Raw genomic sequence first — 57,671 nt, 5'->3', positions numbered from 1 at the left:
CCACTTCATGATCTCCCTTTGGTGGAAGGAAACTTAATTGGACAGCACCCACAATCAAAGCGCCTCAATGCACCAGAATTGAACGTTTCTAAGGCGCCGAGCCATACGGTTTTGTGTGACTTTAAAGAGCAAGTCAGGTTGAGAGGGCAAGCCGTTGCTTTGAGTTATGAAATCGATAATCAATTATTTTCAATAAGTTACATTCGGTTGAATGAGCTTTCCGATACCTTGGCAAGTGTACTTAGTTCGGACGGTATGAAAGCGGGTGACATGGTGGTTGTTCATGTTCAGCGAGACCCGCTTACGGTGATCACCCAGTTGGCTCTGTTCAAAATTGGGGCGGTATATCTGCCAGTAGAAGAGTCTACCCCTGCGGAGCGGCAAGCCGTAATTATTGAAGAAAGCCGTGCTCAGTGGCAGATCCAATTTTCAGTCAATAACATAGCTGCGAAAGGCGTTAAGGCAAAATTCATCAGTTTGCCTCAACTTTCTGCCATGAAAGTGTTGGACTTTACGCCGAATACGTTAAGCGCAGAAACTTCTGCCTACGCAATCTATACCTCCGGCTCGACAGGGAAACCGAAAGGTGTATTGGTTGGGCATGGTGGTTTAGCCAATACCATCCGCTCACTGGTTTCGGAGTATCACCTTCATGACGACGCTCGGGTATTGCAAAATGTTCCTTTAGGGTTCGATGTCTCGATTTCTGAGGTTTGGCAGGCGTTATGCTCTGGTGCGTCGCTGCATATCATTGGCAAAGATGCGCTAGTACCGGGCAAGCCACTAAGCCAAACGCTGATAACACATAAAATCACGCACTTATCGATTGTACCAACAGCGTTAGATGTTATAGAGCCTCATAAAGACATGGCTTTGGAGTCTTTAATTGTTGGGGGAGAAGTGACGTCGAAAGCCCTAATTGAACGTTGGCTGCCGTTCTGCCGCTATTTTGTGGCTTATGGACCAACAGAATGCAGTATTTGCTGTTTCACTCAAGAATATGACCCAAACACGTCGATTTATAGCATCGGAAACATCGTGCCAAACATGCAAGCCCGTGTGTTGGACGATTATGATCAACCTGTTATTCCCGGAGCGATAGGTGAGCTTTGTATATCTGGAGTGGGTTTAGCAAAAGGCTACTTAAACCGACCAGAACTGACTAACCAACGGTTTTTCGAATGGGAAGACGGCTTTACCTACTACCGAAGCGGAGATTTAGTGCGTGTTTTGGGTGATGGAACCATCGAATTCCACGGCCGTGATGATCATCAAGTCAAAATTCGTGGGCAGCGCGTTGAACTTACCGAAATAGAATCCGCAATCAGTCGAGTCGAATCAGTACGAGCTTGTGCTGTGACCTACGAAGCGCACCATGGGGCTCAACAGTTGGTGGCTTACATTGTGTTATCTGGCAGACAGGATCTTAATGCTGCTTCGTTCGACGAGATAAAGTCCGTAACAGAAAATGAATTGCCGTCCTATATGCGACCTAACCATGTCATTGCACTGGAATATCTACCTTTTACGGCATCGGGCAAGCTCGATAAAAGCCAGCTCCCCAGTCCAGACATGGGAGTTAAAGCCACTGCTATTCAATTACCGACCAACGAAATAGAAACCAGTCTTTTGTCTCTATGGGCAGAGCTTTTATCTCTGCCCCCTGAACAGATCAGTACGGACGAAAGTTTCTTCAGCGTGGGTGGGCATTCCCTGCTTTTGATCAAGTTAATAAATGAAATTGAAGTGAGGTATGGAATGTCGATGTCGACATCCTTTGCCTATGAAAACAACACGATTGTTCAAATGGCTGTAGCCATTGAAGAGGCTAACTACAGTAGCCAAACAAAAGACGACTCAACGGAAGAGATGGAGTGGTAAACGTGAACATTACCCAGTTAATTAATCAACTCAAAGACAAACATATCCACCTGTATGTGGAAGAAGGCAAATTAAAAAGCCGAGCAGCAAGCGGGTTGATAACCACCGAAATTGGACACCAAATAAAAGAGAATAAGGCGGAAATTCTCAGTTGGTTCCAGCACCAAGATTTGTTAAAAAAACCGATCTTACCGAGAAAAATTGAACCAGAAACGTTCCCGTTGTCGTTTTCCCAAAAACGTTTGTGGACGATCGACAAAATTGAAGGCAGCAACGAACACTACAATATGCCGTGTGCATACCAAGTTTCTGGTCGTTTAGATGAGCAAAAGCTCGAAGCCACATTTGAAGCGCTTATCCATAGCCATCCGATGCTCAAAACCGTCTATTCAGAGCATGAAGAAACGCAATTCTTATCAAAGCCTTCTGCGTTTGGACTGAAGGTTGTTGATCTTTCTGATATGCCAGAGCACCAAGCCGAAAAGGCGGTGTATGAATACCGTTTGTCGGATGCCTGCACTCCGTTTGATCTGAGCCAAGACTGCATGGTTAGAGCGGCATACCTAAAGTTGCCAAATAGCGTCAGTGTATTGGTTATTAATATCCACCACATCGCAGCAGATGGTTGGTCTATGGAGATATTAATCAATGAGATTATCGAGAGATACGAGTCAGGAAATATCCAGGTTACCAACAAAACAAACAAACCTGATTACTTCGATTACGCATCGTGGCAAAAAGCGTTATACCAGTCTGGCGCCTATGGCAGCCAACTGTCTTTCTGGAAAGAGACATTAAAAGACGCGCCAGCAACACATTCGCTTCCCGTTAATCTTTTTCGTACAGAACAGGTTTTTCGCCAACAAGATCTTGATCGTACAGAGCAGAGCAATCCTCCAATTCATGCCAATAACAAAAAGGTTGCGAGTGTCGCTACTGCCCCTTTTAGTGCTGAGTTGAGTCACTCTTTAAGGATGACGGCTGCCCGATTAAATTGCAGCTTGTTCGAGTTGATGTACGGATTGTTTGCTATTGCTACAAGTACAAGCAGTGAATCAAATGATGTGTTGATGGGGACAGCTGTTGCAGGGCGTAATCGCCCTGAATTAATGGATCTGGTTGGATTTTGTGTCAACACCTTAGTTTTGCGATTACAAGTCTCGCCGACAGACTCAGTGGAGAAAACATTACTGAAAGCCATTCAAGTGGTGAGGAATGCGCAAGACCATCAAGACGTGCCATTCGATTACATCGTTGATGAGATTAACCCCGTTAGAAATGCTTCTCAAAATCCACTATTTCAAATCATGTTTTTGCTGGACTCAGTTGGTCCAAGTAATGTTTACATTGCTGATATTCCAATGAAATTAATGGATCCTTGTGAGCAAAAGAGGAAGTTTGATCTCACGGTCAGTGTGAAAGACAGTGGCGCTGATATGACCGTGAATTTCGAGTACGACAGCAACAAGTTTGATCCCCGCTTTATCGCCGAGTTTATGGAGCGTTACTCGTTACTTGCTCAATCATTCGTTCATCAGTTAAGCACCCCAGTAGAGTGTTTTGATTGGTTTAGAGGGACAGATCTTAAGCCGTCAGTATTAAGCCACTGGCAAGATCCAAATGAACACAAACCGGTTCTTGAGGTGTGGAAAGAGGTCGTTTCACGTTTTCCTAGCCGAGTTGCGCTGCAAGAAAACGGGAATACGCTGACCTACAGAGAACTCGACGAAAAAACCGATTTACTAGCCAGTCATTTAAAGCGACTTGGCGCCAAACCAGAATCCATTATTCCTGTTTTCCTTCCCCGTGGTATGGACGTATTTGTATCCGAGTTAGCGATTCTAAAAGCTGGAGCCGCGTTTTTACCGATCGATTCCAAATGCCCGACTTCGCGACTTGAATTCATATTATCGGATTGTGAGGCGTCGATAGTGATATCTAATGAGCCTATACACTTGGCATTTTCTGGTGATGCGGTTTTGCTCAATCCCAATTTTTGGGAGCAGTTGGTCTCTGATGAGTCGGTAATATTGCCAGTAGAGGATAGGTCGCTCGAATCCCTTGCCTATGTGATTTACACCTCTGGCTCCACTGGCATGCCAAAAGGCGTGTTAGTGAAAGACATTGGGTTATTGCAAGTTAGCCAATGGCAAATGTTGGACTTTGATATTTCCGAGCAGTCGGTGACAACTCAAATGGCTTCAGTTGCGTTTGATGCGTCGGTTGGGGAAGTATGGGCTTTCTTATTGTCTGGTGCGTGTGTTGCCATTATTGACGAAGACGCCAAGCGTTGCCCAAATGCTTTATTACAAAAGATGCGTGAGCTTAGTATTTCGCACAGTTTCATTCCTACTGCATTGATGGAAGCCATTGCTTCGGAGTCTGACTATTGTGATATGCCTGACCTTTGTTACATCATCACGGCAGGTGAAGCACTGCACTCTGTATCGTTCCCTTTCTCAGACAATGTACAGGTGGTGAACGCTTATGGACCAAGTGAAAACTCGGTTGTTGCAACGCGTTATTTAGTCCAAGGCACCGAAACGCAAAGCCCTCCGATTGGCACGCCAGTAAAAGGCGTCGAATTGTGCGTGGTTAAAGGGAATCAATTAGCGCCATTTGGCGTTCTCGGTGAGCTATTCCTAGGAGGAAATGGTGTATCGCGCGGGTATTTGAATCAGCCAGAACAGACAAAAAACAAGTTCATTGCCAATCCTTTTGAGCAATTAAGGTCAGATAGGCTGTATCGAACTGGTGACTTAGTACGCATGAACTTTGAAGGCGAATTGGAGTTTGTACGACGCGCTGACGACCAAGTTCAATTGCATGGGTATCGAATTGAATTTGGGGAGTTGACGCACAGAATAACCGCCTCTGGTTTAGTGGCAAGTGTCGCGATTGCAATAGTTGGAGAAGGGGGGCAGCAACGGTTGTTCGCTTTTGTAACAGCAAAAAATGATGAACAAAATCACACGGATTTATCCCGGGATCTGCTATCGCAACTGACTGCTTGGTTCCCTAGCTACATGGTGCCTACGGTTGAAGTCGTAGACACGTTACCTTTAACTCAGAACGGCAAAGTCGATAAATCGTTTTTGCAAGAGAGAGCGAAGTCTAGAAAGCTAAGAACAGACATTGGGTTACCCCGTACTCCACAAGAAAGCGTGGTTATAGAAGCCTTTTCAAAAGTGCTTCAAGTGGAAGACATCAGTATCTTTGATGACTTCTTTATGCTCGGCGGGCATTCCCTTTCAGTACTGAGTTTGGCGTCTTATCTTAAACGCCAAAATTGGGTTGTGACTGCGGAGCAAATTTATCAAAATGCCACTCCTTCAGCGCTGGCTTCGATTATCAAACCGCATAGCTCAATAGTGGTGGAAGACACTCAAGAAGTGGAAGAAACCTTTCCGTTGCTTGCCAACCATCATTGGTTACTCAATCGGTACAACGTTAACCACTGTAACTCGTCGGCCCTTATTGATTTTGAAGTATCGATTGAAGGCGAGTATTTGAATCAATCTATTGCTCAAATTCTAAAACATCATGATGGCATGAGAAGGGTATTGATTTCAGATGAATCGGGAGAGCGTCAGCAAAAAGTTCAGCCATTTTCCAATTTAGCCCCTTGGTGGTTTACGGAAGATCTTTCGGATGTCGACGAGGATGCATTACCACAAGCATTAGCAGAAACCTGCCAAGGCTACCAAGTGTCTCTGCATGTTGAAGAATGCCTTTTTAAAGCCGTACTGTTTGATCTTGGGCGAGAACGAGGACAACGACTGCTGCTCGTTATGCATAGATTATTGATAGACCCTTACTGTTACATGTTCTTTATGGACGACCTCTATCAAGGGTATGAGTCAGCCAGACAAGGAAAGCCCATTACATTGCCTGAAAAAACGCTGTCAGTGGCGGAATGGAGTCGGTGGCAATATGAGTATGCTCAGGGTAAAGCAAAAGACTATTTCCCATATTGGAAAAATTTGTCTTGGGAAAAGTGTCTGCCTCTGTCGGAAGACCCTAATTTATCGTTGCCAGAAGAGGTTCCCGAGGTTCTGGCACCGGAATTACTATTGAGCCAACTAAGCGTGGAAGAAACAACCAATCTCAATACGGCAAGCACGCTTTCTGGGTACGCTCACGATGTCATTCTAATTACAGCCATGGTGAAAACCTATGGTGCGTTCAGTGGCAGCGACGCTGTCTTTTTGGTCTTTATGAATAATGGGCGCTCTATTTCAGGTGCTCGCCATTTGGATTTGACCAGAACATTGGCTTGGTTGCCAAACTATTACAATTTGATGTTCGATCTAACGGAGGCTCAAACCCTTCAAGATGCAGTCAAAAATGTGGCTGAGACACTCGAAAAATTGAACGATGTTGGGCTGTCATTTAGCGCTTTAAAATACATGTGTGAGGATCAGGAAGTTCGTCAAACGATGGCTGAGATCCCTCGTTTTCATTTTGAATTTGGCTACATACCAAGCAACTCCATCAAAGGCGATGAGCCCGAATTCAGAAAGCTAATGAAGCTAGCACAAGAATCCCAAGGTTACCTTGATGATGTGATGTACAAAGACACGCCGCCACTCATCAAAACCTACCCTGTTGGTGATCGTCTACATATGCATTGGGGATACTCCCCAACCCAGTTTACGCGTGAATATGTTGAGAAAATGAACACCACATTCCATCGCTACATCAATGAAGTTGTCTCCACTTTGCTGTCGGGTCATACCGCAGAAGAGACCATCCAATCTGCCAAAATCGACTAACGGAAACTATGAAATGGAACATTCAAAATTAAGTATCGTAATACCGACATATAACGCTCAAGACCTGCTGCGCGAAACACTGGATTGTCTGGTTGATCAAACGGTAAGCACGGATTTATACGAAGTCATTATTGCCGACGATGGCTCATCGGATAACACAAAAGAAGTGGTACAAGATTTTTCTTCGCTTTTAGATATTCATTATTACTACCAAGAAGACGATGGATTTCGATTAGCTGCGGCAAGAAACCTTGGGCTCGAACATGCCAAATACCCTCTGGTTTTGTTTTTTGACTGCGGAATGATCGCCACTGAGGATTTGGTAGAAAAACACTTAATGGCGCATAAAGACCAACCCGATTCAGTATTGATTGGGCTGTCGTATGGCGTGGAAGAGTATTCAACCGAGAACGCCAAAGAACTTACTCAGCTTATCAATACACTTGATCGTACCGAGTTGTTTAGCGAGCTGTCTCAACGCAAGAACTTGTATGATTGCCGATATGAAACTTGCCAAGATATCGATTTCGATTTGTCGAAAACACGCGCCCCTTGGGTGATGTGCTGGGGAGGGCATGTGTCTTGTTCCACCCAGACGTTAAAGCAAATTGGAGGCTGCGATGAAGCCTTTAGAAGCTGGGGTGGCGAAGACGTCGATATGGCTATTCGGTTATTTGAACATGGTTGCCAGTTTACGGTGTTGAAGTCGTTACACGCGATACACAAACCCCATTACCGGTGTGGTGAAAGTAATAAAGCCTCTTCAATGGAGAACATCAAATACATCGTAAATAAGTATAAACAGCCAGACGTGAGTTTACTTTCGGAGCATGGATGGGAAGCCATATTCAAAATGACATTGAGAGAAGCGGAAGCGGTCTAACTGATGGAAGCTGTCTTGAACAAAAAATTAGGTAAAGCTTTCCATATCATTTGGTTTGGGCAACTGGTCAGCCAATTAGGCACTGCAACGACCAGTTTCGCCTTGTTGGTTTGGATGGCACAAAATGGTCAGTCGACCACAGCATTTGCTTTAGGGCTTGTATGGTTTTTCTTGCCGAGTGCCATTCTTTCCCCATGGATAGGCGGTATTGTCGACCGTTTTAACCTGAAAAAACTGGCGATAGTGTCCGATTTACTGGCGGGCGTCTTTACCGTTGTTATGCTGCTTTTAGCGTATTTCGATGTTCTAGAAATGTGGCACATCTACATCATGGCGGTGTTTAGCTCTGTGCCGAGCCTATTGCAAAGAACGACATTCACGGTTCTGATTCCTAAATTGGTGGGGAGCGAATTAATAGGAAAAGCCAATGCGCGCTTTACCATTATTGATGCTGGGTCGAGAGTTGTTTCGGCTTTACTCGCGACAAGTTTGTTGTCTGTCGTTGGTTTAGCTGGCGTCATGTTGATTGACTTGTTAACCCTGCTGGTGGCGGTATTGAGCTTGCTACTGGTGAAGCTGCCTAAAGAAGTGTGTGAACCCGTTAAAAAATCTGACGGTGATTCCGCGTCTTGGCGTTTTAGCGATAACGTGATGCCGGTAGTGAACGAGCTTAAATCATCCCCGTTCCTCCTTATGGTGCTGACGTATTTGTTGGCGGCAAATTTCATCACATCGCTGGTCACTGGGCTTATGGCACCGATGTTACTTGCAAGCTTCACGGTGGAAAGTATTGGTGTATTAATGTCTGTAGGCGCGGTAGGTGCGTTAGTCGGGGCAGTGATTTTGTCGGCGAAAACACCTAAACGGCTCGTTTTGTGGATGTTCTCAATCAATATTGTCAGCGGCATTTTGATCATACTGGCGGGCATTACCACTCATTTACCCCTTATGTACATTACGGTATTTGTCATGATGTTCATTTCACCGTTAATGAGCGTATGCGACCGCACGTTCTGGCAACAGAGAATCAATGAATCCATTCGCGGTCGATTCTTTGCACTGCAAGGTGCAATGTACATGACGGTTTTCCCGGTTGCGACATTAGTTGGTGGAGGCTTAGCCGACGGTGTCTTTGCGCCAATACTGTCGTATTTGAGCCAATCTGGTGATCTTCTACCAACATGGTTCGGTGATCAAAAAGGGCGAGAGCTAGGGCTAATGTATGCCGCTGTTGGTGGAATTGCCGTGGTGTTTTCCATTGCTATTTTAGTTTGGTGGAAGCTTTCTGCGTATAGGAATGATGGAAAGTTTATTTCAACTGAAGCCAGTTCGCTTTCATAAATGGGGATAGACAATGATCTGCAAAAGCATTTCTAGGCTACATCATTTCGAGCACATTAAAGCACTTTTGGGCTCGGAGATATTGCTCAATACTCCGAAGCCTAAAGGCTTATCTATTTCTATTGATGATGGACCTAATCCATACGCTCACGCCATTATCAAGTTGTTCAAACGCGAGAGCATTTCTGCCAGCTTTTTTGTTTTGGCAACGAAGGTACAACAAAACCCTGAAATCGCTAGATGTTTGTTAGAAGAAGAGCATGAATTGTGCGTGCACGGTTATGATCACACCATTATTACGGATATGACGCCAGATGCTTTTCAGCGGTCTTTGCATCGATTTGATGATGTCATGCGTGAGCATAACCTTCCATATAAGAAAATCTATCGTCCACCGAATGGCGAAATCGCACCCGAATATGTAGAAGTATTGAAAGCGGAAGGATTCCAAACAGTGCTCTGGTCGCTCGATTCCTTTGACTGGGAATTGAATTCAAAGCAAATACAAGCGCATTTTGAACAGCAACGTGACCTCCATCAATTGACTCTATTTCACGATGGCGTGATAGGCGGTTCGCCGTTTTCTACTCTCAAGTCACTAGTCGCTTTAATACGGTTATGTAAGAAGAAACAGATCCCAATTGTTCCAATGAATTTGGGTTAAATAGGAAAAAATATGAGCAATGTCGAGTTGGTAAAAGCGTATACAGAAGATTTACCCGACCTTAAACATTTATTCATGCCGCCCAACCTAGGTTACGTTCCATGGGAACGATATGTGCGAACATTTACACTGACAAAACCGGAAATTTTTGAGGATCCTTACATTGGCCTAGGGCTTAAAGTGGGGGATAAATGGGTCGGTTTTCTCGGCATGGTTCGCTCTTTTCGGGAAATTCAAGGTATCGAGACGGAAGTGAATAACATGTCTACGATGACCGTTCTACCCGAATACAGAACGCAGAGCTTGAGGCTATTTAGAGCATTGAAAACGTTTAAAACAGCTCTGTTTACTTGTCTTACGCCTAGCCCAGTCACAGAGAAAGTATCGATAAAGACGCTGGGTGCCAGTGTTCATTCCGATAAATATCAGGTGCTTTCAGAAAGCTCTCAGGATCCCTCCACGGTTACTGTTGTTAGCGACCTTGATCAAATACAACGACGAATAGATAGCCAGTGGACAGGTTTGTTTGACGAGCACTCTCAAGAAGCGTGCTTTTTTGTACTTGTTGAGTGCGAACAGAGTGACTGCCTGCTTTTGCTGACAGAGCGCACTTTGCAAGAAGATCGGTATCTGGAAGTATTGTTTTACTCAGATGTGGATTTCTTTAGTACGTGGGCGGATAAAATATCGTCCAAGCTTGTTTCTTCTTATGATGTGAAAGGCGTTATTTTAGATGTTGCAGATACGCCTAATGTGCTATTGGATCCAACGAAACAACTTGCGATGAAAGAACCTAATCTAGTGGTTAGGTTTGGTGAAGGTCCGTTGTCCGTCCCTTTCATATCACTTTATTCTGAAATAACCAAAATGGGTATGTAAGGCTCAAGGATTAAGGATTAATCCTTGAGGTTTAAGCTAAAAGTGCGGTACTGAATGTATCGCACATATGGTTTTTCAAGGGGCGAAAAGCTATTTGGTCTCTTTGATTTATTTAAGCCGCCTAATACCCACTCCCATTCAATATCTTCTTGGCTATCGCTTTGGAGCCTTTTGGGTGCCATCTGATTGAACAATTCTGCAAGACACAGCGTCAAAACAAGTGTTTCAAGTCCCTATTACGTGCATTTCCTGAATACGAAATGAGATGTTGGTCAAAATTCCACCTAATTAATATTTTAATCAGAATCAGATGAAACAAATTGGTTTCATTTGTTAATTGTTCTAAATGTGCCGCTAAAATTCAATAACGTGAAGCTAAATGACGCTTAAGTGAGGTAAGTTTTAATGTAATTGTCATGTTTAACTTTTATTCTTTGTCCATAGGGAACGCATGGGCATAAATGGATATAGAGCAGTATGAACATCAAGGATGTGGCGCAACTTGCGAATGTGTCGCCAGCAACCGTCTCTCGCTATTTAAATGCGCCAGAGCTGGTTGCGAACAGCGCATCAGAACGAATAGCAAAAGTGATAGAGGTGACGGGGTACTCTCCGCGCACGCCGTTCTCAGGTGTGGCGCTGAATACGAACCCTACTATCGGTTTGATGATTCCGAGCATCAATAACCCTGTCTTTGCTGAAATTGCTTCCGCTATTCAGTCCAAAGCACGTTTCTACGGCTATTCAGTACTGATCATCGATACTCAATACAATGGTGAATTTGAAAAGCAGGGCATAATTACTTTGCTCCGTCAGCGAGTTGCTGGCGTCCTGCTTACGGTGTCCTCTCATCAAAATAATGAAGCGCTCTCCTTGCTGAGAGAGTTCGAATTTCCTTATTGCCTGCTTCACAACCAAAGTCTCTCAGATGAGGCGTGTGTGTATGTAGACAACTATCAAGCAAGCCGTGATGTGGCCTTTGCTCTTTACGAGAAAGGGCATCGAGAATTTGGCGTCGTTACCATGAACTTTTCCGCCTCCGATCGCGGTCGTGCTCGATATGCGGGTTTTACAGACGCGCTAAAGGAGTTGGGGTGCGATCTTTCAACGTTGGCTCATGTCGAGCTGCCTTATGACACCCAAGATCAAGATGCTCAAGTCGAAACCTTATTTGCTGAGATGGCAACAACGGCATGGTTTTGCACTAACGATTTACTGGCATTGAGAACCTTAAAAGCATTGAAGAAGTTGGGTATTAATGTGCCTGAAGAAACCAGTGTTGTTGGGTTTGATGGAATGGCGTTTGGTGATTTGTTTCACCCAGAATTGGCGACCGTTTCTGTTCCGTACCAAAAAATGGGCGAAGTAGCGGTCGATCTACTTCTAAATGAACGTGTTGCCAATAGGCAAACAAGGAGCGTTTGCAGGCAGATTGAAGTGGGGCATCAGCTAAAGTTGCTTGGCACAGTAGCTAATGTAATGCCCAACTGAGTCCACAATGATTATGAAAATCAAAGAGTAAAGTTATTTAAGCATGAATATCCACAAGGAGTGAAAACCATGTTACGTAAGTCATACTCCAAGCTAGGCTTGGCCGTAATCTCCACTGCGGTAGTGACGTTGGCAACAGCGCTACAACCTGCTCTTGCCTCTGATGCGACTTGTTACAACTGCCCACCTGAATGGGCAAACTGGGGCGGGCAACTCAAGTTAATTAAAAAGGAATTGAATATTTCTATTCCTATGGACAACAAAAACTCAGGCCAAACGTTGTCTCAACTTATTACTGAGAAAAATAGCCCAGTGGCTGATGTCGCCTATTACGGTGTGTCTTTTGGTATTAAAGCGGCAGAGCAGGGTGTTGTTACAGGTTATAAACCGAAAAACTGGGAACAAATCCCAGAAGGCTTGAAAGATTCTGAAGGCAAATGGTTTGCTATCCATTCAGGGACGTTAGGCTTTTTCGTCAATGTGGATGCACTAGAGGGGAAACCTGTCCCTAAATCTTGGGCCGATCTTCTAAGTTCGGATTACCGAGGTATGGTGGGGTATCTTGATCCAACCAGTGCTTTTGTCGGCTATGCGGGAGCGGTGGCGGTAAATCGTGCAATGGGCGGCGACCTTTCAAATTTTGATCCAGCGATTGAGTTCTTTTCTAAGTTGAAAAAGAACAAGCCAATTGTGCCTAAGCAAACGTCTTACGCGCGTGTGCTGTCTGGAGAGATCCCAATTCTGTTAGATTTCGACTTTAATGCTTACCGCGCTAAGTATAAAGATCATGGCAACATTGAATTTGTTATCCCTCAAGAAGGATCGCTTGTCGTTCCCTATGTAATGAGCCAAGTGAAAAATTCCCCCAACCCAGAAAATGGAAAGAAAATTCTAGATTTTGTTCTTTCTAGCAAAGGGCAAAAAGTGTGGGCGGAAGCGTTTTTACGACCTGTCATAACGTCTGCAATGGACGCCGAAACGAAGAAGAAATTCCTACCAGATAGTGACTATAAGCGAGCGTCTGCAGTGGATTTTGCAAAAATGGCGAGTGTGCAAACGAATTTTGCACAGCGTTATTTAAAAGAAGTGAAATAAGAAAAGTAGGGCGATCAATCGTCGCCCTAAACACTTTCCTGCAAATAAAATTCGCTAATAGATCAGTACTCAAATGAATAAATACCTAATATTAATCTTGCCTGCCTTGGTGGTGAGCATTGCATTCTTTCTCATCCCTGTCGTGCAGCTTATCTTGCTTTCAGAGGCAGGGAACTATTACGACATTCTTGCAAATGAACAATATTATCAAAGCTTGTGGTCGACAGTTGTTCTCTCCGTAACGGTGACACTGCTTACGTTGGTAATCGCAATCGTATGTGGTTTGTTTTTAACTCGTTATGACTTCTTTGGGAAGCGGTGGTTGATTGCAATGATCAGCTTTCCACTGGCGTTCCCAGGTGTTGTTATCGGCTTTTTTGTCATCATGTTGGCGGGAAGACAAGGTGCTTCGGCCGAGTTGGGGCTATTGCTGGTTGGAGAGCGCTGGACGTTTGCGTATTCCATTGCTGGATTGTTTATCGGTTATCTTTACTTTTCCATTCCAAGAGTCGTTTTAACGGTCATGGTGGCTGCTGAAAAGTTGGACTACAGCTTAATGGAGGCGGCTCGTTCTCTAGGAGCCAGCCCTTTGAGAACATTTAAAGATGTCACGTTACCTGCGTTAGTTCCGGGGTTGATCTCTTCCGGCTCTCTGTGTTTTGCAACATCAATGGGAGCATTTGGTACTGCTTTTGCTCTAGCGACCGATCTTAATGTAATTCCAATGACGATTTATACCGAGTTTACGTTAAGTGCCAATTTACCCATGGCCGCAGCGTTAAGCATTGTACTCGGTGGTGTCACTTGGGTTTGCCTGAGTATCGCCAAGCGATATGGCATGGCATCGATCAATATGGGAGCGTAAAAATGAAGCGTGATTACACCTTTTATATTCCTCTTTTATTCACCATTTTAGTTTGTGCGTTTTTGGTCATTCCGGTTGCTATGTCGGTTCTTGCTGGGCTAACAAATAATTACTTTGCGGGCGTAAAAAGCGGGCTTACGTTTCGTTGGGTCATTGAAGTGTGGGAACTGTATTCGCAAACGTTGTGGTTAACGTTATTTATTGCGTTAGCTGCGGTGGTCGTGAACTTAGTGGTAGGGGTGCCGCTTGCTTATTATTTGGCGGCGCAGCGAAGCCGGCTGACAGAAATGCTGCAAGAGCTGATTACGTTACCAATCGCCGTTCCTGGATTGGCAATATCCATCGGATTGATCACCACTTATGGACACTTTTCTACCTTTAGATCCAGTTGGGCTTTCATCTTAGTTGGTCATGTGGTGTTTACGCTTCCATTTATGGTGAATGCGATTCTTGCAGCCCTGAACAGTATTAACTTCAAAGTGTTAGAAGAAGGTGCAGCAAGTTTGGGGGCGGGGTTTTGGCGGCGATTTGTCGACATTATCGTCCCTAACTGCATTACCGGTATTGTGAGCGGTACATTAATGACACTAACGTTATCAATAGGGGAATTTAACCTTACTTGGATGCTGCACACACCATTAACGAAAACACTGCCTGTTGGGCTTGCTGATGCCTATGCCTCGATGCGACTTGAAATCGGATCAGCCTATACGCTTATATTTTTGCTTTTGTTGCTTCCACTGTTAGTGGCGACTCAGCTGATAAAACGAAATTCAAATAAAGGAGCAATGTAAGTGAGTCAAGAGCATCAAATACAGGGTATTACCCTCAATAATGTTAAAAAGACATTTCCTAATGGCTCAGTGGCGTTGAAGGAGACAAGCCTAGATATCGCCCCAGGGGAAATCCTTGTTTTGCTCGGGCCTTCTGGGTGTGGAAAAACCACCACGTTAAGAATGATCGCAGGCTTGGAGCAGTGTGACAGTGGCGGTTCCATTTCGTTTGGAGAACAAGACGTAACGCCATTACCAATTGAAAAGCGCAACGTTGGAATGGTATTTCAGTCGTATGCCCTTTTTCCCAATATGAACGTCTCTCAAAATATTGAATATGGCTTAAAAATCCGAGGTGTATCAGAGGAAGTACGAAAGAAAAAGCTGCAAGAGATGCTGGTTATGTTTGATCTAGAACCCTATTCTCAGCGAGACATATCGCAACTGTCTGGTGGGCAAAAGCAACGTGTGGCTTTAGCAAGAGCCATTATCGTAGAGCCTGCGGTGTTACTGCTTGATGAGCCACTTTCTGCATTAGATGCTCTTTTACGCAAACGTCTTCGAGATGATATTCAAGTACTGCTAAAAAAATTAGGTATCACCGCCGTTTATGTTACACACGATCAGGAAGAAGCTATGGTGATTGGCGATCGTATCGCTGTTCTTGATCATGGTGAGATTGCACAGATTGGATCGCCAGAAGCAATTTATCGTCAGCCCGATTCTCCATTTGTGGCCGATTTTATCGGAGAGGCCAACCGATTCGATGGTTGGAAAAACGGTGCAGCGCTTAAACTCTCTAATGCACAAACCCTTCCATTATCGCAACCGAATGATAATGAAGAGGGTGAAGTCATGACCGTCATGGTCCGACCGGAAGACATGTACATTTCAGATTCAGGAGACCGCTCTCTTAGCGGGCACATTACCCACCTCGCATTCTTGGGTGATAGGACGAGGCTGACCGTAGAGTGTGATTTAGAGAATCCGGTTGCGGTTGACTGTTTTGATCGCCAAAACTTTGAATTGGGGCAGGTCGTTAATTTGTCCGTAAACAGCCAACACATTATTTTATTAGGGAGCAAAGATGCTGATTGCTCAGTTGACTGATTTACATATTAAAAAGGAAGGTAAACTCGCGTATCAAAAAGTTGATACATTGCAGTGCCTTAAAGATGCGGTCCAACACATCAACCGTTTGAATGTCGACTTGGTTGTTATTACAGGCGACTTAGGCGATTTTGGATTAGATGAAGAATACGCCATTGTTCTGCACGAGCTAAGCCAGTTGAATGCGCCAGTCCGCGTTATTCCTGGCAATCACGATCACAAGGTTCGTTTACGTGAAGGGCTGAAAGAGTTGGTGGATTTTGAAGATTCTGTTGAGTGTAACTTCTCACTGGAAACAGAGCATTGTCTGCTGATTGGGCTGGATTCATCGATTCCCGAAAAGCCGCATGGGTGTATTGCTAGCACTAGCCTAAATTGGTTGCAATCGAAATTGAAGGAGACGTCCAAACCCGTACTTTTGTTTGTGCATCACCCACCGATGGAAGTTGGAATAAACCATATGGATGTACAAAACCTGCACAATGCTGAGGCGTTATGGGACGTTATTGCACCGTTTGATTCAGTGGTTGGGATTGTAACAGGGCATTTGCATCGTACTATTACTGCCATTTGGAAGGGCGTGCCAGTTTGGGTTGGGCCTTCGCACAGTCATAGCGTCGCATTAGACTTTGATAAAGAAGGGATCCCAGCGTTTCAAATGGAACCTAAGGCAATTCAATTATTCAAGGTAGATGACAAGGGAGTGTTGAGCCATGTTAGCTACATTGGAGACTATGAAGGACCATTCCCATTCTTTGATAAAGAAGGGCTGGTGGACTAACCATACATAAATATACACCGCAGTACAGTACTGCGGTGTTGAGTTCTAAGCTATAGAGCTCGAGCTGCCAATTGCTCTGCAATGTAATCCGCTTGCCTTATGGCGAGTGCCACGATGGTTAGCGTAGGATTTTCCGCCGCACCTGTGGTGAACTGGCTACCGTCCGATACAAAGAGGTTTTTGATATCGTGGGTTTGCCCCCAACGGTTAACCACACCATCTTTCGCTTTCTCACTCATTCGGTTTGTCCCTAAGTTATGAGTGGAAGGATAAGGCACAACGCGATGGGTTTTGATTGCCCCGACGGCTTCATACACTTGTTCGCCTTTTTCGTAAGCGTACTCCCGCATCGCCACATCATTGGGGTGATCGTCGTAATGAACGTTAGGTATGGGCAAACCGTTAGCGTCCAATTCATCGGAATTCAGTGAAACACGATTCGAGGAACGTGGCATGTCTTCACCGACTAACCACATGCCTGCCATGTGTTCATATTGCTCCATTGAGTTGGCAAAATCGGTACCCCATGCTCCGGGTTTAAGGAAAGCGGCCATGAAGGGCAAGCCAAGAGACAAGGTTTCCATCTCAAATCCACCCACAAACCCTCGGCTAGGATCGTGAATCGATTCGTCTTGAATGATTCCCGCCATGGTGGTGCCTCGGTACATGTTAACGGGCTTACTGAACTCCGCGTAAACCGATCCTGTCATGTGGCGCATGTAGTTTCGACCCACTTCACCGGAGCTGTTCGCTAAGCCATCTGGGAACATGCTAGATGCGGAGTTGAGCAATATTCTTGGGCTTTCAATGGAGTTACCTGCAATGCAGACGATTCTGGCTTTCTGGTGCTGTTGATTACCGTCTTTGTCTGCATAGAGCACACCATCGACGAGCCCTTTATCGTTATGGGTGACTTTCAGTACTGTGCTGCTTGAGCGCAGTTCAAAATTCCCTGTGGCTTCTGCCTTAGGGATTTCCGTATAAAGCGTCGACCATTTAGCCGACATTCGGCACCCTTGAAAACAAAACCCAAGTTGCATGCAGCCAGGGCGACCATCACGGGGCTGAGAGTTAATCGCCATTCTACCCGTATGGACTTGCTTATAGCCGAGTTTGCGGGCACCCGCTTCCATGACCTTGTAGTTGTTGTTCCCCGGCAAGCCGGGTATATCATGAGTACGCGTGACCCCCATTTTGTCTTCGGCTTTATCATAATAAGGTTCAAGTTCCGCAAGGGTGATAGGCCAATCGAGCAACGCCGCGTCTTTCACTTCGCCGTAGTGAGTGAGAGCCTTAAACTCGTGTTCTTGAATTCTTAAACTAGCGCCTGCCCAGTGGAGAGTTGAGCCGCCAACGGTTTTGCAAATCCATGCGGGTAAGTTAGGGAAATCGCGTGCAACCTCCCATGTACCAGAGGTGGTTCTTTTATCCAGCCACGCTTCTTTGCCAAACATGTGCCACTCATCATTTTTAAAGTCTTTGGCGTAATTTAAGTGCGTGCCAGCTTCCAAACACACTACCTTTACTCCTTTTTGACACAGCTCATTGGCGAGTGTACCCCCGCCAGCGCCAGACCCAATCACGACCACGACGCTGTTGTCGGCAAGTTCAAATTTAGCCATTGGACACCTCCTTGTTTTCCACTGGCAGCCAATCAATGTCATCAAAGCCGCGATGCAAATATCCTCCTTTTGAAAAGGAAGGACCCTCATAGCCAAACTTCGCCCAAATTTGGGGGTTGTTGTACAAAGAAACCACCATGTTGCCTCGCACTGTTTGAAAGAATGGTTCAGAGGAAAGCTTGTTTAGAACGGCGTCTTGAGCCGTTACGGACATCGTAGAAAATCCACTCTTATTGAGCGTCGACAATCCTTGTTTAAAGGAGGCAAGGCTGTCGCCAGACAATTGCCCGTCGAGGCTTTCCACACACGCGCCATAAAAGAAATCGGCAAGGTGCGGGTGAGGGTAGATACGTCGACATAATGCCAGTAGTAAGTTGGCTTCTTCGGTATTGAGTTTCGAGACCTTCATTTGCCATTTTTGCCCAGCAAGCGAATATCCAGAAAGGCTGAGTGTTAGCGCCGTTGCCGCACTAACGGAAGAGAGTTTTAGAAACTTTCTTCTACTTAGGTTTTGATCGTTCATCCTTACGACCTCCAGTGTAATCCGTTATTGAAATCGACCATGTTTTTGCAAGAATTCAATTTTGTAACCGTCGGGATCGGTTAAGAAAAAAAACGTCGCCATGGTTTTGTTGTTATGTTGCATCGACTTAACAGGAGTAGGGGTAAATCCCGCTTCAGTTAACGAGTGATGAGTTTGCTCTATATTGTCGATGCATACCGCTAAGTGGCCATAGGCATCGCCATGCTCGTAGGGATAATCTCGGTCGTGATTCAGGGTCAGCTCGACTTCAAATCCTGAATTCGGATCGCGCAAATAGGTTAAGGTAAACCCGTCAAATTCATATTGATCCGCGAGTTCTAACCCAAGGGCAGTCGAGTAAAATTGAATGGAGCGATCCAAGTTAAGTACTCGAATCATGGTGTGAATGGTTTTTGTCATTTGTGGCTCACTTTGCTGTTATTGATTTTTCAATCAATATAAACGTGAACCACTGATAGGTGGTGGTAGTATGCTACCACATGTTAAAAAAATGTAACTTTATTAACATATGACCACACCTATCTCGATATTAGGGGGAACAGTAATAGGCATCGGCTTAGAGCTTCATTCGATCAATGAGCCTGAGCGTGAAGTTGCTGCTTGGCGGTTTTGAGTACCTTTTCCGGCTGAGAAAGGTACATCACGCAGGAGCATCGGAGCAGTGAGGCAAAATTGGATATGTCGCCATGTAAGTCGGTGGCTTCATCATAAAGCAATGAAAGAAACTGACCCGTTGTCATATGTTGAACTGCGGCTATTTCATCAATAACCGTCCAAAACTTAGACTCAAGCCGAACGCTGGTGGAATGACCACCTAGGCGAACAGAGCGCGAGACAAATTGGTAATTCTCTGGCGATTGACCAGCAAATATATAACACATGGGTTCCTCCCTCTCATACCAGCATTCGAGAAATTGGATCAGCGACCAGAGCCAAATGAAAAAGCTCCAGAAGGTAGGTTAATATTTGTTCAATAATGGTGCAATTACAACCACTACATTAAAAACCGAAACCTAAGTCCGTTGTTTGTTAATCCACTGAAAAATAGAGTGTAAACACTACTTCAATCATATGTGGCGATGACGTTATGGGATGAAGAGTTACCTTAAGTCTCATAATTGATTCAAATTAGCTCGGTCATGACTGATTGGAATTTGGGTTAGTCCTAATATTCTCTTTGTTCTCGAAGACGGTTTGATAACATGTAGCCACTTAATATCAGGGGCTGTCACATGAAACAAAGTATCATCCATATTGCTCTCGTCGTTGATGATTACGATGACGCGCTCGACTTTTATGTCAATAAACTCAACTTCGAATTAGTAGAAGACACCTACCAACCAGAGCAGGATAAACGTTGGGTTGTGGTATCTCCTCCGGGTTCCGATGGTGTTGCATTATTGCTGGCGAAAGCATCAAAGCCTGAGCAAAAACCGTTTATTGGAAACCAAGCGGGCGGTAGGGTATTTTTATTTTTGCGCACCGATGATTTTTGGCGAGATTTCAAAAGTATGAAAGAAAAAGGCATTCATTTCGTGCGTGAACCCAGCGAACAAGATTATGGCACCGTCGCCGTATTTGAAGATTTGTACGGCAATCTTTGGGATTTGCTTCAACTGAATCCAGATCACCCGATGGCGCAGCGTTAAAAGACCGCTGAATTCAAGGTTACACCAAAAATTGGCACAGCCTGTCGATCAAACCACGGACTTCAGGAAGATAGCGATCATCTTGGTGAGTGACTAGCCATTGATCGTGTCCTAACTCATCAATGATGGCTCCGGCTCGAACGAGTGAAGGCTGAGCATCACCAATAAACGTAGGGAGCAAGGCTATGCCTTTCCCTGCTAGTGCCAAATCAAGGCTGTTTCTTGGTTCATTGACCTCGCAAATTACGTCATCGCTTGCGTGGCGCTCAAGCCACCGAGCAGAAGGAACATCTGCCTGTACTTTGATCCAAGTATTTTGAGCGGAATGCGTTGCGTAGGGTGCAAAATCTACTCGTTTTAGTTTCCTACAAGCTAACGTTTCCTCTGTTGGACGAGTATTGCGGATCCCAATAACCACCTCTCGGTGAGTGATATTCAACGTTTTTTCGGTAGATACAAATCGTAGGCGAATATCTGGCAATACTTCTGATAGCGAATTGAGGTTTTCTATAAGAAATAATGTTGTCCAAGTACCTGCGGATATTTTGACAAGAGGTCTAACTGCTCTCTCGGAAGCGGGAGTGGTAAGGCTAAGAATTTTTACTTCAATGTTAGTGAGTTCTTCAAGTAACTTTTTCCCATCGGCTAGAAGCTCGTAACCTCTATCGTGTCGAATAAACAGTTCTTTCCCAATTCCCCGCTCTAGGGCGTACATTCTTCTTCCTAACGTTGCCGCGCTACGCTGAGTGGATTTTACAGCAGCAGAAAGCCCGCCTTCACGAGCCACAGCAAGAAACAACTGTAAATCATTCCAGTCAACATTCTTTTTATTCATGAAAAGAACCTTTCATTTCACTCCATTGATAAAAAGATGATGAACCGTATTCTGGTATTGAGTCAAGGGAGGGGAAAGATGAAAACAACAATGTCTCGCGATCCAAACAGCTGCAAAGTGCCAAGCATCGAGAAAAGAAAGACGCCTACATTGAAGGAAGAAAATGATTTCTATGAATTTTATGGCTCAACCGATATTCACCGGTTTTATAGGGTGATCTGCGGCTTATCTCGGTTTGTAGAGTGGGTAGTTACGTATGTTGGACGATTAAGATCGTATTGGAATAGGAAGTTAGCTTGTTTAAAGTTAAAAAAAACCAAATAAAAGGCTGCAAAACGCAGCCTTTATAAGTGGTGATGTTTTCAGAGAATTTACTTTTTCCAACGCGTATAAATTGATCTTGCTAAGGCTTCGTTAGAGAAGAGCATGTTATCTCGATTCAACGCGATGCTTGAGTGGTTGTCGGTTAAAGATAGGTTAGGTGTTGAGAAGCAAACCTCTAGTCTCATTCCGTTTTCTTTGCGCAAACTCGGTCTATCCTTTTCTCCTTCAGGGAAAACAATGTCAATTATGCGGTACTCTTTTTGATTGTGATCTTTCCAATCTTTGACTTCCCATGTTGCCGTAAACCCTGTTTCGCCCTCTGGAGTAACGGTGACGGTGTTATCGTCGCCAAACGCTAGTGTGGTTAAAACAGGAATAGCATGTTGCGTGGAAGAAGTAATATCTCGAAGGTGATAGAAAGTATTTCCCTTAACAAACGAATCATCGATATTTTTGGATGTTCTCCAAAAATGCTGATTAGTCCAAATGGCCAGCTCATCGTTTTTATCGAAACTTAACAAGTAGGTTGTATTCGTATCGATAAATTCAAACTGATATTGGTCAAAATCGAGAGTTTGGTTTGCTATTGTGTACGGGACATTTTTACACCCAGAAGACCCGCCACAATAACTGGTTGAAAGTTGGTTACCAGAGCTAAAGAAAATGGTGTCGAAATGACTGCCTGCGCTGTTACGAAATTCACTGATATACATTGGTCTTTTTGTAAGGTAAGCATGTAAATTTGAAATTGGCTGTGCGGTGTTTCGTGCCCACTCTTCATAGATAAAGTGTGCAAACTCTTTACTTTTTATAAGCAGGTTATCCGACTTTAGCTGGCTTGAAGAGTTGTCGACAAGAATAACCCCTTTACTTTGAAGCTGAGTAACGAGTGTGAGCGCACCCTCCCTATTCAAGCTGTCGTGTTGGGCGTTATTGGTAAAGGAGATCGCGATTGTTTGTTTCGCCGCGCCATTACTATGCGTACCTTCTGTGAATGTCCAACTTGCATCAAAAGCTTTTTCCTTATAAGGCTTCACGGTAACGGTTTGAGCATCTTTAAAGTGAAGTTCGACCAATTGAAGCTGTGCGTGCTGGTCAACGTCGATAATATCGCGGATGTGGTACCAGCGTTTACCGATTAAATCCGATGCCTTTACATTTGCTTCGACACCGGAAACAAAATCTTGCTTACTCCAAATCAGTGGTAAATGGTTGATGGAGGAAAAGCTTAATGCCAATTCTGGTGTGACATAGAAGAAGTCCATAGACGTATTCGAGTCAGTGAACGTTAAAGACTTACCCGCTATCTTATATGGCTTGTCTGTCGCGCCAAATAGAGAGCCATTCATTTTGCCATCTGCAAAATTTGCTGTTTGAAGTAAGTAATCATTGTTGTTAAGTGTTGTGACCCAAAACTTCCCAGATTCGAGATATTTCGTTAAGCCTTGGTATTTGTCTTTTCTTTTGACCTTACCATCAGAATCGAAGTCCAGATCCACGCTATCCAGATCTTTACCTTCGTTAACAAGCTTTGCTATTTCAGCGGTCAGCTTGCCAGACATTGTAAGCAGGTCGTTGGCATCCGCATCTGAAAGGTTTTCACTAAATTGTTGAGTGATGGCGCGTGCAAACAAATGTGCTTTGGCGGAGTCGTTGTTCGACACCTTTTTAGCTACGTAATCTCCGGTCAGAGCGTCTAAAGGGAGGTTTAAGCTTGCGGCTAATGCCGACATATCCATTTTGTGGATATTAGCTAACGTCGTAAATGGTGTAATGGTCTCTTCACCTGCGCCAGCAATCATTTCATAGGAATGGCTTAGGTAGCCTGGATTGTCTGAGTCCTGCGTCTGACCGGCTATCACTTGTGCAATGATAGGATAAGCAAGATCGGCTTTATCAATGGCTATCTTTCCAGATGCATCAGTCGTTGTGCTAAGTTGCTCGCCAGTATCACATTGACCATTTTTATTTCTATCAATACACACTGCAGCATTACTGAGGTAGCCGTCGATGACGGTTATCGTTTTGCTTGTTGGTGTAGGTTTTTGTACGGGCTCGTTGGTTGAAGAACCGCCACCACCGCATGCACTGAGCAGAGTGGTCACTGCCAGCGCAAATACTGTTTTATTTAACATAAGCCGAGTTTCCCAATTCGAGGATTTATCAATAATTAGAGATTGTTAGAGTAGATATAATCGGAGAATAATATGTTGGATATTAATATGATCGTAATTAGAGTCTGAAGGCTTTTTGAGAAGATTTATACAGTCAGTGGGGTTATTGAGAAGCTCTGGGTATTGGTATAAAGGGCAGAGCAGACGTTGCGTTTTATTGAAATTGAGTGAAAACTCTAACTCTGCACTCAATTAACGTTCACCGAACTTTTCATATTGAGTTAGCTTGAGTATAACAATCTGAATTAGTGCGGTTTTAGCCGCCATACTCGATAAGGAGAGAATTTTGCTTGCTGTTCTACGTTTATTGTTAGTTGGGGTGTTTTTGGTCGTTATTACCGTATGTGCCTGCATATACTGCGCTTTTAACCCCAGAAACCCTAAACATGTTTACACATTTTGCCGTTGGTTTAATCAGCTTCATAAGCTCTTTGGCATAAAACTGGTTCAGCGTGGATTAGAGAATGCCCCAACACCAAATAATAGTGTCTACATATCTAATCATCAGAACGTATTTGATTTTGTCACCTCTCCCGGAATGTTGCGTCCAAGAACGGTGACTTTGGGAAAACGGGATTTGTTGTGGCTTCCTTTCTTTGGTCAACTTTACTGGATTACAGGCAACATCTTGATTAATCGTGAAGACAAGTCCAAAGCCCGTAATACGATCAAGCAAGTAGCGGAAGCGATTCATCAACGTGATTTGTCTGTATGGATTTATCCTGAAGGAACCCGAAGCAAAGGGCGTGGTTTGTTGCCTTTTAAAACCGGGGCGTTTCGTACTGCAATCGAAGCGGGTGTTCCTATTACGCCAATGTGTGTCAGTAATGCCCATAACAAGTTTTCACTCAACCGCATCAACAATGGCATTGTGATTACTGAAATGCTGGAACCCATTGATGTGTCGGATTATCAGCTAGCGGATGCTAGAAAGCTGGCGGATAAGTGCCATAAGCTAATGAGTGAAAAAATTGCAGAACTCAACAAAGAAGTTGAGCGCCTAGAGGCGTCGAGCGATAACCCGCTTAGTTCAAAACCACAGATTTAATCCTTACTCAGGTGAATATAATGAAAAAAAGTACGTTGGGCCTTCTTATTGTCACTCATGGTGTTGTTGGAGCTTTGGGTTTTGGTGGTGGTATCTATGCGCTTCCTATTCTTACCGCGCCACCAGCCCCAAGTGCAGCCATGATTGAAGAAAAATCCGTTAAAACACTGTTTACAGCCCAATTTAAAAAAGAACTCAAAGACAGTGATGCACTCCATTGGGGGGAGGGTACGGTTTCTATCGGTGGGGAATTTATTACTCTGAAAGGGGAGCTTGCTCCAGGGCCGGACTACAAGCTCTATCTTTCGCCAGAATTTGTAGAAACGGAATCGGATTTCAATCGGATAAAATCACAAATGGTTCAAGTGGGAGACGTGAAGACTTTTGAGAATTTCGTTGTAGAAGTACCAGCAGGTATCAACCCAGAAAACTTTAATAGCGTGATCATTTGGTGTGAGTCGTTTGGGGAATTTATTACAGCAGCAAAATACCAATAATGTTGCGCGTGGGTGTTTTAAATAGATGATAAAAAATTACCCCGAGTATTCTGTAAAACCAAGTATTAAAGTTAGAATCGGAAATTATGTTAATTATCAATTACATGTTTGGGTGAGTGCTTGATTGCAGTTCTTTTATAAAACTTTGAAGATCGCGTATAAGTAGCACAGGATGGTTGTCGGTTGTTCAACAAGGATAATACGATGACTATCAATAAGTTAACTATGATGGCTTGCGTTGGGCTTTTGTCTGCACCTGCTATGGCAAGCACTCAACTGGATTACGAAATTGCGAATTGGAAGGGGTTCCAAGACGCGGCGGTGGTACTGGCGTTTGACGATTACTCGCCGGGTCAGAAAGACATTGCGATTCCTCAGCTTATGGAACGTGATATGGCTGCGACGATATTTGTCACCACGGCAACGGCGGAATGGCTAGGATGGGAGCCTATCGTTCAGGGCCATAATGCTGGCATTGAAATGGCTAACCATACGGTACTTCACCACGATTTTAACGATGATTACACCGACTGGCAGGGCATAACGCACCCACCAGTTACTCCAGATCGTTATGATGATGAAGTGAGATTCGCTTCAGACAGAATTGAAGCGAACACGGGTAAGCGCCCAACAACATTTGCGTATCCATTTGGTAGCTACAATAGCGATATAGCTAAGTATCTTCACGACACTGGCTTCATTGCGGCGCGGGCATGGGATCCGGCTAAATATGTGGTGATGCCTTACGACTTTGCCACATGGGAAGGCGCGTATTACTACCTTCGTTCAACCAATGCTTATATTCTTCAAGACTTGGAAAAATTTGAATTTGTCTTAGATTTTGCGTTGGAGTCGGGTGGCTTATACATCCTAACTTGGCACAGTATTGTAGGGCCAGATGGCGGCGCCGACTGGAGTGATTTGGTTCCGCAAGATGTGTTTGAAAATCAGCTGGATATTGTGAAATCCAAAGATGATGCTTGGGTAACCACGTTCGAAAAAGCAGTGAAATATCACAAGCAGAAAGCGGTTGCGACTGTCAATTTAGTCAGCGTAGATGAAAAAGCCATGACGCTAAACTTAACCGATACCCTAGCCGATGAAGTCTACGACGAAGCGCTGACACTGAAAGTGAAAGTGCCAGCACAATTTGGTGTTAAGAAGGTAGAGCAAGCAGGGCAAGCTCTTGCGTTCAAATGGGATGATCAATCCATTATCTTCGATGCAACGCCAGACCGTGGTGAGATAGTTATTCATAATTGGTAAAAACAGACGTTAATCTAAGGGAAGCCATCGGCTTCCTTTTTTTGTTGATGAATACTGCGTTAGAAGGCTTAATCTGTTTAGCCATACTTGTATGAATATATTAATCATGTGGTTATGATTTTTATCATTTCAGTTGATTGAGTTAATAATGAAAACCAAAATTTTAGCCTTGTTTTTAATTGGAGCGACTTTTCATTCTAATAGCGCAACTTGGAATGATGTGAGCCGCCTTAATGAAGAAAAGATTCGCTCCGTGTATGTCCCTACGACACACAGCGACATTCAAGATGCGTTAAAAATGGGGGCTAAGCATAATCTACCCATTGTTATATCAGGCACGAAACATAGCCAAGGTGGGCATATTACTCATGCTGGCGCATTGGTCTTGGACATGAGTGGTTTCAACAAAGTAGTTTCTGTTTCTTTGGAAAATAAGCAAGTAAAAGTCCAAAGTGGCGCCACTTGGGATCAGGTACAAAAGGCCGTGAACCCCTTTGGGCTTTCAGTAAAAGTAATGCAATCCTCCAACATTTTCTCAGTTGGAGGATCGATATCTGCCAATATTCATGGCAGAGACCCAAACCACAGTTCGCTTATTGAAACATTAGTAAGTATGAATGTTGCGTTGCCAAGTGGTGATATTGTTACGGCATCTCGCACGCAAAACCAAGATATCTTTTATTCCGTCGTAGGTGGATATGGAAACATCGGCGTGATAATCGATGCGACTTTTGAGTTGACTGATAATGTTCAACTAGAAAAGTCGGTAAAAGCCGTCGACTACACACATTATTGGGCTCAACTCGATGCCGAATTGAAGAGTAAAAAGATAGAGTTGCATTACGGTCGTTGTTCGATTGTAAGAGACGACACCTTCTTACGCGACTGCTACAGCATCAATTATACCCAAAAGGGTAACGAGAGAGTCAGTACACAGCTGGTAGAAGAGTCGAATATCGCTAGGAATCGATTTATCTTTAATAGATCAAGGCATAGTGATTTCGGTAAGTCTGTTCGCTGGTATCTACAACATCAATTGGTTGATATCGAAGGTGAGCCCGAATTGATTTCGCGCAACAATGCCATGCGACCACCCATTCGTTTTCTCGATTATTATTCGGAAAAAGACACCGATATTCTGCAAGAGTACTTTGTACCCGTGGGTCGATTTCCAGTTTTTATGGATGAAATTCGGAGTGTGCTGGAGAGGCATGACGTCAATTTACTTAGTATGACGTTACGTTACCTACCAGAAAATCAAGAAGCAACGTTAAGTTATGCGACGGATGAGATGATAGCGGTTGTTTTGTTTATCAATATGGAGATAAATTCGTCATCGATTGAAAACGCTGGTATATGGACAAGAGAACTGGTGAATAAAGCGTTAGAACAGGGGGGGACTTATTACCTTACTTATCAACGTTTTCCAAGTCAGGAGCAATTTGAGTTAGCTTACCCAGCTTGGCGTGAATTCAGAGTATTGAAAAACCAATTCGATCCGAATCACAGATTGATGAACAATTTTTACAAGCAATATTTCATGCAATCAAATGCTAACCTACATACAAATAGGTAATCTTGTGCTAGTGAAATCTCTTCATAGAGCGATTATTTTGTTTTCATTTAGGTTTTTGCATTTTCCAACGCAATAATATGAATGATGGTATCCGATACGCCCTTCAAGTTATCTGCTTGTTTGAAGACCAATTTCTTTTTTGGTGAAGAATGAAAACCAGATAACCAAATGGCTTTCATTCCCGCATTTACAGCGCCTTGCATATCATTTATTGGGTGATCGCCGACATAAATGCACTCGCTCGTAGCGTAGCCGGCACTTCTTGCAGACTCTATAAAAATGCGACTATCCGGTTTCTTATAGCCTGCCTTTTCAGAGCTAATTATTTGGGAAAAATGCCGTGAAAATGATGTTGCGTGTGCTGTGCGTTGACGGCTCCATTCCTCTCCATTTGAAATTATGCCTAAGTGGAGCCCCTTTTCCTTAAGTGTGGTAATCAGTTCATGTGCATGGTTCATTTCGACGGCACATTCAGGAATGTTGTCTTTCCAAAACTGCTCGATTTCAATGGGAAGAGGAGGAGAGTACCAGTTCAGTTGCTTGGGGAGTTCATAGGCAATGGCGGTGTAGATCCGTCTGTATGGAGAGTCCGGTTTCAGGTAGCCGCCATTATCCAGTGTTTTAATCAATGCAGATATTTTATCTGTATCACTCTCAGCTAATTGCTTGGAAAAATGGTCATAGAACTTCAGAGCAAAGCGATCGATACTCGCATTTCGATCAACGAGGGTGTTGTCTAAATCGAAGTAAACCGCTTTTATCATTGTATATCTACGCCTCTTTGAGCCTTAGCGCTTCTTTAGCAAAGCGATGCTATCTAACCATTTGATATCAAGAATCTAAATACGATTGTTTGGTATAGGCTGAGAATACATTTCTGAATGACTAAAAAACACGCCCTAAAGTCAGTGCCTAATTAGCGCTAAAGACGATATCCCCGTAATAGGTTTCCGCTTTTGATTGGCTGTTGTCGGTGTCGGTCATAATGGCGACAACATCAATGTATTGATAGGCTTTTTGATTCGCTTTGTCGCTGCCTTTGTCGCCAACGTAAGTAATGAGATCTTGGTATACGTTGCGTTTCTCACTATACCAGTGATGAGTCTGTGATTTGACTCCCTGTACGGAGAGCATTTTTACTTTTGAACCGACGTACGCATTGTCCCAAACCTCTCCCTTGTCTTGCGAACTGGACCATACGTAATTAAGGGATTGGGTCCGCCAAGCCATTAACCCCCCATCAATTACTACATAGAGCCGAGCGGCGTAGTCATCGCCATTTTTTGAGCGTTCGTCCAATTGAGGAAGCTTCTCTTCTACTCGCCAACTCCAATTTAGGTAAGGGGTTTCAAGGAGGTTAATTTGCTTCGCTAGAATTAACCCGGATGCAGCACCCTGACTAACCGCTCTTAACACTTTTTGATCGTCCAGCTTCACGGTTTCGTAACGCGTTTGACCTGAAAAGGACTCCTGTTCCCACTCTTGCGTATTTCCGTTTGCTAGCAATACGTGACTCGTTTGGGCGTACGAAAATGAACTTCCTAGACCCAAACAAATAACCAGCACCACGAAGGCTGCACGTACCCGACGTGCTTTGCATTGAGGTTTCAACAACACATTATTATCCCTATTCCAAATGACCCTATTTCAACGTTCTTTACTTCACACGACTTACCGAATACCCATCACCTTTCGATGTGGTGAGATCGACTATGATTGGCTTTCCGCCATAACCATGTACGTTGCATTTGGCTCTTACGGCCACCTTGGTAATAGATTGAGGTATTTGAATTCCACACTTACTTCGCGTAAAGGGTTGCTCATTGTCGTGAGGGTGGGCGAGGGGGCGAATACCCAGAACATTGCCTTGCAAATCGATGACTTGCCATTCGTCGGCATAGTGCTCCCAACTTTGGTCGTTGTGTCTTACGGTTGTGTGGAAACACCAACTCTTGTTTGCATTTTGTACCGCTTTCACCTGCTTAACTTGCGCATAATCTAATGAGGTTGAGTAATTGTTTAAATCGAACCCCAGTGAAAAAGGCGAGAATAGCGTACTTAAAGAAAGTAGGAGTGAGGTACGTCCTAAGCCCAGTAAATGCTTCATTATGAGTCCTATGTTTTTGTGCCGAAAATGGTATCGATCCATAAAGACCGCCAATGAGCCACTTTTGCTTCAGCGGATAAGAGGTGAGGGCACACAGGTGTGATCTTTATCCGAGTATCTCTGCAAAATCGGATGCTTGACATGATCTGATGAATTTCGTCGATATGTTCGGTCTAATGGTATCGAATGACATATTACTTTGTCCGTCGATGGCCGATACCATTTCAGCTTTAATGAATTGAATATCAATATTATCAATTTCAAAGCTGAGTAAATCACACCTGTAATCTTCTGGTTCAATACTACCTATTTCATAAATTATGGCCATTTGATGCTTGCCAGGTCTTAACCAACTGTGTTCCTTAAAGATGCCTTCAACGTAGCTATCAACAATCTTTAATGGTGGGATGTACATCCTTCCGCTCATATATTCGCATTCTGGGTAGTTGTCCTCGCACCACTTTTTATTATCCTCGGCAAGCGCTTTTCTGGAATTTTTAAGGAGCAATGACCAATCGTCACTGAGTTGGCGGCTAGTGAAGCGTAAGGTTTTAGCCCAAATAGAATCAGGCTCAATAGTTTGCGGTGAGTACTCTAGCCAGTGATTAAACATCATTTCACCTTGCTTAGGGAATTTTATATCAGATGCTTTGTAACTATTTGAACTGTCGTTATCTATGACAATGGTGAGGTCATGAATAATTCCTTTTTCCTGCCCAGAATTCCCGAAAACGGGTCTTAATGATAAGGACAATCCTTCATTGGGGTTTGGAGATATTTGAATACTGGTGATTTTTTGAATGCGTAGATCATAGCTTTCAAAATACTTATATATAGGTTGGAATTGAGATAACAAAACCGCGATTGCGGCTACACAAAGAGACAATAGGTCGTGATTGTTTTTGTCGATTTTTATCACTGTACTCGAACTCCATTTCGCAGGTGAGAGTCATTGATAGCATATGACTTAAACTATAAATGATATGCTAATCAATAAATCCCGATTTTTTGTAATTGCTTTCGAGATATAAGTGCTGTGAAGAGGTGAGTTCTTAAGTATTAGGGTTTAAGCGCTTCTTTCATGAGTTAAACAGGAGCCAGCGGCTCTTTACGAGAAAGTGCTTTTATTAACCAAACTAAATCTATTAACCAAATTAAATCTATTAACCAAACTAAATCTATTAACCAAACAAAGTCGACCAAATGCTGGGCTTCTTTTTGTCGTGGTATTCTTTTCTTAGGTCGTCTATTTCTCTTAGTATCGTCTTGGCACCTTTGAGATCATCGTCATCCAATTTTGATTCTAGCCTGTCAACCGCATCTGTGAGCTTGCTAAATCCGCTTTGGAAAAGCTCTTCGCGCTCTGGGGGAAAGCTCGCATTTGCAGATTGTAATACGAGTTTTTCAAATTCTTCGATAGGTGCTCTCATCTCTTCGACAGAGCTCGCCTCGGCTGCCTGGTTAAAGGCTAGCTTCATTTGTTTCATGTTGGCTGAAAGGTCAGATTTTGCAACTGCGCTAAATGCGAAGAGAGAAGTGAGTAATATGATTGCTGATTTCATTGCTTATCCTTTATTGTTGAAAAGGATTGTAGCTTATGCGTTATTCATTGGATATGAAAAAGCCGGCAGATACCGGCTTTATGCTCTCGCATATGGTGCGAATTATTTGTGGCTTGAGAACTATTTGTGGCTTGAGAACTATTTGTAGCTTGAATAGTACAAACGTTCTAAAAATGCGTCTATGTGCTCTCGCTGCGTGGCAGGGTTCATAAAGACGGCTTTTTCACCAGGGATGTAAGAGTAAATCCCACGTCCTACATAATTAGAACGCGAAATAAATTCTACCCAGTTGGTGTATAAGCCCGTTTTGCCGCGGTTATTAAATATATGACGGTGGAATTCACTATTATGCTCCATGCGCGTCTTTATCGCTTCATTATTGGTGCTGTGTCGTTCTAACTCAAACTCTTCATTCGCGTCTTTGACAACATTGCGATCATACAAGCGGAACGTCACACTAGGGCCTTGATTTTCTGGTACCACGACCTTACACGCTGAGTCCTTCATTAACTGATGGCGCATGTAGTTCGCATTTTGTAGGCTGTGAGCGATAAGCGTTTGATACCCTTCTAAGCCCATGTATTTGAGCGCAGAATAAGCGCCAAACAAACCCGTTGCACCACGGGAACATTCAATAGTGGATTGCAGGTGTGTGTCTTCTTGAAGATCGTTTTCAAAATAGGAGAAGTTCTTCGGATCGTTCTTTAGCGCGTCCATGTCTTTCTTGTTCTTTATCATCACAAGGCTAGACGTGTAAGGGACATAACCCCATTTCTGGAAATCAACGGTAAATGAATCTGCGTATTTCAGTTCACGCATACGAGCAGCAACACTTTCAATGCCATTCAAAGTTGCTTCATTAATACCAATCGGGTTCCCAGCAAAGTCATAGTCTATGAAGAACATCATCGACCAGCCCACAGCGGCGTCCACATGGATATGAGGTTTTACCGCGATGTCGTATTCTTTACACAGGCGTTCACGCAAGTCGTAAACAGGCTTAACCTGGTCAATCGCAAAGGTATCGGTTGTACCCATCGTTAGCATGATGGTTGGTACGACGGTGTTTACGTCGAAACATGCGCGCATGCTGCGTTCTAGATCAACCAAATCAATTTCGTGGCTTTCCGTTACCTTTATTCGAATGGTTTTGTTGGTAATGTCGATGCCAAGCAGTGAAAGATTGGTCATATTGGAATAGTGACCACCTTGAGAGTTCAAAATGCGGTAATCACGAGTTGAATCTAGCCCTTTATAAATAGCCTTGGGCAGCGATTTTCGAATCCCAAGTAAATAACCATATAGGTTGCAGAATGTGCCACCTTGGGTGAATAAGCCCGTTGATTCGTTTTGATCGTAACCAACCACATTGGCAATTTGGCGAACAACATTTTTCTCTAGCTGTTCTGCCATTCCGGCGTATTCGCTGTAAACCAAATTCGGGTTCGCGAGTGTTCCCATCATTGCGCCATAAATGGCTGGATCGGATGGCATGGTAATTACATTTTCAACCGAAGAGGGGTTTTCCCAGTCTTTCGATAATGCGGCAGCAAATGCCAGCACGTCATCTGGTGTTCCTGTTGGCCTCATGCGATTTGCAGGCACATGATTTTGGTTCAACAAAGCGTCATGAAGTTCAGCGCTGTTGGCGTAGGCGGCCAATCGCTCGTTTGGTTGAAGGTGCTTGGATCGGAACTGGTTTAGTGCAGCAAAACCTGGATCTTTATAGACCGGCCACAAGTTTTCGTCGCGAGAGAAGAAATCACGAAATACTTCGTTATATAGCTTCGTAAACTCTGGAGAGGCGTGGTTTGCTTGCGCGTCATTCAACAAAGAAATGTCCATAGCGTTTATATCCTTATGGAAATATTTTGTTACAAGAAGAAAGGGCATCATTTCTGATGCCCTTTTGTTTATTGAACTTTAAATTGTCCGACTAGATGTTCTAGATGGGCGTTGGATTTTGAGAGTGACTGTGTCACCGATACCGTGTTTTGACCGCTCGAAACAAGCGACTCGACGATATCTCTAATGGCAAGCATGTTGCGTGAAATTTCATCGGATACGGCGCTTTGTTCTTCTGTCGCCGTCGCAATCTGACTACTGATGTCGTCAATCTGATTTACTGAGTTAGAGACAATATCCAAGCTGCCAGATACTTCAGATGTTTTCTCTGCTGTGATCTTACAGCGTTCTTTTGTTGTCTCCATCGCGTTCACGACTTTGTCGGTGCCATCCAGCAGGCGTGTTAGCATGTCAGAAATTTCTGTTGTGCTGTTTTGTGTTCGAGCTGCGAGAGCACGAACTTCATCCGCTACAACAGCAAAGCCTCTACCTTGTTCGCCTGCACGCGCGGCTTCAATCGCAGCATTAAGCGCAAGAAGGTTTGTTTGCTCAGAAATGTCACCAATGACGGAAAGAACCGCACTGATTTGGTTGGCATCAGTATTCATTACTTGAATGCGCTCAGCCATTTCTTCCACTTCGTCCACCAAAGAGCGAACCGTTTGAACAGCATTGTTAACCACGGCTTTTGAATTGTGTGCTTCAGAAGCGGTGGAAACGGTAACTTGAGAAGACTGCTGCACACTTTCAGCTACGGAACGCGCACTTTCACTCATTTCAGTAATAGAAGTAACCACTTGTTCGGTTTCAGCCGAATGCGAAAGCAGCATTTGCTCGTTCTGATTAGCCGATGTGGTGAGTGTTCGGATACCTTCAGAAATTTGAGCACTAGATTGAGTAATCTCGCCAATCATGTTTTGAAGGTTAGAGACAAACTTATTGAAGCCTTGTGATATTTGGCCTAAGTCGTCATTTTGGTCGACCTTAAGGCGTGCTGTTAGGTCGCCATTACCATTTGAAAGATCCAATACAGCGGCTTTCAAGTGATCTAATGGTCGGAACAACTGGTTAATTACGAAGAAGATAATGATCGTTGAGATGGCTAGAAGCAGCAGCCCAACAAAGATCGATGCTTTCACCGCGTCGTTGACATCAGATAATGCGGTACTCTGGTCTACGAAGACCATAAGAGTCCAGAAGTTGTCGTTATCGATTTTTATGCGTTGGAAGTAGCCATCAAAGTCGATACCCAAGTAAGGGAATTGAACCAAACCATTTTGACCAGAGCGGAAGCCATTTTCGATCACTTGGAAAGTAGGGCTAACTTGAGAGGGTGTTCTGCCAATATCGGTAGGGTCATCACTCGCAAAAAATTTGTGGTTACGATCAGACAAGGTTGCAGCACCACCAGCAAATCGCATAGAACCCACTTGGTTAACAATGCCATCCAGATTTACGTCACCGATCAGCACAGCAATTAATTCACCGTTTTGATAAACCGGTGCTGAAATGCTCATGACTTGTTTTTTGGTGATGATGTCTTGATAAATATCACTGGTGATGGTTTTTCTGCTCTGCACCGTATCGGTAAACCAAGGGCGGGTTAGGTAGCGGTCGGTGACCTCTTTAATACCACCGTCATCAGACATGTAGTTACGGCCGTCTGTGTAGGCAATCATTATCGCTGAGATCAAAGATGTTTCAGAGAGAAGAAGAACTCGGTCTATGTTTTCTTGATCGCTTAAATCCTTACTGAAATGTAAAGCCCCTTGATGGATGGTTCGAATTTTCGATTCCATCTCGGTTTCAATTTCTTTTACATGACTGTTCAGTTTTTGCTGGGTGGCATTTTGAAGCCCAGCAATCATTTCGCTTTTGAGGTTAATGATGCTAATGGTTGCCAAAATTGACAGAGATACCGCTACCAGCAAGACAACACTCATATTTATTCGTGCTTTAAAACCTAATCGCATAGCTACCCTCACACGTTGGTACGTAAATTTATTGTTAGTCGAAAATAGAGCTATTCACGGAAATAAATTCCGACAAACGTAAGTTCACTCAGTGTTATGTATTATTAGTTTTATGAATACCGAGTTAATATCCGGCGGATTATGCCATACTAATAAAACTATCTATGAGCTTTTTCTAGGTTGCATAATACATAACTGTGATATTGATCACGTCAAAAATGAGCTTATTTCACAAGCATCAAAAGTGAGAAAAAATATTGGTGGATTGTGTGAGTTTAAAGAAATGTCTGAAACAATTTTTTACATTGGTTTGGAATGGAATTGGGAGGAAAATCCTCCCAGATTGGTTATTTAATCGTTACGTTTTGACCGTTTTTATAAAACAGATGAATATCTTGAGCTTGGCACCCAAGAGTTAGCGACTGGTACTTGCTAACATCTTGATCACCCGGTGAATGCACTGTAAATCCATCGACGCCCAATGATTGCCCAAACATATAAGTACTGTTTCCAAGTCTTTCTACTACCTCGCTATCGAATTGGAATTGAATATCACTTTCTTCTCCAATCAATAGATGTTCAGGTCTTATTCCTAGCGTGAGTGAATCCCCGGGGTTGGCAGACAATTCGTTTTTATAAGGTATGGTTATTATTGAATCGTTGGGGGCTTTTAAAGAGAGGGTTTGAGCTGAATATGAAATTAACTGCGTTGAGATGAAATTCATCTTTGGTGAGCCGATAAAGCCAGCGACAAATTCGTTTACGGGGTAATGATATAAATCGAGCGGTGTTCCAACTTGCTCAACATTGCCAGCGCGCAACACCACTATTTTATCGGCTAGTGTCATGGCTTCTACTTGGTCATGCGTTACGTACACCATGGTGTTTTGTAACTCTTGGTGTAACTTAGCAATCTGAAGGCGCATTTCCACTCGTAGTTCTGCATCAAGGTTAGATAAAGGCTCGTCAAACAAGAACACTTTTGGGTTACGTACTATGGCTCGACCAATGGCTACCCTTTGTCTTTGCCCACCCGAAAGTTCTTTCGGTTTACGCTTAAGCAATGGGTCCAGTTGCAATGTTTTCGCCGCAATAGAGACTTGTTTCTCAACCTTTTCTTTAGAGTGCCCTGTCATTTTTAATCCAAAGCCCATATTTTCTTCAACGGTCATATGGGGGTAGAGCGCGTACGATTGGAAAACCATGGCGACTCCACGCTCAGCAGGATCTACGTCGTTAACAATTTCGTTTTCTATTTCAATGGTTCCATCGGTAATTTCCTCAAGCCCTGCGATTAACCTGAGTAGAGTCGACTTCCCACAACCGGAAGGACCAACAAAAACGACAAACTCACCATTATTGATCTCTAAGTCTACGCCGTGAATCGTTCTTATATCGCCATATTCTTTTATGACGTTTTGTAGAGTGATGTCTGCCATGTTGGACTCCCAAGTACAAGCAAATAGAAATAATTAAAATTTAAAATACGTGAACGAGCTTTTTTTGTTAGCGACTTGTTAATAATAGTTGATCGTGATCAACTAAAAAGACCACGTTTTGATGAATTTTGTGGAAACGTTTACATTTTGAGTTTTATACTGTGCAAAATTACGCCGATGATCCTATATTGATAATACCCACAGGTAAGAGGCAGCATTTTTTCGCAAATCGCTTCTACTTAGATTCAAAGCGATTTGAGCGAAAATTGAAAAGGAATGCATGAAAATGGAACAATCTGTGAAAACGATATACCCCAGAAACGGGATGCCTTCAGCAAAGAGGAAAAGAAGTACACTTCGGCGATATACACCGTGGTTATTTTTGTTACCAGCAATGGCGATTTTTCTGGTTTACGTGATTTACCCGATCATAGACAGTATTTGGTTGAGTTTTTTTGAGTGGGATGGATTGGGCGAAAAAACGTGGGTTGGGTTGGACAACTATGTAGAGCTTTTTGAATCTGAAGCCTTTTATACCTCTTTAAAAAATAACTTTTTATGGCTGATCTTTTTCATGATAGCGCCCCCCGCAGGGCTGGCGATTGCGCTTTTCCTCAATCAGCAGGTTAAAGGCATTCGGGTTGTAAAATCTTTATTCTTTTTTCCGTTTGTCATTTCACAAGTCGTGGTTGGGCTGGTGTTTGCGTGGTTTTACGATCCGACATTTGGACTATTTAACATCGCTTTATCAAGCATAGGTATCGAACCTATTGCTATTTTATCGGATGAAGATTATGTCACCTACGGCATTATTGCGGCTGGTTTATGGCCTCAGGTGTCGTATTGCATGATCTTATATCTCACTGGGCTGAATAACCTCGATCCTGAACAAATTGAAGCAGCACGTTTGGATGGTGCAAAAAAATGGCGAATGCTTTGGTATGTCGTTCTTCCCCAGTTAAGACCAGCCACCTTCATTGCCATTGTTGTTACGGTTATTGGTGCGCTTCGTTCTTTCGACTTAGTGGCGACCATGACTGCAGGTGGCCCTTGGGGCAGTTCATCAGTGCTTGCGTATCAAATGTATGAAGAGTCGATCTTCAATTATCGAATGGGTTATGGGGCATCGGTATCGGTTGTTCTGTTCTTAATCATGGACGTTTATATCGCTTACTTCTTGTGGCGCATGTTGAGGAGTGAAAAATAATGTACCCACAACCAATTCAAAAAGCCGGGCGCTTTACCAATATTAGCTACCGTGTTGCCTTGCCTATATCGATTTTGATGTGGCTGCTTCCTCTTATTGCCGTGATGATGACGTCTGTTCGATCCATTGAAGACATCAACAAAGGAAACTACTGGGGTATTCCTAGCGAGATACAATTTTTCGAAAATTATTCGCAAGTATTCACTTCAACCCCAATGGGACAATACCTGCTTAACAGCCTTATGATTACTTTACCCGCGGTTGCTGGTGCTGTCGCCTTGTCTACTTTGGGTGGTTATGCCCTCGCAAAGTTTAACTTCAAAGCCAATATCTGGATATTCGCTACCTTCATTGCTGGAAACTTTGTTCCATTTCAAATCCTAATGATTCCTGTGCGCGACCTAACTATTACCTTTGGCTTGTACGATACGCGTTCTGCATTGATTTTGTTTCATATCGCGTTTCAGGCAGGGTTTTGCACCTTATTCATGCGCAATTTTATTGTCGGAATCCCTGATGCGTTGATCGAAGCGGCACGTGTTGAAGGGGTGAGCGAATGGCGAATTTTCTGGCACGTCGTGTTACCACTCGTAAGACCAGCACTGGCGGCACTTTCAGTATTGGTATTCACTTTTATTTGGAATGACTTTTTCTGGGCTCTGGTGCTAGTACAAAGCGACGAAGTAAGGCCGGTGACGGCAGGGCTAAGTGCGCTGCGTGGTCAGTGGTTGGCTTCTTGGCAGTTCATTTCTGCTGGTGCCGTTGTCGCTGCAATACCACCAGTTGTTCTATTTTTTACGATGCAACGCCACTTTATTGCTGGGCTGACGCTCGGGGCGACAAAAGGATAATCGCATCGAAACTAAGGCATTAGATTTTCAACGGATTTGGCGAAAGTAAAACAATAATAATCCTATTTTGGACCACAAAGAGCACCGCTCAACAACAAGGACCTTATTATGAACTACGTGAAACACATTGCGACTTCTGTGATGCTCGCTGCCTCAATAGCCAGTACTGCGGTTGCAGGTACGCTAGTGATTAACTCAAATGCATCGGATGCTGCGCCAAAGAAAGCATGGGATGAAGTAGTTGCACGCTTTCAAAAGGCAAATCCGGATGTAGAGGTTAAATATAACCTCTATGACCACGAATCGTACAAAACGACGATTCGTAATTGGTTGGTCACGTCGCCACCAGATGTTGTGTTCTGGTTTGCGGGTAACCGTATGAAAACATTTGTGGATCGTGGATTGCTGGAAGACGTAAGTGATCTGTGGGCACAGAATGGCATGAACGAAGATTTTTCTTCCGCTGCACCTGCCATGTCGGTGAACGGGAAAAAATACGGTGTGCCTTATACCTATTACCAATGGGGCGTTTACTATCGTAAAGATCTGTTTGAAAAATTTGGGATTGCAGAGCCTAAAACGTGGGACGACCTAAAATCCGCCGCCGCGAAACTGAAAGCGAATGATGTGGCTCCTTTTGCTATTGGCACCAAATATTTGTGGACAGCCGCAGGTTGGTTTGACTACTTGAACCTTCGTACCAATGGCTTGGATTTCCACATTCAATTAATGGATGGAAAAGTACCTTATACCGATGAGCGTGTGAAGAAAACCTTCGCGAAATGGGCTGAATTGGTTGAGCCAGGCTACTTTTTGGAAAATCACGCGTCCTATTCTTGGCAAGAAGCACAGCCTTTCCTTTACAACGGGCAAGCCGCTATGTATCTCATCGGTAACTTCATTACGCCAAACTTCCCACCAGAAATGGATGGAAAAATGGGCTTCTTCCAATTCCCTGTGATTGACTCATCCGTAGGGATGGCAGAAGACGCACCTATGGATACCATTCATATTCCGAGTAAAGCAAAAAACAAAGAAGAAGCACGCAAATTCCTAGCGTTTGTTGCTACTCCTGAAATTCAATCATTGATTAACGACAGCATTCTTCAAATTCCGACCAACAAAAATGCCAAAGTGAAAGACGATCCGTTCTTGAACAAAGGCGTTGCAATGTTAGGCAGCGCGTCGGGCACCGCACAGTTTTATGACCGAGATACCGATCCTGCAATGGCGAAAGAAGGGATGAAAGGGTTCCAAGAATTCATGGTTCACCCTGAACGCCTAGACAAGATCTTAAAGCGTCTTGAAAAAGCGCGCCAAAGAACCTTTAAGTAAATCGGTTTGATTTGCCGCAGTGTAGGGCTGCGGCATTCTTTTCTAATTTCTAACAAGATCTTATGTTTAACAAGGTCTTATATTGAAGGCGATACCATGAGACAGTTTGCGGAGATTCTAATGGCTCGCGAATGGGAAAATCAGAACATTACACATCACAATGTTCTTAAAGCCCATGCCCCGTTGCACGCCTATTCTGAACACAAAAACGCTGTGTTAGGTGGTGATGGTGCACGCACCTATCTTAATGGTTCTTGGTCATTCAAGTTATTTTCCCAGCCTGAATTGGTCGAAGCACATTGTGTTGAACACCACTTTAACGATTCTAGTTGGGACACGATTGCCGTCCCCAGTAATTGGCAATTGCAAGGTTATGATTTTCCAATTTACACGAACGTAAAATACCCATTCGATGACAACCCGCCTTACGTTCCCAGTGAAAACCCGACAGGTGTGTATCGCCGTGATTTTATGCTCGATGAGCGAGATTTAGAACAGCAGATTCGTTTGGTATTTGATGGTGTCAATTCTGCTTTTCACCTCTGGTGTAATGGCAAGTGGGTTGGGTATTCGCAAGACAGCCGACTGCTTGCAGAGTTCGATTTGAGCGAACACATTGAATTAGGTTCGAATCAAATCACGGTTATGGTTATGCGGTGGTCGGATGGAAGCTATCTTGAAGATCAAGACATGTGGTGGTTGAGCGGCATCTTCCGAGATGTTTATTTGCTCAAAAAACCAAAACAACGAATCGAAGATGTCGCCATTCAAACCGAACTGGATGCGTCTTATTGTCATGCGCTGTTGAAGGTCAGAACTCACGTATGCGGTAATGTGTCTGAGCTAAAAACACGTATCGCGCTTTATGATTCTGAAGGAAAAAGCGTAATGGAGTCCGACTTTGCCAATACAGGAGAAGTATTGGTTGATGAAAAAGGCGGTTGGAACGACAGGACGCATCACAGTATTCAAATTAGTCACCCTAATAAATGGAGCTCAGAATCGCCGTACCTTTATCGGTGTGTGGTTTCTTTGTTTGATGACGCGGAGAATTTACTCGATTGCGAAGCATATGCTGTCGGATTTCGCCAAGTCGATATTATTGATGGACTGCTTCGGTTGAATGGGCAGCCCTTATTGATTCGCGGTGTAAACAGGCACGAGCATCACCCTGAGTTTGGGCATGCAGTCTCGAAAGAAAGTATGCTGGAGGATGTTCTTTTATTAAAGCAAAACAACTTTAACGCAGTCAGAACCGCTCATTATCCGAATCATCCCTATTGGTATGAGTTATGCGACCAATACGGGCTCTACGTTGTGGATGAAGCCAATATCGAATCTCATGGTCAGTTTCCAATGTGCCGGCTTTCAGACGATGTTTCTTGGCTTCCTGCCTACATGAGGCGCGCGTCACGGATGGTAGAACGAGACAAAAATCACCCGAGCGTGATCATATGGTCTTTGGGGAATGAATCTGGGATTGGTGGCAACCACCACGTTATGTATCAATGGATAAAAAATGCAGATACGACTCGTCCTGTTCAATATGAAGGTGGTGGTGCAGATACGGCGGCGACCGACATCATTGTGCCTATGTATTCGCGTGTTGAAAGCGATGTGGTATTTGGTCAAGATCCTGAAAAGGTCAACAAATACGGCATCAAAAAATGGATTTCCCTACCGAATGAATCGCGCCCACTCATTTTGTGCGAATACGCGCACGCCATGGGAAATAGCTTAGGCAGTTTTGATAAGTATTGGAAAACCTTTCGAGAGTACCCAAGGTTACAGGGCGGCTTTATTTGGGATTGGGTCGATCAAGGGCTGACAAAAACAGACGATAACGGAACTACCTATTGGGCATATGGTGGCGATTTTGGCGACCGTATTAACGACAGGCAATTTTGCATTAATGGGCTGATTTTCCCAGACAGAACCCCTCATCCAACATTGATAGAGGTGAAAAAAGCGCAGCAGTTTTTCCAGTTCTCACTAGTTGGTGCTCAGAATTTGCGGATTAATGTATCCAATGAACATTTGTTTCCATCGGATGCAAAGTTCACCCTGCATTGGCAGCTCCTTGAAGGAGATAACCTCGTTGAGCTTGGGCAGTTGCCGTTAGATACCGCCCCTAACCAAAAAGAATCGGTTGTGTTGTCTGAACATCACTTGCCAACTCAGGCGAAAGCACAACGTTACCTTAACTTGCACGTAGTGCTAAGTAACGATCAGGCATGGGCGGATGCTGGTTTTGAAGTAGCCAGTGAGCAACTGAATGTACCGACAATAACGTCGCTCGAAAGCAGTAAAAGTCTTATTGATAGTGAAACCCTAGTTAATAGCGAAGCGCTTGAAAATAGCGAAACCCCTGAGAAAAATGGCGACGTCCAATTCAATGTGATGGCTAACCAAATAGAAATAGTAGGGCAGGAATTCAGCGTTCGATTCGACAAGAAAACCGGGCTTATCGCACAGTGGTTAGTGAACGGTCAGAACGTAATGGCAGAGCCACCTAAAGACTGTTTTTATCGCGCACCTTTGGACAACGACATCGGAACTAGCGAAGCAAATCATGTTGATCCCAACTCTTGGGCTGCTCGCTGGAAAAGCACTGGCTTATGGGATATGACACAAAACTGCACCCGCTTCAACGCCACACACATGGGGGAATACGTGCAAATTGAAGCGGATTTTTCTCACCGCCATAAAACATCTTGCTTGATCAAAACGCGCTGGGTTTATCACGTAAAGTTCTCCGGCGAACTGGAAGTAAGTGTAAAAGTCGAAGTGGCTTCTGGGCTGCCTTCTCTACCTAGAGTCGGTTTGATTTTTGCGCTTTCAGACAGCGATCAGTCTGTCGATTGGTTTGGGCGAGGACCGCATGAAAATTACCCCGACCGACAACTTTCGGCACACATAGGGCATTATCAATTAGCCGCCAGAGATTGGTTCACCCCTTATATATTCCCGACTGAAGCAGGGCTGAGGTGTGATGTGACCAGAGCGACCATTGGTGATTTCACGCTTAGTGCACCGATTTCACAACCGATTCATTTGAATATGTCCCAATACAACCCCCAACACGTTGGGCAAGTAAAACACACCAATGAATTGGTCGAAACGGGGTTGATGTATGTGAACGTAGACGGAGCCCACATGGGTGTTGGCGGCGATGATTCATGGACGCCAAGTGTCCATTCAGAATTTCTACTTACGGATCATTCATACCATTACCAGATCACGTTGAAGCCAAATATGAACGGCTGAATCAGCGCTCAATCTTGGATTTAACCTCTGGATGAAAAGAATTTTAAAATAAATTGTAAACGTATACACAAGGAATTAAGCAATGAATTTAGGTCAATTTGACCCCAAGGAGCACCCTCACAGACGATACAACCCATTAACAGGGCAATGGATATTGGTTTCTCCACACCGAGCAAAACGCCCATGGAGTGGGCAAAGTGATGAAATTGAACTGGGTAGCGAGGAAAGCTATCAAGGCAACTGTTTTTTATGCCCAACGAATACGCGGGTGTCAGGAGAAGTGAACCCAGATTACAAAGGGTGTTTTGTGTTCCAAAACGATTTCGCAGCACTCATGCCTGATTCGCCTTCACCAGAAAAATCGGACGATCCGCTTTTTCAAAGTGGTGCGGCTAATGGGCTTAGTCGAGTGATTTGTTTTTCTCCCGACCATAGCAAAACACTGCCTGAATTGAGTGTGAGTCAAATTACGGAAGTGGTAAACACTTGGGACGCTCAAGTGACAGAACTCGGTAAAGAATACCTTTGGGTACAAGCTTTCGAAAATAAAGGTGAAATGATGGGGTGTTCGCAGCCTCATCCACATGGTCAGATTTGGGCGAACAGTTTTTTACCGAATGAAATTGCACGTAAAGATGGGTTGTTATGGGAATACCGTGATTCTCATGGCAGTAATTTACTGTTGGATTACGCAATGAGGGAGCAAGCATTGCAAGAGCGTGTTGTTGTCGAAACAGAAAGCTGGATTGCCGTTGTTCCTTATTGGGCATCTTGGCCATTCGAAACATTATTGCTCCCGAAGTTTAAAGCACAGCGTTTTGCTGAGCTGAACGGCGCGCAAAGGGAAGATCTTGCCAAAGCACTTAAAGCCTTAACCACTCGATACGACAATCTATTTCAATGCTCGTTTCCCTATTCGATGGGATGGCACTTTGCTCCGTACTTTAAAGACGAACGCGACATTGATCATTGGCAATTACACGCACATTTTTACCCACCGCTATTACGCAGTGCCAGCGTACGAAAATTCATGGTGGGGTACGAAATGCTCGCAGAATATCAGCGAGATCTAACGCCAGAACAAGCGGCAGAAAAGTTATCTGCGCTGAGTGATGTGCATTACAAGCAGGCTTGATATCACTTGGTAAAATGATTCGGAGAGAAAACATGAACGAACTGGTGAAACACGTACAACATTCGTTTATCAATGCGTTTGAGCAAGAACCTAGCCACCTAATACAAGCGCCCGGGCGAGTAAACCTGATAGGTGAACACACCGATTATAATGACGGTTTCGTGTTGCCATGTGCCATCAACTATCAAACGGTTGTGGCCGCCAAAAAGCGCGAAGACAACTTAATAAGAGTCGTTGCGTTGGATTATGGCAGCGAATACGACGAGTTCAATATCGCAGAACCGATATTAAATGAGCCAAATAAAATGTGGTCGAACTACATTCGTGGCGTTGTACTGCATTTACGCCATCGTGGGTACGTATTTCAGGGGGCAGATCTGGTGATTTCAGGCAACATCCCCCAAGGTACAGGGTTGAGTTCTTCTGCGTCACTGGAGGTCGCGATTGGTAAAACCGTGTCTGAGATCTACGATCTTGATATAGACGAACAAGACATCGCGCTTAACGGACAAGAAGCTGAAAACCAGTTTGTAGGCTGTAATTGCGGCATTATGGATCAATTGATTTCAGCAAAGGGCAAAGAGGGCAGTGCACTGCTTATCGATTGTCGGACATTAGAAACGTTGCCAATCTCGCTGCCAGACGAATTGGGGGTTCTAATCATCAATTCCAACAAGAAGCGTGGTTTGGTAGACAGTGAATACAACACGCGACGTCAACAATGTGAAGAAGCCGCAAAATTTTTCGATGTCCCCGCTTTGAGAAACGTGTCAGAGCAGCAATTGTACGCTGCTAAAGATCAGCTAAGCGACGTGGTTTATCGCAGAGCAAAGCACGTGATCACTGAAAATGAAAGAACGGTATCCGCCAGTTTGGCGTTGAAACAACGTAACGTCGAAGCACTGTCTGCATTGATGCGTGAATCTCATCGCTCGATGAAAGAAGATTTTGAAATCACCATTCCAGAAATTGATTACTTGGTGGCAAAAATCGACGATTTGATAGGGAGCACTGGCGGCGTAAGAATGACGGGCGGAGGCTTTGGTGGCTGTGTGGTAGCACTTGCCCCTAAAGAAGTGATTCCACTTATTCAAAAAGACGTGATCCCCAGTTACTTCAATAAATTCGGACTTCATGCCGAGCTGCACGTATGCTCCGCTGAGTCTGGTACGTCGGTCATTGCGCTATGAAAGGAATAGCAAGAGACGGCAAGCCACCCAAGGTGGTCACATTGACCAATTCACAAGGCATGTCGGTGTCTGTGATGGACATTGGAGCAACATGGTTAACCTGTGTTTTACCCCTAGAAAGTGGTACTCGGGACGTGGTTTTAGGCGTAAACAACATGGATGATTTCTATCGCCAGACTGCGTACTTTGGCGCTAGCGTAGGGCGCTATGCAAATCGTATCGAAAATGGACGCTTTACACTGAATGATACGGAATACCAAGTTTCGCAAAACCAAGCACCGCATAGTTTGCATGGCGGTACAGAAGGGTTCGATAAAAGGCGTTGGCAAATTGATGATCACAACAGCCAGTGCGTTGTGCTATCGCTGGTGTCTGCCGATGGCGATCAGGGCTTTCCCGCTCAGATACAGGTAAAAGCAAAATATGAGCTGAGTGAAGATAATCGGTTGCTCATCGAGTATTCGGCGCGCTCTAATGGCGACACGATTGTTAACCTAACTAACCACGCCTACTTCAATCTGGATGGGCAGGGCGACATCCTTAACCACAAGTTAAATGTTCATGCCGATGAATACCTACCCGTTAATGCAGAAGGTATTCCAGAATTGGAACCGTTGAGTGTGATCGGCACGGGCTTTGATTTTCATACCGTGAAGCGCATAAAACAGGATTTGTTACTGGATGAACATCAACAAAGAGTTGGAGGATACGATCATTCTTTTATTCTTAATGGCTCAATTGAAAGCGCTAATCAAGAACAGCCAACTCTGACAAAGGCGTGTTCATTAATATCTTCTGATTCCGCAGTAGCGTTGAATATTTCGACGAACCAAGAAGCGATTCAAGTGTACAGCGGAAACTATCTTGCAGGCACGATAGGAAAAGAGGAGGCATACAATATTCACAGCGGTATTGCTCTTGAAACTCAGTGCTTACCTAATTCTCCAAATCGCAATTTGTCCGCTTGTTTATTAAAAGCAGGTGAATTGTATCTAAATACCACGTCATTTCAATTTGTGTTTTGATATTGAGTAAAGTTTGGAGCGCGATAAATAAAACCTGACTAGCTAAGTAGTCAGGTTCTAATATAGGTACTTATATATTCATCGTGTAATTATAACTTAGGCGGATAATCAGTATGCTGATAGCCCAAGAATACGATATTTACCTGAGTGAATAATGGTATTTTCTTCATTGCTTTGTAAATCTAAGCGATGAATATTGTTTAGATTTGACCAAAATAAATACTTCGAATCTTCTGATAGCCCCAATGCAAATAGGTTTCCATCATGGCTTTCATCTAAATACAGAGTTTCTAAGTTAGAGCCATCGAAGTTTGCTCTCTGTACCGCTTTTGCAGTATTCCAATATACCTTTTGATTGAACTCGTCTACCACGATGTTCATTATGCCAAAATACGTTCCGGCGATGATTCCTGATTTTTCGTTTGCTAACAGGGTGCGATTCACACTCGTGTGCTCGCCTAACTCCGAACGAAATAACTGGGCAGGATACGTATCAGTTCCACCCACACCAAAAAACAAGGAGTGTGTTTTTTCGCTGATACCTAACCCCATAGGAATGCAGTCTGCCATGCAGCCTTCTTGAACCGGATCGTAAATGACATGGCTGCTCTCATTGCTATCAGAGCCGTCCCCAAACAAGTCATTTCTTACAATTACATCCATCAATTCAGTACTGTTGTAAATCCAATTGTTGATAGGGTCTACAGCGGTATTCCCCAAACCTCTTACCGTCAATTGGATTTGATTGCCAAGATACGTGCCATCCAAATCATAAACACCGATACCGTTCTCATTAAAGCCCGATATGCGAGTGTAGATTTTGCCATCGTTATAGGTAACGGTGGTTAAGCCTTCGCGCTGTGCAAAGACTTGGGTATTCGTTCCATCTGCATTGGCGCGAACAAGTTGGTTGATTTCTCCTGGAACATGCTCAATCCAAACGATTTTGTTTTCTTGCTTAACGCAATCGGCACCATTGTAAACGTATTGCGTTTCTCCAGAATAGATCACGTTTTCATCGCATAGGATATAGCTCTGCGTTACATGATCGAACACACCCACTTTATTAATGATGTCCCCAGGTTTTATATTTACTGTGGTTGAAGAGAAAAAATCATCCTCAGGGAGATAATGGTGACTTTCCCCTGAGTATATAGTGCCGTTTTGAGAGTCAGCGGATATATTATCCATAATCTCTGATTGAAATGCACCATAAATAGGTGAGTTACTTATATTATCAATGATGATGTTGTAGCTTCCTGCATAAACTGAGGAAGAAAGAATACAGCATAACAAGCCATTCAGTTTTTTCATTATTTTGTTTCTCCTTTTTATTTAATCTTATATTGAAAAGGATAATTAAAATAATTTATTTTTAATGGCATTTATTAGTTACATATATGCAGAGAATATTATATGAACTTGGTAAATATCATTGAATTAAAATAAGCGATAAATAAATCTACAAAATTATCATTGCCAACATTTTTTTAACAATGAAATGAGTCGGAGTTTGAGCGTAAGAGGAATGTTAGAGCTGAGAACTTTGATTATTGCGTATTTGAGCAATGTGTGAGATTTGCTTTTTTTAACGTTATGGAAAGTATTTGTGTGAGCTCACAATTTGCATTATTTATCCATCTCAATAATGATAAGTATTATGATTATCATTTACATTTCTATGGAACTCTTATAACTTCACAACTTTTATGACTAAATCTAACAAATATATAGTGTAAAATAATATAAGTAGTGGAAATAATGAAGAAAATAACTAAGTCAGTTGGGCCAAAGCTAAGGAGTGTCCCTTTTGCGATAGCCATTTCCCTTTTGTTACCGACAGGCATTGCATATGCTGACTCGGTTACTGGGATAAATGTAACAAGTGCTGTTGCAAAATTAACTTCAGATGGTAGAAATGTGTTTTACGTTTACCCAGAAACTCAGGTAAATGTGACCACCAGCCGAACCAAATTCTCTCACTTTGATAATCGAGATAACACGCTCTACATCAACAACAACCCGAAGATTAACCCAAAGCTCATTGAGCCTTCTAACATAACTGTCATTGAAAACCTGTCTAGCCAGCCGATGGTGATTGGTAATATCGAGGTGTTAGGTAAACGAAGTGACATTTTGTTTGTCAGCCCTTCAGGGATTGTATGTGATTCATGTAACTTCAAAAATGCTGGGAGAGTCACGCTCGCCGCAGGCTCTTTAAGCAATAACCACCAAGAAATCACAACAAAGAATGGTGTTATTACCATACAGGGTAGTGGGTTAAAAGCTGTTGATGCTGATGTTCTAGATTTGGTAAGCGAGCGTTTGCTGCAAAACGCTGAAATTAATACATTTGCTAAAGCCAAAAAACTTAGTAGTGGTAGCTACACCATGGATTCGAGGGGAAATTACTCAGCTTCCCAAACCCGGCTACACATAAATCTTGGGGATAGCATCGTTAACTATCATTCCTTGGAGTCTCAGTTAAATGATGGGGCTGATGAACATTATTTTGGCTTACAGGTCAACCACCCTATCAATGCAGGTAGTATATATATTCATGCACCAGGCAATGTGGCTTTTGCGAATTTACAAAAACCTATTCTGAATACAAAAGCAGACATCACAATAGTGGGAGAGCACAACGCGAAGTCACTCATTCCATTTGGGGATATTACGGTATCTTCGTACGGGCAGGTAAAACTTCTTAACTCTCAGCTAGTCTCATCATCTTCAGTGAAGTTAAAAGGCAGGAGCGTTGACATCTCGCCAAATGATGCTTTTAAACAAACGAGCATCGAGGGTGATTATGTTTCAATTATTGCAAAGCAAGGCATTGTTAACAAGGGATTGATAACGGCTAGCGAGTTTCATGTCAATTCTGAATCCTACTCAAATATCGGTGGTGAAATATTTGCGAGTAAAGACATCTACATCAACACATTGTTAGCACTCAAAAATATTAATCGTGGGATGTTGGTAGGTAATAATGTTTACCTTTCTTCAGGAACGGAGATTTTCAACGGGCAAAATAAGCCTTGGCGTTGTTTGCCACATGCATCTTATTCGAAAAATAAAGGCCTTGGTCAAGGTAATGTTCATATACCAAATGACAACGTTGATTTAGGTCAGGGGGCAGGATTAATTACTGGTAGCGGTGCAGATCCGTGCCCAGAAAATCGCAGAAGATACTGGTCTAAAACTGAGCGCGAAGCATACATCTTCGGGTTTAATATCGCGATGAAAGCACCAAAAGTTATTAACTCCAATCCAAGGTTGGATCGCTTTAATAATATCAACGAATACAAAGCGCGAGCGTCACGAAAAGATCTAGCTACTATAGACTCTTCCAATGATGTCTCTATTTCATCAGAAAATACTCTTCAAATTGAAGCCAGTACATCGGTTCAAAATGGCTCTGGAAGTGTTGAAGTGTTAAATGGAGACTTTATATTAAAAACACCAACATTTGAAAATCAACGTTATTACATAGCTGGGCGTACACATTCCAGCAGGGTTCCTTGGTTTCAGCCGAACCCTATAGAGCCAGCATGTATTGCAAAGGAAAACGAATTAAGACGCATACATAATGAAAACTTTTTTACAGTTCGTGAGGCAATGAGACAACTTTTGCGGCCCGGTGCCTGGTTGGAGCACATTATGAGAGCCTGGGATATGCACGACATCATAAAAAACTGTGAGAAATACGTCAAACCATATGAAGGTCCAAATGTGCAGTCTTACGTAACAATTTACGAGAATTGGCTATCAGCAAATACGCCTGTTCCACGTGTACTAGTTGGGAAAAATTTAACGATAAGTGGTAATAAATTTAGTAACTTGGCCGGCAACGTGGAAATCCTTGGTGAAATGAATGGATCGTTGTCTAGCTTTGAAAATTTAGGGCTAACACTTAGAAAGTCGCTTGTAAAAACAACTATTACTACTCATTCCAAAAGTTATTGTTCAAGACGTGTATTTGGTTGGTGCGTAAGCCGAAGAACGGAACGCTGGACGACTACTTCAGAGCAACTCCTCTCCATGAATGATACGAATCAAGTGCCAGCACTGTTTTATTTGGGGGCTGGGCAGTTCAATGTGACGGGAAATGTTTCAAAACCTACCATTGATTCCGAAGGTACCATCCAAACGGGCGACATCACTTACGGTAAATTCTAAGAGAGCATCCATATGAAAAATACATTCAAACATGCTCTTCAAAAGATGAAGTGCAACCCTCAAAAATTCACGGCGAATGTTTTGCTAGTTACGCTGGCGGCTCAATGGAGTATGCCAGTTTATGCGGGCATACAGTTTGCTAAAGACGTCAAGATGCTTGAGGACTCTTTAAATGCAGCAGCAAGATTAGAGCTTGCTCCTAGCAATAATGATTATGAATACAAAGAAATTTTCCCTTACCCGGTTCCTGATATCTTTGATGGGTTTGAATACTTTTACACTCAAGCCTCTCAAAATAACGCAAGCCAGTTTACCGATGTTAAGTGGATTCCTATCAGTGTTGGTGACATTACAACGTTTATTCCGAAAGCACCTGAAAAACCGAAATTTATCGGTACCCCTTATGTAGAGAGAGATATTGTTAGGTTACAGCTAAATCAATTGCTAAATCGAAGCTATATCTCAGCTGGAGCATTAAGCGACCAACATTCTGAGCAGGGCTACAACGGTATGATCCGCTTGCTCTACAAGAATGGGTTGGAATGGTTTAAGAAAAATCCAGCAGTTAAATTTGGACAAAACCTAACAGAAGATCAGATCAATATTCTGCCAAAAGATATGATCTGGCCCGAAATAAGGGAACTGACTACGGGTCAGAAGATTGTGATTCCTTTTGTGTATCTTACTCAAGCTACGCTAGGAACAAAAGTAACGGAAACTACTTTGGATATCCGTTCTGGGATAATTAAAACACACAATTTCTACATTAATGGTGGTCAAGTTATTGCTGAGCGCAATGCCCATATCGACGCTTATAATGAGTTTGTAAACCGCAAAGGTAATGTATCCGCCGACGGAAATCTCATCATTCGCGCAGGTGAGATAGAAAACTTGTCCGGAGTCATAAGTGGTCGAGAAACACAGTTGCTCGCTGACAAAATTACCAACGAAACACTAGTATATCGCCACAACTACGAGCATGGTTTTTCTGAGCTTGCAGGGCAATTATCGACGATTACTGGTGTTGATAGCCTAAAAATCCAAAGTGCTGGTGATATTATTGTCTCAGGAGGTATTTTAAATTCAGACGGTACACTCCAAATTAAAGCGAACGGTACGGTTCAGCTATTACCAAAGGCAGTAAGGCAACAGCATGCCCAGCAAGGTGAGAAGTGGACGGACTCCTCCAGTTCGTTGAAGAACATCCAGACTAAGCTTTCTGCGGTTGATTTACTCTCTATCGTTTCTAAGCAAGCAATATATGCCGAGGGTGCACTTATCGAAAGTGAAGGCATTCTAGAACTGCTTGCTGATATGGGCATTGTTCTGGTTGCAGCAACAGATACTTCTAGCTACCAGAAAACCTTTGAAGCCAGCAGTAGTGGTTTATTCGGAACGACGGAAAAAAGCTCTGAATCGGAAAGCCGAGCAAATATCGTTCGTACCATGCTAAAGGCTGGTCATAGCCTGATCATAAGCTCGGAGTTTGGTCCAGTTACACTACAAGCTGTAAACCTAGAAAGTGAAGGGCTAACCAAAGTTCTTGCAGGTGACACGATTAACTTCAAAGCCTACCTAGAGAATCACGAGAAGAATGAAACGGAGTCTTATGAAGGGCAACTTGCCTTTAGACATGCGGGTAAAGGCTTCTCGAAGCAGTATGAATACTACAACCAGTTCGTAACTAAAGGTGGTTTGGTATTGGAGCCCGGCTCTGGTATCAACATCGAAGTTATTGGCGACCCAAGCAGCTTTGATAACACCTTAGCGTTACTCAAAAAATCTCCGGACATGTCTTGGATCCAAACGGCGGAAGACACCATTACTGCTAATCCTGAGCTGAGCCTTGAGTGGCAAAAAATTAAGGCTGTTGCGGAAACATGGGATTATGACAATAAAGGTCTAACTCCGGCGGGTATGGCGATTCTTGCTCTAGCTGTTGCAGCCGCAACTGGTGGGACAGGGATAGCGACAATAGGTGCAGGCACGACAACGACAGGATTACAAGGTGCGTTGTACAGTGCGCTTAACGCTGGTCTGAACGCCATGGCAAATCAGGCAATGTCTGGCTTACTTGCGGGTAAATCACCTAGTGATGTATTGAGTGAAATGGCTTCTTCTGAGTCTTTCAGTAACCTAGCAACAACCATGGTTACAGCCGGCGTCATGGACTATATAGATACCTCTCTAATGGGAGATGTTAATAAGTCTGTAGAGCAATCAGTCGCAGGTTCAGAGTTTATTGATAACGTTGTTCCAGACTTTATTGGTGACGCAGGAGAGGTTGCGAAATGGACGACACAAGCAACCAATGCAGTTCTTCATTCTGTTGTTTCCGCAAATGTTGATAGCCTGCTGTCTGGAGATGGGTTCACGCATGTGGGCGACCTAGATGAAGTGGCACTTAATGCCATCGGTCAGGCCGCAGTAGCCACCGTCGGTAAGAACCTTGCGAACCAAATTGGTATGGCCGCCAAAGGTGTTGACGCTCATGGCAATGAAACAGGCGAAGACCCTATTAATGCGGCTACTAAATATATCTCACATGCAGCACTTGGTTGTGGCTTAGGTGCGTTGGTAACTACTGTAAACGGTGGGGATCGCGACCAAATACAAGCAGATTGTGGTTCTGGAGCTCTGGGAGGTGTAGTTGGTGAGTTTGTCGCGGAAGAGTTCATTAGACCTAAAATTGAAGCTGAAGCAAACAAAGTCAAACAACAAGCAGAGAGCTTTACCAAGGAGACTTTAGAAGAGCTTTATTCAACAGAATATGTTGATCCTGTCGCATTCCAACAAAATGCGGAAAAAAGACTCAAGGAAATGATGGATAAAGGGGTCAATGTTTCCAAGCTAGTAGCAGGTATAACAGTCTTCGTCGGTGGTGGAGATCCGAATATAGGTGCGCAAGCCGGTGGCAACGCTGCTGAACACAATGCGTTTTTCCTAATTCCGTTTCTTATCAAAGCCGCAGCCGTTGCAAATATTGCTTACACTGCATATCAAGTTGTTCAAACGTTAGATCAAATTGGAGCCTTGTTACGAGGTGAAGAAGAACTTGATCCTAAGGTTGTCCTATTGGCTCTTGCTGCTCAATTAGGCGAAAACATTGTACTAGGACGTTTAAAAGCGCTCCCATTTGATAAGCTCTGTGCCGAAGTTGCAAGAATAGCGAGGGAAAGTGGTCACGGTCAATATGCGGAGGCTATTGCAGGTTTACCTAATAGTTTCAATATGGATGCTAGTGGCAATCCAGTTAAGCAAAACGGTAGCTATAGCAATGGCGTCGAGACTAAGTTTGTACCAAAGAACCGAAATAATTTTGCTTACGAGAAACCAGAGCAATGGTCAACAGAGCGATGGGAAGAATACAAGACGTTCGTGAAAGCAAGATCACGAGGTCGATCAGATGTAACGCCAGAGAAATGGGCGTTTTATCGAGACAACGACTATACACTAAATGAACATGGCAACTGGGTTGCACCAGCTAATGCGATTAAACTTACTGGAGATAAAGTCGAGGTCTCATATCCAAAGGATTTAGTTCGAGATAACGATGTTGTCGACACTATGATTGGAAATCCAACCGTTTCTGATTTAGTGAAGTCTCGAAAGGCTAAGTTAGATAGAAAGCGAGAACTGGAAGAGCTTGAGAAGCAAGGTAGCATTACAGATACTCAGTTAGATGAGCTGTCAAAAGCGAAAGGGGTGGTAACCAGAAGCTCGGAAGCACTTGGTGAAAAAGCAGCAAGTAGTTTTGCCAAAAGTAATAATCTAGGTAAAAACCTTGAGGCAGGTCCGGGCTTAGGCAATGGTTCTGGTCGCTTTGACCAAATCTATGAGAAGGACGGTGTTATCACCATTCTGGAAGCCAAAGGTGGATCTGGTACATTGGGATCCAGAAAGGTAAATGGTATCAACTATCAGCAAGGTCATCCGGAGTACACCAAAGCGATCTTGGCAGAGATGGAAAGGGTTGGACAGATTAACCCGAAGGTCGCATTAACACGGCAAAAGATAATGGAAGCATGGGAAGCAGGGAAGTTGCAGTATAAAGTTGTCCATCAAAAGATTAAGACTGACAGCGGTGCGCTGGATAGCGTGAAGGTAACCGATTTTGAACAAGGTAAGATATAGAAAATGTCTAACGAAGATACGTTAAATCTAAAAGTAAGGTCTCATCATCTCGAGAATTTTCGTAGCCCTGATTTAATACGGGAATTTAGTGAGATATCGATTGAGTTTATTGTTAAGAGACTAAAAAATGACGACCATTTGTTGGATTATCAGCATTCTGCACCTAAAACTTCAGAATATTGGCTAAAAGAATACATTGGAAATACAGTCTTAAACCACTGGTCCCTTGAACATGGTATGTTCATGTTAGCGCAGTCTTCTGAGTTTGCTCGTTTGCATTGGCTTATACATCGCCATCAAGGTGAAACGCTGGATGTCAACTTATTTGACAGGCAATTCCAGGTAGAAACCTACATAGAACGTCGTGATCTCGACAACTCAGAGGATAGGCTAACGGCGTGGCTAACTGATATCAGTGCCGCTATTTTGTGCAATGACCAAGCTGCGCAGCAGGAGATGTTTAAAGTCGAGCACAAAGATCTTTGCCAGAGTTTTGAGGGACAACCGATACGCGACATCGAACTGGCATTTTTTGATTTATTCCATGCATTTTTGTTAGGTGAAAGTGACAAGCAACGACAAATTCAATTGATAAAAACGGTGATCCCAATTCTTACCGATGAAATTTTAATTGAAGCGTGTGACGGCAACGAATATTGGCCAGACTTCTATCAATGGCTTCGTTTTCCTTTGTATAGCATCATATCCGTATGTTGGGGTTATGAAGACACCTCATTGGATAAAGCCGTTATCGCGTCTATAGATGCTAACTATGAGTATTATTCTGAAATTGAGCCGCGCCAAAAGGGAGGAAAGACAGGTAAGGAATCACTGGATTTATTGGCTAGTGAAGCCATGTTTCACACAATTACCACCGCGTTTTTAACCGCACACTACAGGCGAACAGGTCAAACAGTCAGCTTTGATACCCCCTATGTTCCACAATGGTTGATCAAAGGCGAAGGTCCCACCCGTGAGGAAATCTTAGCCAACCCACCGGTGTTTGATCTGGAATACGTATTAGGCAACCAATAAAGGAAAAAGAGGCTTGTAAAAGCAAGCCTCTTTATTTCAAGGATAAATAATGAAAAAGAGATTGCAAACCATACAGGGTGGTGGAGCTGTTCAATTGAAGGGATATTTGTTTATCCAAAATAATAAACATTTCTCTCAATACAAACTAATGATTAGAATTAATTAACTTTCTTAAATTTAAAGAGTGATAATTATGAAAAAAATTCCAATGATTTTATTGGCGTTAATTTTTCTTGCGCCTGTTGTGAATGCAAAAGATATCGGTTTTGGTACGTTAAAAGGAGTCAAGGTTTACGATTTTAAAACAGACAATTCTTTGCGTATTTATTTCAATGATAGTGCTACCCACCTAAACAAAGATTGCAATGGTATTGCCCGCTTTACATTCAGCCGTCACAGCCCTGAGTTTATCGATAAAGTGTTAAGTGTTGCTATGGCTGCGCAGATTTCGGGTAAAAAGGTCCGAATTCACTCGGAAGACGGCAGTTGTGAGGGGGCATTTATTGCACTTCAACAAACGTATTTTTAAATAGTAGGTAAATTATGAAGAAATGGATATTCATTGTATTGCAATCGGTATTATTGATATTTGCGAGCGGGACAGCTTTTGCGAATTATAACTCGAATATGACTGGTGTTCTTAAAGGTGTTTTTGTATATACGGATGGCGACTACATATATTTAACGTTAGAGAATCAACCTAAATCTCACCCAACTTGTAAACCTAACTATTTTGTTATTCCGGATACGGTACCGAGTGATAGAAGACAAATGTTACTTTCTCGATTATTAACGGCTTATGCATCAAAAGAGACAGTGAATATAGGGTTTGATGCGAGGGGAGATTGTGCTCACGGGTATATTCGTGTTCATCGAGTTGGTTAGATACATTACACATTAATAAGAGTATTTATGAAAAAGTATTTATTGGTCTTGTTTGGTTTATTGTTTAGTTCTTCAGTGTTCGCTGTTTGAAATAGCCAAGGTGGAAAGATTGTCCATATTGGTTCAGTCAATGATGCGATTTTGTTTAAGATAGCTGGAAATTCTGAATCTAATCGCCCTGCTTGCGCCACTACTGGACGCTTTTCTGTTCACAAAGATAGTGTACATGCATCTCTTGTTCTCACTGCTTTTGCAGCTGATAAAACACTAGCGAATGTCAGAGGATTAGGAACTTGCCACCTATGGAGTAATTCTGAAGACTTACGCTGGATTGAAATTTGTCCACTAAGTGGTTGTCCTTAGAAAACTTTGAAAGAGAGGCTGGTGAAAACAGCCTCTTTTTTTGTATGGAGAAAACCCCCAGCTAGG

44 protein-coding genes (1 of these 44 running past the window's edge) are annotated in these 57,671 nt (G+C 43.4%); 29 read left to right on the top strand and 15 right to left on the bottom strand.

Translation table 11 applies throughout. The annotated features are described in order from the left end of the window. The 12 genes from VPNCDNU1_RS17790 to VPNCDNU1_RS17735 all read left to right on the top strand — a co-directional run. Positions 1-1,881, top strand: partial view of a non-ribosomal peptide synthetase gene (locus VPNCDNU1_RS17790; RefSeq protein ID WP_104401566.1) — the 3' end only. 6,231 nt of this gene lie to the left of the window's left edge; 1,881 of the gene's 8,112 nt are visible here — the last part of the coding sequence; the start codon falls outside the window, past its left edge; its stop codon occupies positions 1,879-1,881. A 2-nt stretch (positions 1,882-1,883) separates the two neighbouring features. Continuing rightward, the gene (locus VPNCDNU1_RS17785) at positions 1,884-6,656 is read left to right on the top strand and encodes a non-ribosomal peptide synthetase (RefSeq protein WP_167404822.1); all 4,773 of its coding nucleotides are present in this window, start codon (positions 1,884-1,886) and stop codon (positions 6,654-6,656) included. Positions 6,657-6,669: 13 nt separating this feature from the next. Then, a complete protein-coding gene (locus VPNCDNU1_RS17780; RefSeq protein WP_167404821.1) occupies positions 6,670-7,539 on the top strand; it encodes a glycosyltransferase in 870 nt (289 codons plus the stop codon). A 15-nt stretch (positions 7,540-7,554) separates the two neighbouring features. Then, positions 7,555-8,880 carry an MFS transporter gene (locus VPNCDNU1_RS17775; protein WP_167404820.1) on the top strand — a complete coding sequence of 442 codons (1,326 nt, stop codon included), beginning with the start codon at positions 7,555-7,557 and terminating at the stop codon, positions 8,878-8,880. 13 nt (positions 8,881-8,893) lie between these two features. After that, positions 8,894-9,544, top strand: coding sequence for a polysaccharide deacetylase family protein (locus tag VPNCDNU1_RS17770; RefSeq protein ID WP_104401562.1), 651 nt, complete (start codon positions 8,894-8,896; stop codon positions 9,542-9,544). 12 nt (positions 9,545-9,556) lie between these two features. Further along, positions 9,557-10,423, top strand: coding sequence for a hypothetical protein (locus tag VPNCDNU1_RS17765; protein ID WP_104401561.1), 867 nt, complete (start codon positions 9,557-9,559; stop codon positions 10,421-10,423). 477 nt (positions 10,424-10,900) lie between these two features. Further along, on the top strand, positions 10,901-11,914 hold the full coding sequence (locus VPNCDNU1_RS17760; protein WP_104401560.1) for a substrate-binding domain-containing protein: 1,014 nt from the start codon (positions 10,901-10,903) through the stop codon (positions 11,912-11,914). Between the two features lie 69 nt (positions 11,915-11,983). Further along, the gene (locus tag VPNCDNU1_RS17755; RefSeq protein ID WP_104401559.1) at positions 11,984-13,009 is read left to right on the top strand and encodes an ABC transporter substrate-binding protein; all 1,026 of its coding nucleotides are present in this window, start codon (positions 11,984-11,986) and stop codon (positions 13,007-13,009) included. Positions 13,010-13,082: 73 nt separating this feature from the next. Further along, positions 13,083-13,874: an ABC transporter permease gene (locus tag VPNCDNU1_RS17750; protein ID WP_101110925.1), complete on the top strand. Its 792-nt coding sequence runs from the start codon at positions 13,083-13,085 to the stop codon at positions 13,872-13,874. A 2-nt stretch (positions 13,875-13,876) separates the two neighbouring features. After that, positions 13,877-14,668 (top strand): ABC transporter permease, encoded by a 792-nt coding sequence (locus tag VPNCDNU1_RS17745; RefSeq protein WP_104401558.1) that lies wholly within the window; start codon positions 13,877-13,879, stop codon positions 14,666-14,668. Beyond that, positions 14,669-15,757 (top strand): ABC transporter ATP-binding protein, encoded by a 1,089-nt coding sequence (locus tag VPNCDNU1_RS17740; RefSeq protein WP_104401557.1) that lies wholly within the window; start codon positions 14,669-14,671, stop codon positions 15,755-15,757. After that, complete coding sequence (locus VPNCDNU1_RS17735) at positions 15,735-16,538, top strand: phosphodiesterase (RefSeq protein WP_104401556.1); 804 nt, start codon at positions 15,735-15,737, stop codon at positions 16,536-16,538. Before VPNCDNU1_RS17740 ends, VPNCDNU1_RS17735 begins: the two co-directional genes overlap by 23 nt. 50 nt (positions 16,539-16,588) lie before the next feature. On the opposite strand, the gene VPNCDNU1_RS17730 is transcribed toward VPNCDNU1_RS17735, so the two are convergent. The 4 genes from VPNCDNU1_RS17730 to VPNCDNU1_RS17715 form a co-directional block, all read right to left on the bottom strand. Continuing rightward, positions 16,589-18,160 (bottom strand): GMC family oxidoreductase, encoded by a 1,572-nt coding sequence (locus VPNCDNU1_RS17730; protein ID WP_104401555.1) that lies wholly within the window; start codon positions 18,158-18,160, stop codon positions 16,589-16,591. Then, the gene (locus VPNCDNU1_RS17725; RefSeq protein WP_104401554.1) at positions 18,153-18,683 is read right to left on the bottom strand and encodes a twin-arginine translocation signal domain-containing protein; all 531 of its coding nucleotides are present in this window, start codon (positions 18,681-18,683) and stop codon (positions 18,153-18,155) included. Before VPNCDNU1_RS17725 ends, VPNCDNU1_RS17730 begins: the two co-directional genes overlap by 8 nt. Positions 18,684-18,707: 24 nt before the next feature. Beyond that, positions 18,708-19,103 carry a VOC family protein gene (locus VPNCDNU1_RS17720; RefSeq protein ID WP_104401553.1) on the bottom strand — a complete coding sequence of 132 codons (396 nt, stop codon included), beginning with the start codon at positions 19,101-19,103 and terminating at the stop codon, positions 18,708-18,710. A gap of 173 nt (positions 19,104-19,276) precedes the next feature. Then, the gene (locus tag VPNCDNU1_RS17715) at positions 19,277-19,585 is read right to left on the bottom strand and encodes a ribbon-helix-helix domain-containing protein (protein WP_104401552.1); all 309 of its coding nucleotides are present in this window, start codon (positions 19,583-19,585) and stop codon (positions 19,277-19,279) included. Between the two features lie 351 nt (positions 19,586-19,936). Between VPNCDNU1_RS17715 and VPNCDNU1_RS17710 the strand changes: the two genes are divergently transcribed. After that, a complete protein-coding gene (locus tag VPNCDNU1_RS17710) occupies positions 19,937-20,353 on the top strand; it encodes a VOC family protein (protein ID WP_104401551.1) in 417 nt (138 codons plus the stop codon). Positions 20,354-20,372: 19 nt separating this feature from the next. Here the strand turns inward: VPNCDNU1_RS17710 and VPNCDNU1_RS17705 are convergent, their stop codons facing one another. Both VPNCDNU1_RS17705 and VPNCDNU1_RS17700 read right to left on the bottom strand, forming a co-directional pair. Continuing rightward, positions 20,373-21,188: a LysR family transcriptional regulator gene (locus VPNCDNU1_RS17705; RefSeq protein WP_104401550.1), complete on the bottom strand. Its 816-nt coding sequence runs from the start codon at positions 21,186-21,188 to the stop codon at positions 20,373-20,375. Between the two features lie 371 nt (positions 21,189-21,559). Continuing rightward, positions 21,560-23,647, bottom strand: coding sequence for a hypothetical protein (locus VPNCDNU1_RS17700; RefSeq protein WP_104401549.1), 2,088 nt, complete (start codon positions 23,645-23,647; stop codon positions 21,560-21,562). A 325-nt stretch (positions 23,648-23,972) separates the two neighbouring features. On the opposite strand from VPNCDNU1_RS17700, the gene VPNCDNU1_RS17695 reads away from it, so the two are divergent. From VPNCDNU1_RS17695 to VPNCDNU1_RS17680, 4 genes are all read left to right on the top strand, one after another. Beyond that, on the top strand, positions 23,973-24,734 hold the full coding sequence (locus tag VPNCDNU1_RS17695; protein ID WP_104401548.1) for a 1-acylglycerol-3-phosphate O-acyltransferase: 762 nt from the start codon (positions 23,973-23,975) through the stop codon (positions 24,732-24,734). Positions 24,735-24,754: 20 nt separating this feature from the next. After that, entirely contained in the window at positions 24,755-25,231 is a 477-nt protein-coding gene (locus tag VPNCDNU1_RS17690; RefSeq protein ID WP_104401547.1) for a DM13 domain-containing protein, read from the top strand. Positions 25,232-25,435: 204 nt separating this feature from the next. Then, positions 25,436-26,497: a polysaccharide deacetylase family protein gene (locus VPNCDNU1_RS17685; protein ID WP_104401546.1), complete on the top strand. Its 1,062-nt coding sequence runs from the start codon at positions 25,436-25,438 to the stop codon at positions 26,495-26,497. Between the two features lie 148 nt (positions 26,498-26,645). Continuing rightward, positions 26,646-28,073, top strand: coding sequence for an FAD-binding protein (locus VPNCDNU1_RS17680; RefSeq protein ID WP_104401545.1), 1,428 nt, complete (start codon positions 26,646-26,648; stop codon positions 28,071-28,073). 47 nt (positions 28,074-28,120) lie between these two features. On the opposite strand, the gene VPNCDNU1_RS17675 is transcribed toward VPNCDNU1_RS17680, so the two are convergent. The 8 genes from VPNCDNU1_RS17675 to VPNCDNU1_RS17635 form a co-directional block, all read right to left on the bottom strand. Continuing rightward, complete coding sequence (locus tag VPNCDNU1_RS17675) at positions 28,121-28,837, bottom strand: HAD family hydrolase (RefSeq protein WP_104401544.1); 717 nt, start codon at positions 28,835-28,837, stop codon at positions 28,121-28,123. Between the two features lie 148 nt (positions 28,838-28,985). Next, the gene (locus VPNCDNU1_RS17670) at positions 28,986-29,690 is read right to left on the bottom strand and encodes a DUF3047 domain-containing protein (protein WP_237324163.1); all 705 of its coding nucleotides are present in this window, start codon (positions 29,688-29,690) and stop codon (positions 28,986-28,988) included. Between the two features lie 40 nt (positions 29,691-29,730). Then, the gene (locus VPNCDNU1_RS17665; protein ID WP_104401543.1) at positions 29,731-30,180 is read right to left on the bottom strand and encodes a hypothetical protein; all 450 of its coding nucleotides are present in this window, start codon (positions 30,178-30,180) and stop codon (positions 29,731-29,733) included. A gap of 106 nt (positions 30,181-30,286) precedes the next feature. Then, positions 30,287-31,099, bottom strand: a complete 813-nt coding sequence (locus VPNCDNU1_RS17660; RefSeq protein ID WP_104401542.1) for a hypothetical protein — start codon at positions 31,097-31,099, stop codon at positions 30,287-30,289. Positions 31,100-31,361: 262 nt separating this feature from the next. Continuing rightward, positions 31,362-31,742, bottom strand: coding sequence for a cytochrome b562 (locus VPNCDNU1_RS17655; protein ID WP_104401541.1), 381 nt, complete (start codon positions 31,740-31,742; stop codon positions 31,362-31,364). A gap of 138 nt (positions 31,743-31,880) precedes the next feature. After that, entirely contained in the window at positions 31,881-33,587 is a 1,707-nt protein-coding gene (locus tag VPNCDNU1_RS17650; RefSeq protein ID WP_104401540.1) for a pyridoxal phosphate-dependent decarboxylase family protein, read from the bottom strand. 68 nt (positions 33,588-33,655) lie between these two features. Further along, positions 33,656-35,560, bottom strand: a complete 1,905-nt coding sequence (locus VPNCDNU1_RS17645; RefSeq protein WP_104401539.1) for a methyl-accepting chemotaxis protein — start codon at positions 35,558-35,560, stop codon at positions 33,656-33,658. A gap of 347 nt (positions 35,561-35,907) precedes the next feature. Then, positions 35,908-36,999 (bottom strand): ABC transporter ATP-binding protein, encoded by a 1,092-nt coding sequence (locus VPNCDNU1_RS17635; RefSeq protein ID WP_104401537.1) that lies wholly within the window; start codon positions 36,997-36,999, stop codon positions 35,908-35,910. 286 nt (positions 37,000-37,285) lie between these two features. On the opposite strand from VPNCDNU1_RS17635, the gene VPNCDNU1_RS17630 reads away from it, so the two are divergent. From VPNCDNU1_RS17630 to VPNCDNU1_RS17600, 7 genes are all read left to right on the top strand, one after another. Then, a complete protein-coding gene (locus tag VPNCDNU1_RS17630) occupies positions 37,286-38,206 on the top strand; it encodes a carbohydrate ABC transporter permease (protein ID WP_104401536.1) in 921 nt (306 codons plus the stop codon). Continuing rightward, positions 38,206-39,057 (top strand): carbohydrate ABC transporter permease, encoded by an 852-nt coding sequence (locus VPNCDNU1_RS17625; RefSeq protein ID WP_104401535.1) that lies wholly within the window; start codon positions 38,206-38,208, stop codon positions 39,055-39,057. Before VPNCDNU1_RS17630 ends, VPNCDNU1_RS17625 begins: the two co-directional genes overlap by 1 nt. A 108-nt stretch (positions 39,058-39,165) precedes the next feature. After that, positions 39,166-40,392, top strand: a complete 1,227-nt coding sequence (locus VPNCDNU1_RS17620) for an ABC transporter substrate-binding protein (RefSeq protein ID WP_104401534.1) — start codon at positions 39,166-39,168, stop codon at positions 40,390-40,392. Between the two features lie 96 nt (positions 40,393-40,488). Continuing rightward, entirely contained in the window at positions 40,489-43,659 is a 3,171-nt protein-coding gene (locus tag VPNCDNU1_RS17615; RefSeq protein ID WP_104401533.1) for a beta-galactosidase, read from the top strand. Positions 43,660-43,741: 82 nt separating this feature from the next. Then, the gene (locus VPNCDNU1_RS17610; RefSeq protein ID WP_104401532.1) at positions 43,742-44,794 is read left to right on the top strand and encodes a UDP-glucose--hexose-1-phosphate uridylyltransferase; all 1,053 of its coding nucleotides are present in this window, start codon (positions 43,742-43,744) and stop codon (positions 44,792-44,794) included. Positions 44,795-44,826: 32 nt separating this feature from the next. Next, positions 44,827-45,984, top strand: coding sequence for a galactokinase (galK, locus tag VPNCDNU1_RS17605; RefSeq protein WP_104401531.1), 1,158 nt, complete (start codon positions 44,827-44,829; stop codon positions 45,982-45,984). Then, on the top strand, positions 45,981-47,009 hold the full coding sequence (locus VPNCDNU1_RS17600; RefSeq protein WP_104401530.1) for a galactose-1-epimerase: 1,029 nt from the start codon (positions 45,981-45,983) through the stop codon (positions 47,007-47,009). Before galK ends, VPNCDNU1_RS17600 begins: the two co-directional genes overlap by 4 nt. Positions 47,010-47,117: 108 nt before the next feature. Here VPNCDNU1_RS17600 and VPNCDNU1_RS17595 read toward each other — a convergent pair whose 3' ends face one another. After that, positions 47,118-48,323 (bottom strand): hypothetical protein, encoded by a 1,206-nt coding sequence (locus tag VPNCDNU1_RS17595; protein ID WP_104401529.1) that lies wholly within the window; start codon positions 48,321-48,323, stop codon positions 47,118-47,120. 447 nt (positions 48,324-48,770) lie between these two features. Between VPNCDNU1_RS17595 and VPNCDNU1_RS17590 the strand changes: the two genes are divergently transcribed. From VPNCDNU1_RS17590 to VPNCDNU1_RS17570, 5 genes are all read left to right on the top strand, one after another. Next, positions 48,771-51,188: a two-partner secretion domain-containing protein gene (locus tag VPNCDNU1_RS17590; RefSeq protein WP_104401528.1), complete on the top strand. Its 2,418-nt coding sequence runs from the start codon at positions 48,771-48,773 to the stop codon at positions 51,186-51,188. A 12-nt stretch (positions 51,189-51,200) separates the two neighbouring features. Beyond that, a complete protein-coding gene (locus VPNCDNU1_RS17585) occupies positions 51,201-55,322 on the top strand; it encodes a DUF637 domain-containing protein (protein ID WP_104401527.1) in 4,122 nt (1,373 codons plus the stop codon). Positions 55,323-55,325: 3 nt separating this feature from the next. Further along, positions 55,326-56,357 carry an Imm49 family immunity protein gene (locus VPNCDNU1_RS17580; RefSeq protein WP_104401526.1) on the top strand — a complete coding sequence of 344 codons (1,032 nt, stop codon included), beginning with the start codon at positions 55,326-55,328 and terminating at the stop codon, positions 56,355-56,357. Between the two features lie 193 nt (positions 56,358-56,550). Next, positions 56,551-56,886 carry a hypothetical protein gene (locus VPNCDNU1_RS17575; RefSeq protein WP_104401525.1) on the top strand — a complete coding sequence of 112 codons (336 nt, stop codon included), beginning with the start codon at positions 56,551-56,553 and terminating at the stop codon, positions 56,884-56,886. Between the two features lie 14 nt (positions 56,887-56,900). Beyond that, the gene (locus VPNCDNU1_RS17570; protein ID WP_104401524.1) at positions 56,901-57,242 is read left to right on the top strand and encodes a hypothetical protein; all 342 of its coding nucleotides are present in this window, start codon (positions 56,901-56,903) and stop codon (positions 57,240-57,242) included. The last annotated feature ends 429 nt before the right edge of the window (positions 57,243-57,671 follow it).

The sequence above is a fragment of the Vibrio penaeicida genome, assembly GCF_002933855.1.
In the GTDB taxonomy this organism is placed as follows: Bacteria; Pseudomonadota; Gammaproteobacteria; order Enterobacterales; family Vibrionaceae; genus Vibrio; species Vibrio penaeicida_A.
Note: the sequence above shows the minus strand (reverse complement) of the source record. Positions and strands in the feature narration are given on the sequence as shown.

Coding starts and splice junctions, on each gene's coding strand:
- VPNCDNU1_RS17715 (WP_104401552.1), bottom strand. CDS start 19,585: ATGTGTTATATATTTGCTGGTCAATCGCCAGAGAATTACCAATTTGTC.
- VPNCDNU1_RS17580 (WP_104401526.1), top strand. CDS start 55,326: ATGTCTAACGAAGATACGTTAAATCTAAAAGTAAGGTCTCATCATCTC.
- VPNCDNU1_RS17575 (WP_104401525.1), top strand. CDS start 56,551: ATGAAAAAAATTCCAATGATTTTATTGGCGTTAATTTTTCTTGCGCCT.
- VPNCDNU1_RS17685 (WP_104401546.1), top strand. CDS start 25,436: ATGACTATCAATAAGTTAACTATGATGGCTTGCGTTGGGCTTTTGTCT.
- VPNCDNU1_RS17590 (WP_104401528.1), top strand. CDS start 48,771: ATGAAGAAAATAACTAAGTCAGTTGGGCCAAAGCTAAGGAGTGTCCCT.
- VPNCDNU1_RS17760 (WP_104401560.1), top strand. CDS start 10,901: ATGAACATCAAGGATGTGGCGCAACTTGCGAATGTGTCGCCAGCAACC.
- VPNCDNU1_RS17705 (WP_104401550.1), bottom strand. CDS start 21,188: ATGAATAAAAAGAATGTTGACTGGAATGATTTACAGTTGTTTCTTGCT.
- VPNCDNU1_RS17675 (WP_104401544.1), bottom strand. CDS start 28,837: ATGATAAAAGCGGTTTACTTCGATTTAGACAACACCCTCGTTGATCGA.
- VPNCDNU1_RS17745 (WP_104401558.1), top strand. CDS start 13,877: ATGAAGCGTGATTACACCTTTTATATTCCTCTTTTATTCACCATTTTA.
- VPNCDNU1_RS17690 (WP_104401547.1), top strand. CDS start 24,755: ATGAAAAAAAGTACGTTGGGCCTTCTTATTGTCACTCATGGTGTTGTT.
- VPNCDNU1_RS17710 (WP_104401551.1), top strand. CDS start 19,937: ATGAAACAAAGTATCATCCATATTGCTCTCGTCGTTGATGATTACGAT.
- VPNCDNU1_RS17735 (WP_104401556.1), top strand. CDS start 15,735: ATGCTGATTGCTCAGTTGACTGATTTACATATTAAAAAGGAAGGTAAA.
- VPNCDNU1_RS17655 (WP_104401541.1), bottom strand. CDS start 31,742: ATGAAATCAGCAATCATATTACTCACTTCTCTCTTCGCATTTAGCGCA.
- VPNCDNU1_RS17770 (WP_104401562.1), top strand. CDS start 8,894: ATGATCTGCAAAAGCATTTCTAGGCTACATCATTTCGAGCACATTAAA.
- galK (WP_104401531.1), top strand. CDS start 44,827: ATGAACGAACTGGTGAAACACGTACAACATTCGTTTATCAATGCGTTT.
- VPNCDNU1_RS17625 (WP_104401535.1), top strand. CDS start 38,206: ATGTACCCACAACCAATTCAAAAAGCCGGGCGCTTTACCAATATTAGC.
- VPNCDNU1_RS17680 (WP_104401545.1), top strand. CDS start 26,646: ATGAAAACCAAAATTTTAGCCTTGTTTTTAATTGGAGCGACTTTTCAT.
- VPNCDNU1_RS17700 (WP_104401549.1), bottom strand. CDS start 23,647: ATGTTAAATAAAACAGTATTTGCGCTGGCAGTGACCACTCTGCTCAGT.
- VPNCDNU1_RS17755 (WP_104401559.1), top strand. CDS start 11,984: ATGTTACGTAAGTCATACTCCAAGCTAGGCTTGGCCGTAATCTCCACT.
- VPNCDNU1_RS17630 (WP_104401536.1), top strand. CDS start 37,286: ATGGAACAATCTGTGAAAACGATATACCCCAGAAACGGGATGCCTTCA.
- VPNCDNU1_RS17720 (WP_104401553.1), bottom strand. CDS start 19,103: ATGACAAAAACCATTCACACCATGATTCGAGTACTTAACTTGGATCGC.
- VPNCDNU1_RS17665 (WP_104401543.1), bottom strand. CDS start 30,180: ATGAAGCATTTACTGGGCTTAGGACGTACCTCACTCCTACTTTCTTTA.
- VPNCDNU1_RS17645 (WP_104401539.1), bottom strand. CDS start 35,560: ATGCGATTAGGTTTTAAAGCACGAATAAATATGAGTGTTGTCTTGCTG.
- VPNCDNU1_RS17585 (WP_104401527.1), top strand. CDS start 51,201: ATGAAAAATACATTCAAACATGCTCTTCAAAAGATGAAGTGCAACCCT.
- VPNCDNU1_RS17615 (WP_104401533.1), top strand. CDS start 40,489: ATGAGACAGTTTGCGGAGATTCTAATGGCTCGCGAATGGGAAAATCAG.
- VPNCDNU1_RS17635 (WP_104401537.1), bottom strand. CDS start 36,999: ATGGCAGACATCACTCTACAAAACGTCATAAAAGAATATGGCGATATA.
- VPNCDNU1_RS17595 (WP_104401529.1), bottom strand. CDS start 48,323: ATGAAAAAACTGAATGGCTTGTTATGCTGTATTCTTTCTTCCTCAGTT.
- VPNCDNU1_RS17725 (WP_104401554.1), bottom strand. CDS start 18,683: ATGAACGATCAAAACCTAAGTAGAAGAAAGTTTCTAAAACTCTCTTCC.
- VPNCDNU1_RS17620 (WP_104401534.1), top strand. CDS start 39,166: ATGAACTACGTGAAACACATTGCGACTTCTGTGATGCTCGCTGCCTCA.
- VPNCDNU1_RS17780 (WP_167404821.1), top strand. CDS start 6,670: ATGGAACATTCAAAATTAAGTATCGTAATACCGACATATAACGCTCAA.
- VPNCDNU1_RS17610 (WP_104401532.1), top strand. CDS start 43,742: ATGAATTTAGGTCAATTTGACCCCAAGGAGCACCCTCACAGACGATAC.
- VPNCDNU1_RS17570 (WP_104401524.1), top strand. CDS start 56,901: ATGAAGAAATGGATATTCATTGTATTGCAATCGGTATTATTGATATTT.
- VPNCDNU1_RS17765 (WP_104401561.1), top strand. CDS start 9,557: ATGAGCAATGTCGAGTTGGTAAAAGCGTATACAGAAGATTTACCCGAC.
- VPNCDNU1_RS17650 (WP_104401540.1), bottom strand. CDS start 33,587: ATGGACATTTCTTTGTTGAATGACGCGCAAGCAAACCACGCCTCTCCA.
- VPNCDNU1_RS17600 (WP_104401530.1), top strand. CDS start 45,981: ATGAAAGGAATAGCAAGAGACGGCAAGCCACCCAAGGTGGTCACATTG.
- VPNCDNU1_RS17730 (WP_104401555.1), bottom strand. CDS start 18,160: ATGGCTAAATTTGAACTTGCCGACAACAGCGTCGTGGTCGTGATTGGG.
- VPNCDNU1_RS17750 (WP_101110925.1), top strand. CDS start 13,083: ATGAATAAATACCTAATATTAATCTTGCCTGCCTTGGTGGTGAGCATT.